General features: G+C 35.9%; 72 protein-coding genes and 3 tRNA genes (2 of these 75 cut by a window edge). 73 read left to right on the forward strand and 2 right to left on the reverse strand.

All coding sequences use genetic code 11. From position 1 onward, the window contains the following. The 4 genes from J6L95_RS00855 to J6L95_RS00870 form a co-directional block, all read left to right on the forward strand. A protein-coding gene (locus J6L95_RS00855) for a MurR/RpiR family transcriptional regulator (RefSeq protein WP_287457752.1) crosses the window boundary here: on the forward strand, positions 1–436 show its 3' portion. It extends 398 nt beyond the left edge of the window; only the last 436 of its 834 coding nucleotides appear in the window; the start codon falls outside the window, past its left edge; the stop codon is at positions 434–436. Positions 437–521: 85 nt separating this feature from the next. Beyond that, positions 522–797, forward strand: a complete 276-nt coding sequence (locus J6L95_RS00860; protein WP_029070223.1) for an HU family DNA-binding protein — start codon at positions 522–524, stop codon at positions 795–797. Positions 798–869: 72 nt separating this feature from the next. Further along, entirely contained in the window at positions 870–1,385 is a 516-nt protein-coding gene (locus tag J6L95_RS00865; protein ID WP_029070224.1) for a flavodoxin domain-containing protein, read from the forward strand. A 33-nt stretch (positions 1,386–1,418) separates the two neighbouring features. Further along, positions 1,419–2,258, forward strand: a complete 840-nt coding sequence (locus tag J6L95_RS00870) for a YitT family protein (RefSeq protein WP_074685330.1) — start codon at positions 1,419–1,421, stop codon at positions 2,256–2,258. Between the two features lie 27 nt (positions 2,259–2,285). Here J6L95_RS00870 and pduL read toward each other — a convergent pair whose 3' ends face one another. After that, positions 2,286–2,852 carry a phosphate propanoyltransferase gene (pduL, locus tag J6L95_RS00875; protein WP_029070226.1) on the reverse strand — a complete coding sequence of 189 codons (567 nt, stop codon included), beginning with the start codon at positions 2,850–2,852 and terminating at the stop codon, positions 2,286–2,288. A 145-nt stretch (positions 2,853–2,997) separates the two neighbouring features. Here pduL and J6L95_RS00880 point away from each other — a divergent pair, with 145 nt between their 5' ends. Then, complete coding sequence (locus J6L95_RS00880; protein WP_287457753.1) at positions 2,998–4,380, forward strand: aminopeptidase; 1,383 nt, start codon at positions 2,998–3,000, stop codon at positions 4,378–4,380. Here J6L95_RS00880 and J6L95_RS00885 read toward each other — a convergent pair. Beyond that, a complete protein-coding gene (locus J6L95_RS00885) occupies positions 4,350–4,664 on the reverse strand; it encodes a GIY-YIG nuclease family protein (RefSeq protein ID WP_287457754.1) in 315 nt (104 codons plus the stop codon). The genes J6L95_RS00880 and J6L95_RS00885 overlap by 31 nt on opposite strands. Before the next feature lie 312 nt (positions 4,665–4,976). Between J6L95_RS00885 and rpsJ the strand changes: the two genes are divergently transcribed. The 68 genes from rpsJ to J6L95_RS01225 all read left to right on the forward strand — a co-directional run. Next, positions 4,977–5,285, forward strand: a complete 309-nt coding sequence (gene rpsJ, locus J6L95_RS00890) for a 30S ribosomal protein S10 (RefSeq protein ID WP_029070229.1) — start codon at positions 4,977–4,979, stop codon at positions 5,283–5,285. Positions 5,286–5,305: 20 nt separating this feature from the next. Beyond that, on the forward strand, positions 5,306–6,001 hold the full coding sequence (rplC, locus tag J6L95_RS00895; protein WP_029070230.1) for a 50S ribosomal protein L3: 696 nt from the start codon (positions 5,306–5,308) through the stop codon (positions 5,999–6,001). Positions 6,002–6,024: 23 nt separating this feature from the next. Further along, entirely contained in the window at positions 6,025–6,648 is a 624-nt protein-coding gene (rplD, locus tag J6L95_RS00900) for a 50S ribosomal protein L4 (protein ID WP_287457755.1), read from the forward strand. Then, on the forward strand, positions 6,648–6,938 hold the full coding sequence (gene rplW / locus J6L95_RS00905) for a 50S ribosomal protein L23 (RefSeq protein WP_029070232.1): 291 nt from the start codon (positions 6,648–6,650) through the stop codon (positions 6,936–6,938). Before rplD ends, rplW begins: the two co-directional genes overlap by 1 nt. A gap of 61 nt (positions 6,939–6,999) precedes the next feature. Further along, complete coding sequence (gene rplB / locus J6L95_RS00910; protein ID WP_029070233.1) at positions 7,000–7,833, forward strand: 50S ribosomal protein L2; 834 nt, start codon at positions 7,000–7,002, stop codon at positions 7,831–7,833. A 17-nt stretch (positions 7,834–7,850) separates the two neighbouring features. Continuing rightward, positions 7,851–8,120 (forward strand): 30S ribosomal protein S19, encoded by a 270-nt coding sequence (gene rpsS / locus J6L95_RS00915; protein ID WP_029070234.1) that lies wholly within the window; start codon positions 7,851–7,853, stop codon positions 8,118–8,120. Positions 8,121–8,138: 18 nt separating this feature from the next. Then, positions 8,139–8,471 (forward strand): 50S ribosomal protein L22, encoded by a 333-nt coding sequence (gene rplV / locus J6L95_RS00920; RefSeq protein ID WP_029070235.1) that lies wholly within the window; start codon positions 8,139–8,141, stop codon positions 8,469–8,471. Positions 8,472–8,482: 11 nt separating this feature from the next. Continuing rightward, positions 8,483–9,136 carry a 30S ribosomal protein S3 gene (gene rpsC, locus J6L95_RS00925; RefSeq protein WP_029070236.1) on the forward strand — a complete coding sequence of 218 codons (654 nt, stop codon included), beginning with the start codon at positions 8,483–8,485 and terminating at the stop codon, positions 9,134–9,136. Between the two features lie 2 nt (positions 9,137–9,138). Next, complete coding sequence (gene rplP / locus J6L95_RS00930) at positions 9,139–9,549, forward strand: 50S ribosomal protein L16 (RefSeq protein ID WP_029070237.1); 411 nt, start codon at positions 9,139–9,141, stop codon at positions 9,547–9,549. Positions 9,550–9,552: 3 nt separating this feature from the next. Continuing rightward, positions 9,553–9,747, forward strand: coding sequence for a 50S ribosomal protein L29 (gene rpmC, locus J6L95_RS00935; RefSeq protein ID WP_029070238.1), 195 nt, complete (start codon positions 9,553–9,555; stop codon positions 9,745–9,747). Positions 9,748–9,758: 11 nt separating this feature from the next. Continuing rightward, positions 9,759–10,019, forward strand: a complete 261-nt coding sequence (gene rpsQ / locus J6L95_RS00940; RefSeq protein ID WP_029070239.1) for a 30S ribosomal protein S17 — start codon at positions 9,759–9,761, stop codon at positions 10,017–10,019. Between the two features lie 24 nt (positions 10,020–10,043). Further along, positions 10,044–10,412 (forward strand): 50S ribosomal protein L14, encoded by a 369-nt coding sequence (gene rplN, locus J6L95_RS00945; RefSeq protein ID WP_029070240.1) that lies wholly within the window; start codon positions 10,044–10,046, stop codon positions 10,410–10,412. 14 nt (positions 10,413–10,426) lie between these two features. Next, positions 10,427–10,747 carry a 50S ribosomal protein L24 gene (rplX, locus tag J6L95_RS00950; protein WP_287457756.1) on the forward strand — a complete coding sequence of 107 codons (321 nt, stop codon included), beginning with the start codon at positions 10,427–10,429 and terminating at the stop codon, positions 10,745–10,747. A 16-nt stretch (positions 10,748–10,763) separates the two neighbouring features. Then, positions 10,764–11,303 carry a 50S ribosomal protein L5 gene (gene rplE / locus J6L95_RS00955; RefSeq protein WP_029070242.1) on the forward strand — a complete coding sequence of 180 codons (540 nt, stop codon included), beginning with the start codon at positions 10,764–10,766 and terminating at the stop codon, positions 11,301–11,303. A gap of 16 nt (positions 11,304–11,319) precedes the next feature. Next, entirely contained in the window at positions 11,320–11,505 is a 186-nt protein-coding gene (locus J6L95_RS00960; RefSeq protein ID WP_029070243.1) for a type Z 30S ribosomal protein S14, read from the forward strand. Between the two features lie 31 nt (positions 11,506–11,536). Beyond that, entirely contained in the window at positions 11,537–11,929 is a 393-nt protein-coding gene (gene rpsH, locus J6L95_RS00965) for a 30S ribosomal protein S8 (RefSeq protein ID WP_287457757.1), read from the forward strand. Positions 11,930–11,954: 25 nt separating this feature from the next. Further along, positions 11,955–12,500, forward strand: a complete 546-nt coding sequence (gene rplF / locus J6L95_RS00970) for a 50S ribosomal protein L6 (RefSeq protein ID WP_029070245.1) — start codon at positions 11,955–11,957, stop codon at positions 12,498–12,500. Between the two features lie 24 nt (positions 12,501–12,524). After that, a complete protein-coding gene (gene rplR, locus J6L95_RS00975; protein ID WP_029070246.1) occupies positions 12,525–12,881 on the forward strand; it encodes a 50S ribosomal protein L18 in 357 nt (118 codons plus the stop codon). A gap of 15 nt (positions 12,882–12,896) precedes the next feature. Next, a complete protein-coding gene (rpsE, locus tag J6L95_RS00980; protein WP_074624610.1) occupies positions 12,897–13,460 on the forward strand; it encodes a 30S ribosomal protein S5 in 564 nt (187 codons plus the stop codon). Positions 13,461–13,473: 13 nt separating this feature from the next. Continuing rightward, positions 13,474–13,656 (forward strand): 50S ribosomal protein L30, encoded by a 183-nt coding sequence (rpmD, locus tag J6L95_RS00985; RefSeq protein ID WP_029070248.1) that lies wholly within the window; start codon positions 13,474–13,476, stop codon positions 13,654–13,656. A gap of 11 nt (positions 13,657–13,667) precedes the next feature. Beyond that, positions 13,668–14,108 (forward strand): 50S ribosomal protein L15, encoded by a 441-nt coding sequence (gene rplO / locus J6L95_RS00990; protein ID WP_029070249.1) that lies wholly within the window; start codon positions 13,668–13,670, stop codon positions 14,106–14,108. A 2-nt stretch (positions 14,109–14,110) separates the two neighbouring features. Beyond that, the gene (secY, locus tag J6L95_RS00995) at positions 14,111–15,409 is read left to right on the forward strand and encodes a preprotein translocase subunit SecY (protein ID WP_029070250.1); all 1,299 of its coding nucleotides are present in this window, start codon (positions 14,111–14,113) and stop codon (positions 15,407–15,409) included. 26 nt (positions 15,410–15,435) lie between these two features. Beyond that, entirely contained in the window at positions 15,436–16,089 is a 654-nt protein-coding gene (locus J6L95_RS01000) for an adenylate kinase (protein WP_029070251.1), read from the forward strand. Continuing rightward, positions 16,089–16,835, forward strand: a complete 747-nt coding sequence (gene map / locus J6L95_RS01005) for a type I methionyl aminopeptidase (protein ID WP_029070252.1) — start codon at positions 16,089–16,091, stop codon at positions 16,833–16,835. Before J6L95_RS01000 ends, map begins: the two co-directional genes overlap by 1 nt. 11 nt (positions 16,836–16,846) lie before the next feature. After that, positions 16,847–17,068: a translation initiation factor IF-1 gene (gene infA, locus J6L95_RS01010; protein WP_029070253.1), complete on the forward strand. Its 222-nt coding sequence runs from the start codon at positions 16,847–16,849 to the stop codon at positions 17,066–17,068. Positions 17,069–17,090: 22 nt separating this feature from the next. Next, positions 17,091–17,204: a 50S ribosomal protein L36 gene (gene rpmJ, locus J6L95_RS01015; protein WP_029070254.1), complete on the forward strand. Its 114-nt coding sequence runs from the start codon at positions 17,091–17,093 to the stop codon at positions 17,202–17,204. A gap of 17 nt (positions 17,205–17,221) precedes the next feature. Then, a complete protein-coding gene (rpsM, locus tag J6L95_RS01020; protein WP_029070255.1) occupies positions 17,222–17,587 on the forward strand; it encodes a 30S ribosomal protein S13 in 366 nt (121 codons plus the stop codon). A 17-nt stretch (positions 17,588–17,604) separates the two neighbouring features. After that, positions 17,605–18,000: a 30S ribosomal protein S11 gene (rpsK, locus tag J6L95_RS01025; protein ID WP_029070256.1), complete on the forward strand. Its 396-nt coding sequence runs from the start codon at positions 17,605–17,607 to the stop codon at positions 17,998–18,000. A gap of 51 nt (positions 18,001–18,051) precedes the next feature. Further along, positions 18,052–18,996 carry a DNA-directed RNA polymerase subunit alpha gene (locus tag J6L95_RS01030; RefSeq protein WP_029070257.1) on the forward strand — a complete coding sequence of 315 codons (945 nt, stop codon included), beginning with the start codon at positions 18,052–18,054 and terminating at the stop codon, positions 18,994–18,996. Positions 18,997–19,021: 25 nt separating this feature from the next. Continuing rightward, complete coding sequence (rplQ, locus tag J6L95_RS01035; protein WP_029070258.1) at positions 19,022–19,384, forward strand: 50S ribosomal protein L17; 363 nt, start codon at positions 19,022–19,024, stop codon at positions 19,382–19,384. A 272-nt stretch (positions 19,385–19,656) separates the two neighbouring features. After that, entirely contained in the window at positions 19,657–19,902 is a 246-nt protein-coding gene (locus J6L95_RS01040; protein ID WP_029070259.1) for a hypothetical protein, read from the forward strand. A gap of 98 nt (positions 19,903–20,000) precedes the next feature. After that, the gene (locus J6L95_RS01045) at positions 20,001–20,876 is read left to right on the forward strand and encodes a MurR/RpiR family transcriptional regulator (protein ID WP_029070260.1); all 876 of its coding nucleotides are present in this window, start codon (positions 20,001–20,003) and stop codon (positions 20,874–20,876) included. A 48-nt stretch (positions 20,877–20,924) separates the two neighbouring features. Continuing rightward, a complete protein-coding gene (locus J6L95_RS01050; protein WP_287457760.1) occupies positions 20,925–21,746 on the forward strand; it encodes an energy-coupling factor transporter ATPase in 822 nt (273 codons plus the stop codon). Next, a complete protein-coding gene (locus J6L95_RS01055; RefSeq protein ID WP_287457761.1) occupies positions 21,722–22,573 on the forward strand; it encodes an energy-coupling factor transporter ATPase in 852 nt (283 codons plus the stop codon). The genes J6L95_RS01050 and J6L95_RS01055 overlap by 25 nt, the downstream gene beginning before the upstream one ends. Further along, positions 22,566–23,363: an energy-coupling factor transporter transmembrane component T family protein gene (locus J6L95_RS01060; RefSeq protein ID WP_287457762.1), complete on the forward strand. Its 798-nt coding sequence runs from the start codon at positions 22,566–22,568 to the stop codon at positions 23,361–23,363. The genes J6L95_RS01055 and J6L95_RS01060 overlap by 8 nt, the downstream gene beginning before the upstream one ends. Then, positions 23,360–24,100: a tRNA pseudouridine(38-40) synthase TruA gene (truA, locus tag J6L95_RS01065; protein ID WP_029070264.1), complete on the forward strand. Its 741-nt coding sequence runs from the start codon at positions 23,360–23,362 to the stop codon at positions 24,098–24,100. Before J6L95_RS01060 ends, truA begins: the two co-directional genes overlap by 4 nt. Before the next feature lie 61 nt (positions 24,101–24,161). Beyond that, positions 24,162–25,406 carry a D-alanyl-D-alanine carboxypeptidase family protein gene (locus J6L95_RS01070; RefSeq protein WP_287457763.1) on the forward strand — a complete coding sequence of 415 codons (1,245 nt, stop codon included), beginning with the start codon at positions 24,162–24,164 and terminating at the stop codon, positions 25,404–25,406. Between the two features lie 200 nt (positions 25,407–25,606). Then, positions 25,607–26,044 (forward strand): 50S ribosomal protein L13, encoded by a 438-nt coding sequence (gene rplM, locus J6L95_RS01075; protein ID WP_029070266.1) that lies wholly within the window; start codon positions 25,607–25,609, stop codon positions 26,042–26,044. A gap of 13 nt (positions 26,045–26,057) precedes the next feature. Continuing rightward, entirely contained in the window at positions 26,058–26,447 is a 390-nt protein-coding gene (gene rpsI / locus J6L95_RS01080) for a 30S ribosomal protein S9 (protein ID WP_029070267.1), read from the forward strand. 235 nt (positions 26,448–26,682) lie between these two features. Beyond that, positions 26,683–29,724 (forward strand): EAL domain-containing protein, encoded by a 3,042-nt coding sequence (locus J6L95_RS01085; RefSeq protein WP_287457765.1) that lies wholly within the window; start codon positions 26,683–26,685, stop codon positions 29,722–29,724. Between the two features lie 121 nt (positions 29,725–29,845). Beyond that, the gene (locus tag J6L95_RS01090; RefSeq protein WP_287457766.1) at positions 29,846–30,916 is read left to right on the forward strand and encodes a GGDEF domain-containing protein; all 1,071 of its coding nucleotides are present in this window, start codon (positions 29,846–29,848) and stop codon (positions 30,914–30,916) included. A gap of 148 nt (positions 30,917–31,064) precedes the next feature. Next, positions 31,065–31,835 carry a phage tail tip lysozyme gene (locus J6L95_RS01095; RefSeq protein WP_287457768.1) on the forward strand — a complete coding sequence of 257 codons (771 nt, stop codon included), beginning with the start codon at positions 31,065–31,067 and terminating at the stop codon, positions 31,833–31,835. 60 nt (positions 31,836–31,895) lie between these two features. Further along, positions 31,896–34,397 carry an NYN domain-containing protein gene (locus tag J6L95_RS01100; RefSeq protein WP_287457770.1) on the forward strand — a complete coding sequence of 834 codons (2,502 nt, stop codon included), beginning with the start codon at positions 31,896–31,898 and terminating at the stop codon, positions 34,395–34,397. Beyond that, complete coding sequence (locus tag J6L95_RS01105; RefSeq protein WP_287457772.1) at positions 34,394–35,128, forward strand: CheR family methyltransferase; 735 nt, start codon at positions 34,394–34,396, stop codon at positions 35,126–35,128. The genes J6L95_RS01100 and J6L95_RS01105 overlap by 4 nt, the downstream gene beginning before the upstream one ends. A 116-nt stretch (positions 35,129–35,244) precedes the next feature. After that, on the forward strand, positions 35,245–36,117 hold the full coding sequence (locus tag J6L95_RS01110; protein ID WP_029072396.1) for a shikimate dehydrogenase: 873 nt from the start codon (positions 35,245–35,247) through the stop codon (positions 36,115–36,117). A gap of 74 nt (positions 36,118–36,191) precedes the next feature. Then, positions 36,192–36,506 carry a PTS sugar transporter subunit IIB gene (locus J6L95_RS01115; RefSeq protein WP_287457773.1) on the forward strand — a complete coding sequence of 105 codons (315 nt, stop codon included), beginning with the start codon at positions 36,192–36,194 and terminating at the stop codon, positions 36,504–36,506. 218 nt (positions 36,507–36,724) lie between these two features. Beyond that, positions 36,725–37,150 carry a hypothetical protein gene (locus J6L95_RS01120; protein WP_287457775.1) on the forward strand — a complete coding sequence of 142 codons (426 nt, stop codon included), beginning with the start codon at positions 36,725–36,727 and terminating at the stop codon, positions 37,148–37,150. A gap of 73 nt (positions 37,151–37,223) precedes the next feature. Further along, on the forward strand, positions 37,224–38,414 hold the full coding sequence (locus J6L95_RS01125) for a hypothetical protein (protein WP_287457776.1): 1,191 nt from the start codon (positions 37,224–37,226) through the stop codon (positions 38,412–38,414). A 139-nt stretch (positions 38,415–38,553) separates the two neighbouring features. Then, positions 38,554–38,630 (forward strand) — tRNA-Ile (locus J6L95_RS01130). 25 nt (positions 38,631–38,655) lie between these two features. Next, positions 38,656–38,732: transfer RNA gene (locus J6L95_RS01135), tRNA-Ile, on the forward strand. Between the two features lie 16 nt (positions 38,733–38,748). Then, positions 38,749–38,824: transfer RNA gene (locus J6L95_RS01140), tRNA-Ala, on the forward strand. A 76-nt stretch (positions 38,825–38,900) separates the two neighbouring features. After that, a complete protein-coding gene (locus tag J6L95_RS01145) occupies positions 38,901–39,677 on the forward strand; it encodes a hypothetical protein (RefSeq protein ID WP_287457778.1) in 777 nt (258 codons plus the stop codon). Positions 39,678–39,692: 15 nt separating this feature from the next. After that, complete coding sequence (locus tag J6L95_RS01150; RefSeq protein ID WP_287457779.1) at positions 39,693–40,796, forward strand: NADase-type glycan-binding domain-containing protein; 1,104 nt, start codon at positions 39,693–39,695, stop codon at positions 40,794–40,796. Between the two features lie 18 nt (positions 40,797–40,814). Further along, positions 40,815–41,651 carry an Ig-like domain-containing protein gene (locus tag J6L95_RS01155; RefSeq protein WP_287457781.1) on the forward strand — a complete coding sequence of 279 codons (837 nt, stop codon included), beginning with the start codon at positions 40,815–40,817 and terminating at the stop codon, positions 41,649–41,651. 81 nt (positions 41,652–41,732) lie between these two features. After that, entirely contained in the window at positions 41,733–42,092 is a 360-nt protein-coding gene (locus J6L95_RS01160) for a single-stranded DNA-binding protein (protein ID WP_162176431.1), read from the forward strand. 101 nt (positions 42,093–42,193) lie between these two features. After that, entirely contained in the window at positions 42,194–43,102 is a 909-nt protein-coding gene (locus J6L95_RS01165; protein WP_287457783.1) for a nucleotidyltransferase family protein, read from the forward strand. Positions 43,103–43,200: 98 nt separating this feature from the next. Further along, complete coding sequence (locus J6L95_RS01170) at positions 43,201–45,078, forward strand: LCP family protein (RefSeq protein WP_287457785.1); 1,878 nt, start codon at positions 43,201–43,203, stop codon at positions 45,076–45,078. A 147-nt stretch (positions 45,079–45,225) separates the two neighbouring features. Beyond that, positions 45,226–46,608, forward strand: coding sequence for an exopolysaccharide biosynthesis polyprenyl glycosylphosphotransferase (locus tag J6L95_RS01175; protein ID WP_287457786.1), 1,383 nt, complete (start codon positions 45,226–45,228; stop codon positions 46,606–46,608). A gap of 12 nt (positions 46,609–46,620) precedes the next feature. Next, on the forward strand, positions 46,621–47,391 hold the full coding sequence (locus J6L95_RS01180) for a DUF4422 domain-containing protein (protein ID WP_029070986.1): 771 nt from the start codon (positions 46,621–46,623) through the stop codon (positions 47,389–47,391). A gap of 12 nt (positions 47,392–47,403) precedes the next feature. Continuing rightward, complete coding sequence (gene glf, locus J6L95_RS01185; protein ID WP_031589194.1) at positions 47,404–48,507, forward strand: UDP-galactopyranose mutase; 1,104 nt, start codon at positions 47,404–47,406, stop codon at positions 48,505–48,507. A gap of 11 nt (positions 48,508–48,518) precedes the next feature. Further along, a complete protein-coding gene (locus J6L95_RS01190; protein ID WP_074624626.1) occupies positions 48,519–48,902 on the forward strand; it encodes a PH domain-containing protein in 384 nt (127 codons plus the stop codon). Between the two features lie 97 nt (positions 48,903–48,999). Then, on the forward strand, positions 49,000–49,950 hold the full coding sequence (locus tag J6L95_RS01195) for a glycosyltransferase family 2 protein (protein WP_287457787.1): 951 nt from the start codon (positions 49,000–49,002) through the stop codon (positions 49,948–49,950). A 1-nt stretch (position 49,951) separates the two neighbouring features. Next, entirely contained in the window at positions 49,952–50,758 is an 807-nt protein-coding gene (locus J6L95_RS01200; protein ID WP_029070983.1) for a LicD family protein, read from the forward strand. Then, positions 50,758–51,828, forward strand: a complete 1,071-nt coding sequence (locus J6L95_RS01205; RefSeq protein WP_029072506.1) for a glycosyltransferase — start codon at positions 50,758–50,760, stop codon at positions 51,826–51,828. The genes J6L95_RS01200 and J6L95_RS01205 overlap by 1 nt, the downstream gene beginning before the upstream one ends. Positions 51,829–51,839: 11 nt before the next feature. After that, the gene (locus tag J6L95_RS01210) at positions 51,840–52,916 is read left to right on the forward strand and encodes a glycosyltransferase (protein WP_029070981.1); all 1,077 of its coding nucleotides are present in this window, start codon (positions 51,840–51,842) and stop codon (positions 52,914–52,916) included. Beyond that, complete coding sequence (locus J6L95_RS01215; protein WP_287457789.1) at positions 52,913–54,613, forward strand: hypothetical protein; 1,701 nt, start codon at positions 52,913–52,915, stop codon at positions 54,611–54,613. The genes J6L95_RS01210 and J6L95_RS01215 overlap by 4 nt, the downstream gene beginning before the upstream one ends. Positions 54,614–54,623: 10 nt before the next feature. Then, positions 54,624–55,391: a transporter substrate-binding domain-containing protein gene (locus J6L95_RS01220; protein WP_029072508.1), complete on the forward strand. Its 768-nt coding sequence runs from the start codon at positions 54,624–54,626 to the stop codon at positions 55,389–55,391. Positions 55,392–55,399: 8 nt separating this feature from the next. Further along, positions 55,400–55,712 carry the start of a flippase gene (locus J6L95_RS01225; protein WP_287457791.1) on the forward strand. Its footprint extends 1,133 nt past the window's final position, so only the first 313 of its 1,446 coding nucleotides appear in the window; it begins with the start codon at positions 55,400–55,402; the stop codon falls past the right edge of the window.

The raw sequence follows: 55,712 nt of genomic DNA on the forward strand, positions 1-55,712 counted from the left end.
TATTGATAAAATCTGTGAACTGATGCATTCTTCACCAAGAATTCATATGTATGCTTATCAGTTCTCTAAGCTTGTCTGCAATGATTTCCAGTTAAAGATGCTTAAGCATAAAAAGTTTATCTACTCTTTTGTCGAAAGAGGGGATGAACTACAGAAGCTTGATACAATTGAAGAAGGAGAATTGGTCATCATCGTATCAGTTCGTGCAAGAAAGAAAGCAATGGACAATCTTGTCTCTAAATTAGCAGAGCGCAAGCCACAGATTCTTCTTGTGACAATGAACCAGGATTACGAGAATGAAGCAATCAGTCATTACTACAGATTGCAGGGTCATGAGAGTGACTACACACAATCTGCAATGATGGGTACAATTGACATGTTAAGCTTATTTAATGTTATTTATTTACGCTATGGACTTAAATATTATAATATGTAATCCTTGTATGTACTTTCTATGTTTGGTATAATTGAAACAGGGTAAAAAACCTTGATTATAAAATAAGAAACGGAGATAATAATCTATGAAAAAAACAGAATTAGTTGCAAAAATGGCTGAAGAAGCTGGCTTAACTAAAGTACAGGCTGAAGCAGCATTAAACGCATTTGTAGAAACTGTAAAAGAAGCTTTAGCAGAAGGTGACGAAGTACCTGTTGCTGGTCTTGGTAAATTTGAAGTAAGAGAAAGAGCAGCTAGAAAAGGTATCAATCCTGCTACTAAGGAACCAATTGATATTCCTGCATCTAAAGCTCCAGCATTTAAAGCTTCAACTGCTTTAAAAGCATTATTAAAGAAATAATATCAAAAGGGCGAATGCCCTTTTTTCTTTGAGTATTATGTATTAAACTAAATAGTAAGGGAGGGTTCGATTATGATTGGTATTCTCTATAAAAGCAAGCATGGCTCTACAAGAAAAATCGCAAAGGTGATTAACACATATCTAGGTGATACATGCCTATTGATGGATTATAATGATTTAGACTTCCAAAAGCTTTCTTCTTGTGATACACTCATTCTCGGCATTCCTGTCTACTTTGGTAAGCTTGATGAGGAAATGGTCAGCTTTATAAAAAAGAATCAGGACTTTTTGATTGAACGACACTATTCCATTTATGTAACCGCATTGTTCTTTAGTGAATTTATGTCTTATGTCACTAGAGCTTTTGATTATGAGATCTTAAAAGATGTCAAGACGATGGCAGGACTTGGTGGTGCACTCTATTATCCTGAGCTAAGTATTTCTGAAAGAATGCTTTTGACCATTATGAATAAAAGACGTCCTTATATGCCTAAGGAACGCAATGGTGAAATCTTTGAGAATTTTGATAATGAAGAAATCGAGATTTTCGCTAAAAAAATAAAAAGAATTGATGATGCCAAGGCGTAAGTCTTGGTATTCTTGTGTCTTAAAGGAGTTTTTATGAAAGTATTGAAAGAATATGCACTTATGACTATCGCAACGCTTATTATTAGCTTAGCTGTCTTCTTCTTCCTGGTGCCTTCACATGCGGCAGTATGTTCAATCTCCGGATTGGCTATTGTGTTGTCGCATTTCATGCCTCTTTCAGTTGCTGGTATTACGATGATACTTAATATTACATTATTGATCATCGGTTATTTTCTGGTAGGAAAATCATTTATTTCAAGAACTGTCTATGCCAGTATCCTTTTGCCGGTGCTGCTTTTATGTCTAGAACATATATTCCCACATTTTCATTCGTTGACCAATGATCCATTATTAGATGTCATCTGTTACATCTTTACTGTCAATATCGGGGCAGCGATGCTTTTCAATGCTAATGCATCATCTGGTGGGATTGATATTGTCGGTAAGATCATGAATGTCTATTTTGGAATAGAAGTAGGAAAAGCTATGTCAATGGCAGGTATCCTAATTGCCTTGTCAGCTATTCTAGCCTACGATACAAAGACGGTGATCCTTTCTCTGCTTGGTACTTATCTTAATGGGATGGTATTGGATCATTATATCTTTGATCAAAAGTTAAAGCGAAAGGTCTGCATTGTGTCTAGACATGCGGAAGATATTCGGCATTTCATTATAGATAGTATGAAATCAGGGGCTACTCTTTATCGTATTGTGGGAGCCTATCATAAAGAAGAACGTGATGAAGTTGTCGCTATTGTAAACAAGAGCGAATATCGCATGTTAATGAACTATGTCAAAAAGAAAGATCCAACGGCTTTTGTGACAGTCTACAAAGTCAGTGATATGCAGTACTGTCCAAAACAAGTCGAATAAAAAAAGCCCGCGTAAGCGGGCTAGCTTTTATTTTACGATAGTTCCTTTTTTAGGACCACCAGCAGCGTTAGATTCATCAGTATCAATATGCATTGCAAGAGCGTAGTTGTCAGATACTCTGACAACTGTATCGCCAAAGATTAGTGAACGACCTTCGGTTTCGATTTTTACATTTACGATTTCACCGTTAGCAACATTGAAGCGTTTGGCATCATCTGGTGTCATGTGGACATGGCGCTTTGCGGCAATAACACCTTTTGTTAAAGTGACTTCACCTTTAGGGCCTTTTAGGACACATCCTTCAGTGCCTTCAATATCTCCTGATTCTCTAATAGTGGCGTTAAGACCTAAAGCACGCGCATCTGTCATAGCGACTTCGACCTGGCTTGCCTTGCGGACAGGGCCGATGACTGACATGGCTTTTTCTCCACGGCTTCCTACGACTGTGACTTTTTCATTGCAGGCAAACTGTCCTGGCTGAGAAAGATATTTTTTCACTGTAAGCTGATAGCCTTCTCCAAATAGGGTATCAAGGTCAGCTTGTGAAAGATGCACGTGACGTGCTGATGTTTCTACGATAAATTCTTCCATAATTAAAACGTACCTCCTACACCCATCTTACTCCTATTTTATTCTTTTTTAAAGTAGAAATGTAAGAGTTTACATCGAGGAGTTAAGTCGTATTGCTTGATTACGTTGAAAAAAACTTTTACAATATACGACAAAGGAGTTGAAAAAAATGGAAAGAAAAACTTTGTGGGAATCATATGTTGAAGCACAGCTTCATGATATGAATGAAATCGCAGAGCGATATAAGATCTGTCTTGATTTAGGGAAGACAGAAAGAGAATGCGTAGACCTTGCTAAAGATATGGCTGAAAAGCATGGCTATGTATCAATTGAATCATGTTTAAAGGAAAACAAGAAGCTTCAAGCAGGTGATAAGGTATATGCCATCTATAATAATAAGGCAGTTGTGCTTTATCATATTGGTAAAGATTCTATTGAAAATGGTATGAACATTCTTGGGGCTCATATTGATTCACCTAGATTGGATATTAAGCAGAATCCTTTATATGAAAAAGAAGGTTTTGCTTATCTTGATACACATTATTATGGTGGTATTAAGAAGTATCAGTGGGTTACTATCCCTCTAGCTCTTCATGGCGTTATTGTAAAGATGGATGGTACAACTGTAAAAGTGAATATTGGAGAAGATGATAATGATCCAGTCTTTACTGTTACTGATCTTTTAATTCATTTAGCAGGAAATCAGATGTCAAAGAAAGCTAATGTGGTTATTGAAGGGGAATCTCTTGACCTATTGGTTGGTAGTCAGACATTAAATGATGTAGAAAAAGATAATGTAAAAGCCAATGTCTTAAGATTACTTAAAGAGAAGTATGATGTAGAAGAAGAAGATTTCCTTTCTGCAGAATTAGAATTAGTTCCTGCAGATAAAGCAAGAGATCTTGGCTTTGATCGTTCTATGATTCTTGCTTATGGTCAAGATGATAAGATCTGTGCTTGGACTTCATTATTTGCGATGTTGGATATTGAAACACCAGATCGTACTGCTTGTACATTATTAGTAGATAAAGAAGAAATTGGTTCTGTTGGGGCAAGTGGTATGCATTCTAAGTTCTTTGAAAATACTACTGCTGAACTTATGGCATTGATGGGATTTGATTCTGATCTTTCAGTGAGAAGAGCTATTTCTCGTAGTAAGATGTTGTCAAGTGATGTCTCTGCTGGCTATGATCCACTTTATGCGGATGTCTTTGAAAGCAAGAATGCGGCTTTCTTAGGAAAAGGTATTGTCTTCAATAAGTTTACTGGTAGTCGTGGTAAGTCTGGGTCTAATGATGCGAATGCGGAATATATTGCAGCTATCAGAAATGTTATGGCGAAAAATAATGTGCAGTTCCAGACTGCTGAACTTGGTAAAGTTGATGTTGGAGGCGGAGGAACAATCGCCTACATCATGGCCAACTACGGTATGGAAGTTATTGATGCAGGGTTAGCTGTTCTTTGTATGCATTCTCCACAGGAAGTATGTTCAAAGGTTGATGTCTTTGAAGCAGTAAGAGCTTATAAGGCATTCTTAAAGGATATGAAATAATAATCGAGAGGGTTGATGCTTTCTATGACTGATAAGTCATGGGAGAGGATCAATGCCTCTTTTTTCTTTTTCGTGAGCTTTTTTATATGATATTCAAGTTTAGAAGCTTTTGAACGGTTTTCGCATTGCCAGATGGCTTCTATATATAAAGGAGGATGGGATTTGGTATATTTTGCGGCAGCAGCTTCTTTATGGAAGTGCTGGTGCATGCGTTTTTCTATATTATTGGTTATTCCTGTATATAAGGAATGGTCATTGCAGCGTAATATGTAGATATAGTACATCGTTTTCACCTCTTTATTATAGTAACATATAAGATTGTTTTATTTTGTATACAATCTATAAATGGGGTAATTGTTTAATGTAAACACTTACATCAATAAAGAAAGAGTTTTCTTAAAAAAAGTCCGAAAATAAAGGAAAAAAATTAAAAAAAGTATTGCATTACTGAAATGAATAGGGTAATATATCACTGTTGTGAAACGCGTAGATGTGCGAGGTTGCTGAAACGCTGATAGCCGTTGTCATGAACGGAAGGGTGTCTCAGGGAATTCGCATTGAGCGTTGTCTAACAAATAGACAAGGAGGAACAAATCATGGCAAACAACAAAATCAGAATTAGATTGAAATCATTCGATCACAAGATCTTAGATGATTCAGCAGAAAAGATTGTTGGCGCTGCTAAGAAATCAGGCGCTCAGGTCGTTGGTCCAGTACCACTTCCTACAGAAAAAGAAATTTATACAATCTTGAGAGCTGTTCATAAATACAAAGATTCTCGTGAACAGTTTGAAATCAGAACTCACAAACGTCTTATTGACATTGTGAACCCAACTCCAGAAACAGTTGACGTATTAACTCGTCTTGAATTGCCATCTGGTGTTGACATTGAAATTAAATTATAAGAAAGGTAGAGGTGTAACTCATGAAAGGAATCTTAGGCCGTAAGATCGGTATGACTCAAGTTTTCACTACTGACGGTAAGTTAATCCCAGTAACAGTTGTAGAAGCAACTCCAAACGTTGTTCTTCAGAAGAAGACAGTTGAAACTGATGGATACAATGCTGTACAGGTTGGTTTCGAAGACAAGAGAGAAAAATTAGCAAACAAGCCAGAACTTGGACACGTAGCTAAAGCAAACACTGCTCCTAAGCGCTTCATCAAAGAATTTCGTTATGACGAAATGATGAGTTATGAAGTTGGTCAGGAAATTTCAGTTGATAGCTTTGCTGCTGGTGAAATCGTTGACGTTCAGGGAACTAGTAAAGGTCACGGATACACTGGTACAATCAAGAGATTTGGTTATCAGCGTACTCCAATGGCTCATGGTGGAGGTCCTAACCACAGACACGCTGGTTCAATGGGGCCAATCGCTCCAAATAGAATTGCTCCAGGTAAGAAATTACCAGGACAGTATGGACATGTTACAAGAACAGTTCAGAACTTAGAAGTAGTTGCTGTTGATGCAGCTAACAATTGTATCTTAATCTCAGGATCAGTTCCTGGACCAAAGAAAGGTTTAGTTGTTATTCATTCAGCAGTTAAGAAAAACGGAAAGGTAAACGAAGCTAAGGAATTAGTTTCTTATGCTAAAGAAGAAGCTGCAGCGGCAGCTGAATAATGAAGCGAGAGGAGGAAATAGACATGGCAAAAGTTGCATTATTAAACCAGAAAGCTGAAAACGTTGGTGAAATCGAATTAAACGATGCGGTATTCGCAATCGAACCAAACAATCAGGCAATCTTTGATATGGTATTACTACAGAGAGCTTCATTAAGACAGGGTACTCATAAGGTTAAAGGTCGTTCTGAAGTAAGAGGCGGCGGAAAGAAACCTTGGAGACAGAAAGGTACAGGTAGAGCTAGACAGGGATCTACACGTGCTCCTCAGTGGGTAGGTGGAGGAACTGTATTTGGTCCTACTCCAAGAAGCTATAAATTCAAATTAAACAGAAAAGTAAGAAGACTTGCATTAAGATCTGCATTATCTCAGAAATTAATCGACAATGAATTCACTGCTTTAAATGATTTAGCATTTGATTCAGTTAAGACTAAGAACATGAAAGAAGTAATGACTGCGTTCAATACTCCTAGAAAAGCATTAGTTGTTGTTGATGAATTAAATGATAATGTTGCATTATCTGCAAGAAACTTACCAAATGTTAAGTTAATCGATGCTAAGCATGTAAACGTTTATGATATCTTAGATAGCACAAACTTATTCATGACTGAAGCAGCAATCAAAGCTGTTGAGGAGGTACTTGCATAATGGCACACATTACTGATGTATTAAAGAAACCTGTTTTAACTGAAAAATCTATCAGATTAATGCAGGATGAAAACAAGTATACTTTCGATGTAGATGTTAACTCTAACAAGACTGAAATCAAACAGGCTGTTGAAGCTATGTTCAATGTAAAAGTAACAAGCGTTAACACTATGAACATTAAAGGTAAAACAAAAAGAGTTGGTCGTTACGTTGGTAAGACTAACGCAAGAAAGAAAGCAATCGTTTCTTTAGCTGAAGGAAATACAATCAACTTATTCGGTGAAGAATAATCATTGCTAAAACTTTATTGGGATGCACTCGTCCCAGAGACTAAATAAGGAGGAACAAACAATGCCTATTAAAGCATATAAGCCTACTACTAACGGTCGTCGTAATATGACAGCATTGACTAAAGAAGAAATCACTGCTCAGAAACCTGAAAAGTCATTATTGACAACTGTTAATAAGAAAGCTGGACGTAACAACCAGGGTCAGATCACTACTAGACATCATGGTGGTGGACATAAGAGAAAATACAGAATTATCGATTTCAAGAGAAATAAAGATAATGTACCTGGTAAAGTTGCTACTATCGAATATGATCCAAACAGATCAGCAAACATCGCATTAATCAACTATGCAGATGGTGAAAAGAGATATATCTTAGCTCCTAAGGGGTTAGAAGTTGGTCAGACAATCGTGTCTGGTGAAGAAGTGGATATCGTAACTGGTAACTCATTACCAATGGGTAACATGCCAGAAGGTACTTTAATCCACAATATTGAAATGCATCCAGGAAAAGGTGGACAGATTGCTAGATCTGCTGGTGTATCTGCTCAGATTCTTGGTTTCGAAGGAAAATACGCTACAATCAGATTAAGTTCTGGTGAAGTGAGAAAATTCTTAAAAGTTTGCCGTGCTACTGTCGGTGAAGTTGGTAATGAAGATCATTCATTAGTTAACATCGGTAAAGCTGGTAGAAATCGTTGGAAAGGTATCAGACCTACAGTTCGTGGTTCTGTAATGAACCCTAACGATCACCCTCATGGTGGTGGGGAAGGTAAAACTTCAATCGGTCGTAAAGCTCCACTTACTCCTTGGGGTAAAAAAGCTATGGGTGTTAAGACTAGAAATAGTAAGAAACATTCTAATAAATTAATCGTACGTAGAAGAAACGGTAAATAATAGGAGGAGAAGAAAACATGGCAAGAAGCTTGAAAAAAGGGCCTTTCGTTGATGAACACTTAATGAAAAAAGTGGAAGCTTTAAATGCTTCAGGCAAAAAAGAAGTAATCAAAACTTGGTCAAGAAGATCTACAATCTTCCCTCAGTTCATCGAACATACATTCGCTGTCTATAATGGAAGAGAACATATTCCAGTATATGTAACTGAAGATATGGTTGGTCATAAGTTAGGAGAATTCGCTCCAACTAGAACATTCAAAGGTCATATCACTGACGGAAAAGCGTAATTTGAGGAGGATATAAACATGGAAGCAAGAGCGCAAGCTAAAAACATTCGTGTATCTGCTCAAAAAGCCAGATTAGTCGTGGACTTAGTTAGAGGTAAGAGTGTCAAGGATGCATTAGGTATTCTTGAATATACGAATAAAAGTGCTACACCTGCAATTATCAAAGTAATTAGCTCAGCTGCAGCTAATGCTGTACATAATGAAGGTGCAGACAAAGATAAATTAGTTATTAAAGAAATTTATGTAGACGAAGGTCCTACATTAAAGAGATTCCGTGCTAAAGCAAAAGGACAGGGAACTCAAATCTTAAAGAGAACATGCCACATCACTGCTGTGGTAGAAGAAAAATAGGAGGAAAGACAATGGGTCAGAAAGTAAGTCCAGTAGGATTCCGTGTTGGTGTTAACCGCGATTGGAGTTCAAGATGGTATGCAGATAATAAAGAATTCGCAACATTACTTCATGAAGATTTAAAAATCCGTAATTTCCTTCAGGAAAAACTATCAAGAGCATATGTTGCAAAGATCGATATCGAAAGATCTAAGAAGAGAATCAATATCTTCGTTCATACTTCACGTCCTGGTGTTGTCATCGGTAAAGGTGGAGAAGCTATTGATGCTTTAAGAAAAGAAGTTGTTAAGTTAGTAGACGGTAAACAGGTTTACATCAACGTTGTTGAAATCAAGAACGCTGATACAAACGCTCAGTTAGTTGCTAAGAGAATCGCTGAACAGCTTGAAAACAGAGCTTCATTCAGAACAGTTCAGAAGAGAGCTATCCAGTCAGCTATGAGATCAGGTGCTAAAGGTATCAAAACTGCAGTATCAGGTCGTTTAGGTGGAGCTGATATGGCAAGAACTGAAGGATACTCTGAAGGTAATGTACCTCTTCATACATTAAGAGCTGACATTGATTATGCTACAGCTGAAGCTGATACTACTTATGGTAAGCTTGGTGTAAAAGTCTGGATCTGTAAGGGAGAAATTCTTCCTGAGAAAAACAAGGAGGACAAATAATCATGTTAATGCCTAAGAGAACAAAATATAGAAGACCTCATAGAATTAAATATGAAGGTAAGACTAAAGGTGGAAAATTTGTTGCCTTTGGTGAATATGGTCTTGTTGCCCAGGATGGTGCTTGGATCACTTCAAGACAGATTGAAGCAGCCCGTATCGCTATCAATAGATACATGAACCGTGAAGGACAGGTTTGGATTAGAATCTTCCCTCATTTAGCAAAAACTAAGAAGCCATTGGAAGTACGTATGGGTTCAGGTAAAGGTTCTCCAGAAGAATGGGTTGCAGTTGTTAAAGAAGGACGAGTTATGTTTGAAGTAGCTGGTGTATCTGAAGAAGTAGCAAGAGAAGCATTAAGACTTGCTGCACATAAGTTACCTATCAAATGTAAAGTCATTAAGAGAGGTGAGTAACTCATGAAAGTCGCAGATATTAGAAATATTGAAACTACTGAATTACTTAAAAAAGTAGAAGAGTTCAAAAAAGAGTTATTTAGTTTAAGATTTCAGCAGGCTACTGGACAGTTAGAAAATACAGCTCGTATCAGAGAAGTTAGAAAGTCAATCGCTAAAATCAAAACTGTAATTAGAGAAAGAGAATTAGAAAAATAGGAGAGATGAGTATGGAAAGAAACGATCGTAAAGTTTACACTGGAACAGTCATCTCTACTAAGATGGATAAGACTATCACTGTTCTTGTAGAAACACATGTATCTCACAAGTTATATGGTAAACGTATGAAATCATCTAAAAAGTTCAAAGCACATGATGAAAATAACGTTGCTAGAACTGGTGATATCGTTAAGATTATGGCAACTAGACCATTATCTGCAACAAAACGTTTCCGTTTAGTAGAAGTCGTTAAGAAGGCAGAAATCATTTAATTCTTCTGAAAGGAGGTCACAACAATGATCCAAAACGAATCAAGATTAAAAGTCGCTGATAACACTGGTGCAAAGGAAGTATTAGTCATCAGAAATTTAGGCGGTTCTAATAGAAAAACAAGCAACATCGGTGATGTCGTTGTTGCATCAGTAAAACAGGCTACTCCAGGTGGTACAGTAAAGAAAGGTGAAGTTGTAAAGGCAGTTATCGTAAGAACAAAATATGGTGTAACTCGTGAAAACGGTTCTTACATCAGATTCGATGATAACGCATGTGTAATCATCAAAGATGATAACTCACCTAAAGGGACTCGTATCTTTGGCCCTGTTGCAAGAGAGTTAAGAGATGCAGATTTCATGAGAATCGTATCATTAGCTCCTGAAGTATTATAGGAGGATAAGAAACGATGAAAGTACGTGTTGGTGATACAGTTATGGTTATCGCTGGTAGCGATAAAGGTATGACAGGAGAAATCCTTTCTATCAACCATAAAACAAATAAAGTCGTAGTTGAAGGTGTCAACAAAGTTAAAAAACATATCAAACCTTCTCAGTCTGATCCAGAAGGTGGAATCCAGACAGTTGAAGCTCCAATCGATGCTTCTAACGTTGCATACTATGACACTAAAGCTAAAGCTAAAGTTAAGCTTGGTTATAAATTTGAAGATGGCAAAAAAGTCAGAGTTAATAAAGCTACTGGTGAAGTCATCAAAGAAAAGAAGAAATAATCTATAGGAGGCAATCATGAACAGATTACAGGAACGTTATAATAACGAAATCAGTAAGAACTTAATGGCTAAGTTCAACTATAAATCAATTATGCAGCTTCCTAAGATGGAAAAAATCGTCTTAAATATCGGTGTTGGTGATGCAGTTACTAACTCTAAATTATTAGACGAAGCTGTAGAAGAATTAACTTTAATCTCTGGTCAGAAACCAATCATCACTAAAGCTAAGAAATCTATCGCAGGTTTCAAAATTCGTGAAGGACAGGCTATCGGATGTAAGGTTACTTTACGTGGAGAAAGAATGTATGAATTCTTAGATAAATTAGTATCTATCTCTTTACCACGTGTAAGAGACTTCAGAGGTGTTCCAAATAACTCTTTTGATGGAAGAGGTAACTACACTTTAGGTGTTAAGGAACAGTTGATCTTCCCTGAAATTGATTTCGATAAGGTCAACAAATTAAGAGGTATGGATATTGTATTCGTTACAACTGCTAAGACTGATGAAGAAGGTAAAGCATTGTTAACTGAATTAGGTATGCCTTTTGCTAAATAGGAGGACAAAATAGACTATGGCAAAAACATCAATGAAAATTAAACAGCAGCGTCCTCAGAAATTTCAGGTTCGTGAATATACAAGATGCGAACGTTGTGGACGTCCACATTCAGTTATGAGAAAGTTTAAGCTTTGTCGTATCTGCTTCAGAGAATTAGCTTATAAAGGTGAAATTCCTGGAGTTAAAAAAGCAAGCTGGTAATATTTAACCCAACAGGAAGGAGGATTTGCAAATGGTAAACGATCCTATTGCAGATATGTTAACAAGAATTCGTAATGCTAATCAGCAGAGACATGAAGAAGTTTCAATTCCAACTTCTAAATTAAAAGTTGAATTAGCTAAGATCCTTACAAACGAAGGTTTCGTAGCAGGATATAGAGTCGAAGGTGAAGGTGTTAAATCTAACATCATTATCACTTTAAAATATAAAGGTAATGAAAGAGTAATCACTGGTCTTAAGAGAGTTTCTAAACCAGGTTTACGTCAGTACGCTAAGTCAAATGAAATTCCTAAGGTATTAAACGGTTTAGGAATCGTCATCTTATCAACTTCTCAGGGGCTTTTAACAGATAAAGAAGCTAGAGCTAAGAACATTGGCGGAGAAGTATTAGCTTACATCTGGTAATAAAAAAAATACAGGAGGTAATACGATGTCTCGTATTGGTTTAAAAGTCATCAATGTACCTGAAGATGTCACAGTAACAATTGCTGAAGATAATACTGTTACAGTTAAAGGTCCTAAAGGAGAATTAACAAGACAGTTTGCTGATGTCATTACAATCGCTCAGGAAGGTAATGAAATCCGTTGCTCAAGAGCTAACGAAGTTAAGCACACTAAACAGTTACATGGTACAACAAGAGCCTTAATCGCAAACATGATTGAAGGCGTTAAAAATGGATTTGAAAAGAACCTTGAAATCGTCGGTATTGGTTACCGTGCTCAGATGAAAGGTAATAAATTAGTATTAAATGTTGGTTTCTCTCATCCAGTAGAAATCGATGTTGAAGAGGGTGTTAAAGTAGAATGCCCTAGCCAGACTCAGATTAAAGTATCTGGTATTTCAAAAGAAAGAGTCGGCGAAGTTGCTGCGCAGATCCGCGCTGTCAAGAAACCAGAACCTTATAAAGGTAAAGGTATTAAGTACACTGATGAAAGAATCATCAGAAAAGAAGGTAAGACTGCAGGTAAGAAGTAGTCAAACTAAGGAGGATATAGGATCATGGCAAAGAAATTGTCAAGAAACGATGTTCGTGTTAGACGTCATCTTAGAGTTCGTAAAAAAATCTCTGGTACTCCAGAATGTCCTAGACTTAATGTTTTCCGTTCAAACAAAAACATTCATGCTCAGATCATTGATGATGTGAATGGTGTAACTTTAGCATCTGCTAACTCAGTAGAATTAAAGTTAGAAAACGGTTCAAACATTGAAGCTGCTAAGACAGTTGGTACAGAAGTTGCTAAAAGAGCATTAGCTAAGAATATTGAAGTAGTCGTATTCGATCGTGGTGGATACATCTATCATGGTAGAGTAAAAGCACTAGCAGAAGCTGCTAGAGAAGCTGGACTTAAATTCTAAGAGGGAGGTTAAATAATGGAACAGCGTAAACCAAGAAATGATCGTAATAACGGTCAGAGAAGAAATGGTCGTAGAAATAACAAAAGAAGACCTAGAGTTGAAAAAGAATTTGAAGAACGTGTTGTCACTATTAACCGTATCACTAAAGTTGTAAAAGGTGGACGTAAAATGCGTTTTGCTGCCTTAGTTGTCATCGGAGACAAAAAAGGTAGAGTTGGATTCGGTACTGGTAAAGCTCACGAAGTACCTGATGCAATCAGAAAAGCAAGCGAAGCTGCTAAAAAGAACCTTATCAATGTTTCAATCAAACATGGTACAATCCCTCATGAAATTAAGGGTCAGTTCGGTTCTGGATATGTATTCTTAAAACCTGCTGCTGAAGGTACTGGAATCATCGCTGGTGGACCAGTCAGAGCGGTTGTAGAATTAGCTGGTTATTCAGATATCTTATCTAAATGTATTGGTTCTAGAACACCAATCAACATGGTAAGAGCAACTATCAAAGGTTTATCAGAAATGAAGACTGTTGAACAGGTAGCTGCATTAAGAGACAAAACTGTTGAAGAAATTTACGGTTAAGGAGGAGCTTTAAATGGCAAAATTATCAATTACTCTTACAAAGAGCCCAATTGGTGCTAAGAAAAACCAGAAGGCTACTCTTAAAGCCTTAGGTTTAACTAAAATGCACAAGACTGTCGAAAGAGAAGACAATGTCTATACTCAAGGTATGATCAACACTGTTAGACACCTTGTAACAGTAGAAGAAAAACAGTAGGAGGTGCGATCATGAAATTACACGAATTACATTACACTGAAGGTGCACGTAAAGAAAGAAAACGTGTAGGACGTGGAACAAGTTCTGGACATGGTAAGACTTCTACAAGAGGTCAGAAAGGTCAGGGCGCTAGATCAGGTGGAGGTAAGAAACCTGGTTTCGAAGGTGGACAGACTCCATTATTCATGCGTTTACCAAAACGTGGTTTCACAAACGTTAATAGAAAAGAATTTGCAATTGTTAATGTTGAAGATTTAAACAAATTCGAAGCTAACGCAGTAGTAGATTTTGAAGCTTTAAAAGCTGCTGGTTTAGTTAAAAAAGAATTAGATGGTTTAAAAATCTTAGGTAATGGTGAACTTAGTGTTGCTTTAACTGTTAAAGCTAACAAGTTCTCTGCTTCAGCGGTTAAGGCCATCGAAGCTGCAGGTGGAAAAACTGAGGTGATCTAAAGGTGATTAACTTTTTAAAGAATGTCTTTAAAAAAGGTGAATTGCGTAGAAAGGTCATCTTCACACTTGGTATGTTGTTTGTGTTCCGTTTAGGAGCAGCCGTTACAATTCCATATATTGATACAAGCAGTTTAACATCTGCTGCTACCAACTCTGGTATTTTCGGTATTATGAACATGCTAGGTGGAGGTACTTTAGAGAGATTCTCCCTATTTTCATTGGGGGTTTCTCCATATATTACTTCTTCCATCATTATTGAATTATTATCAATGGACGTTATTCCTGTCTTAGCTCAATGGCAGAAGGAAGGAAATAACGGTAAGAAGAAAAAAGACAGAGTCACAAGATTCCTGACATTAGCTCTTGCAGCTATTCAGGGTGGCTCTCTTACATATGCATTTGATAAAGGGTATGGCATCTTAACTCAGTCATCACTTTACACTTATGTGTATGTTGTCTTGATTATGGCTGCTGGTTCAATGTTTGCAATGTGGATTGGTGATCAGATTACAATCAAGGGTGTCGGAAACGGTACTTCATTGTTGATCTTCACTGGTATTGTTGCCAATTTACCAAATCAGTTCTTGACTTCATACGATACAATGGTATCTTATAAGTCGACAATGACAGCTGTAACAAGCATTGTATGGTATGCGTTATTTGTACTTGCTTACTTAGCAATCATGGTGTTTGTTGTTTATACGGAAGGCGCTATTCGTAAGATTAAGATGTTCTATCCTACAAACTCACAGACAATCATGCGTACAAAGGAAGATACACATATGCCATTGAAGATTAACAGTTCATCTGTAATTCCTGTTATCTTCGCGGCCAGTGTACTTGCTGCTCCTAGAACTATCATTAGTTTCATGAAGAGTACAAGCACAACGACTGCTATTGATAATATTTTGAATTATCAGAAGCCTGTTGGTTTTGTCCTATATGTTATCATGATTGTATTCTTCACATTCTTCTATTCAAATCTACAGATTGATGCTAAAAAGATTTCTGAAGATCTTAAGAAGAGTGGAGGCGCAATTCCTGATGTCAGACCAGGGGTTGATACTAAGAAATATATCGGTACAGTGTTAAATAGAATCACTGTAGTTGGTGCATTGTTCTTAACAATCATTGCTGCAATTCCTATCATTGTTCCGGTTGTTTGGACAGCTACTGCTGATAATGCCTTATCACTTGGTGGTACTGGTTTGATTATCGTGGCTGGTGTTGCCCTTGAAACAATCCGTCAGATCAGAAGTATCCTTACTCGTAAAGAGTACCATGGATACATTAGAAAATAAGTAGTTTAATAAGGAGTGGTCGTACAATGAACATTATTTTAATGGGTCCTCCTGGTGCAGGAAAAGGGACTCAAGCAAAGAAACTTGTAGAAAAATATGGACTAGTTCAGATTTCTACAGGAGACCTATTCAGAGCTGCAATTAAAGAACAGAATAAGTTTGGAGTAATTGCTAACTACTTTATAAAATATGGATATCTTGTACCTGATGATTTTACTAATGAAATGGTCTATGACTATTTAAAAGAACATTTATCAGAGTTCAAGAATGGATTCATTTTAGATGGTTTCCCAAGAACAGTTGTTCAGGCTAGAGAGCTTGAATCTTGGGAAAGAGAATTTGGATTCAAGATTGATGCAAATGTTAATCTTGATATCCCTGAAGAAGAATTAATTGGAAGATTATCTGGTAGAAGAACATGTAGAGAATGTGGTAACACATTCCACATCATGTACAAACCACCAAAGGTTGAAGGCGTATGCGATGTCTGCGGTGGAGAATTATATCAGAGATCTGACGAAAGCGAAGAAGCCGTTAAGGTTAGACTCGCTACATACGAAAAACAGACTCGCCCACTCATTGACTATTATGCAATGAAAGGTTCGCTTAAGAACGTTGACGGCAATCAGTCAATGGAAGATGTTTTTAAAGCAATAGAGGATGTTTTGGAGGATAAATAATGATTACTATCAAAGATTCAAGAGAAATTGAATTGATGAGACATGCTGGTCATGTTGTTGGACTTGTTCATCAAGAATTAGAAAAATGGCTTAAGCCAGGTTTAACAACAAAAGAAGTTTCAGACTTCTGTGAAAAGATTATCCGTGATGAAGGTTGTACACCTAGCTTCCTAAACCTTTATGGTTTCCCTGGAGCTGTCTGTGTATCTGTAGGAGACACAGTTGTTCATGGTATCCCAGATAACTATGTCTTAAAAGATGGTGACATTATCTCAGTTGACGTGGGAGCCTGCTGGAAAGGTTATCATGGCGATAGTGCCTGGACCTATGTAGTAGGTACTCCTAGCGACGACGTCAAACATCTCATGGAAGTGACTGAGGCTGCATTATTTGCAGGTTTGGCCCAAGTTAAACCTGGAAATCGCTTATCCGATATATCTCATGCTGTGCAGACTTACTTAGAGAGTCATGGTTGTACAACACCTAGAGACTACACAGGTCATGGAATTGGTACTGAGGTTCATGAAGATCCATCTGTTCCAAACTGGGGAGCTCCTGGTAGAGGTCCACGTTTGAAAAAAGGTATGGTACTTGCGATTGAACCAATGGCCCATCTTGGCGGTGAAGAAGTCTATACATTAGATGATGGTTGGACTGTAAAAACAAAAGACCATTCTCTAGCAGCTCATTACGAGCATACCGTAGCAATCACTGATGATGGCTATGAGATTATGACAAAAGTTTAAGAGGTAAAAGTATGGCAAAGAAAAACGACGTGATTGAAGTCGAAGCTACTGTTGTTGAAACATTGCCTAATGCACAGTTTCAAGTTCAGTTAGAAAACGGAGTTACTATTCTTGCTCACGTTTCTGGTAAAATCCGAATGAACTACATCCGCATTTTACCGGGGGATAAAGTAACAGTCGAAATTAGTCCGTATGATTTAACACGTGGGCGCATCACATTTAGACATAAATAATACCCAACAGGAGGTAATAAAGATGAAGGTTAGAGCATCTGTAAAACCAATGTGTGATAAATGCAGAGTAATTAGAAGAAAAGGGAAAGTAATGGTAATCTGTGAAAACCCTAAACATAAGCAAAGACAAGGTTAATTTAGGAGGAACTATTAATGGCTCGTATAGCAGGTGTCGATATCCCACGTGATAAACGTGTGGTTGTTTCTTTAACTTACGTATATGGTATTGGTCTTACTACATCTAAAAAGATCTTAGCTGCTGCTAATGTATCTGAAGATGTTAGAGTTAAAGACTTAACAGAAGAAGAAGAAACTAGAATTAGAAAAGAAGTAGAAAAGATTAAAGTTGAAGGTGATCTTCGTAGAGAAACACAGTTAAACATTAAGAGATTAATGGAAATTGGTAGCTACAGAGGTATCCGTCATAGAAAAGGTCTTCCAGTAAGAGGTCAGAAGACTAAGACTAACGCAAGAACTCGTAAAGGTAAAGCGCGTCCAATCGCTGGTAAGAAGAAATAATTTAGGAGGAAAGCTCAATGGCAAAAGCAACAAAGAACACACGTGGTAAAAGACGTGTTAAGAAAAATATCGCTAAAGGTATTGCTCATGTTCATTCAACATTCAACAATACAATTGTAACTATTGCTGATGAAAATGGTAATGCTGTCACTTGGTCTAGTGCTGGTGCATTAGGATTCAAGGGATCAAGAAAATCAACTCCATATGCTGCTCAGATGGCTGCTGAAGCTGCTGCAAAAGCTGCTATGGATCATGGAATGAAACAGGTTGAAGTAAACGTTAAGGGTCCTGGACCTGGACGTGAATCTGCAGTTAGAGCTTTATCTGCTGCTGGACTTGAAGTAACAGCAATCACTGATGTTACTCCTATCCCACATAACGGATGCCGTCCACCAAAACGTCCTCGTGGATAATCATAAGAAGGTTAAATCACATTCATAATTATCTCTAAGAGGAGGAACAAAATGCAGAAATTTGAAAAAGCAAACTTCAACGTTGAAACTTATGATGAAGACAACAACTACGGTAAGTTTGTCATCGAACCTTTAGAAAGAGGTTTCGGTACAACAATCGGAAATGCATTAAGAAGAATCTTACTTTCTTCTATGCCTGGTTCTGCAGTCTTCGCTATCAAGATTGATGGTGCAATTCATGAGTTCTCAGCAGTTGACGGTGTCGTAGAAGATGTTACATCAATTATCTTGGCCATCAAGAAGTTAGTATTCGATATCGATACTGATGAAGATGTGACAATGGTCGTTGACGTGACTGGACCAGCAACTGTTACTGGTGCAGACATTCAGTGTCCATCAGAAGTCAAAATGGTTTCAAATGATTTAGTTATCGCTCACGTAGCTGAAGGTCATCGTTTATACATGGAAATGTATGCACATAAAGATCGTGGTTACCAGAGTGCTGACCAGAACAAGAAGTATGTGAATACAATTGGTGTAATCCCAACTGATTCCATCTTCTCACCTGTAGTCAATGTCTCTTATAAGACAGAACCAACTAGAGTTGGTCAGTCTGCTAAATATGACCAGTTAACAATGGAAATTACTACTGATGGTTCAATTAAACCTCATGAAGTACTTGCGTTAGCTGCAAAAATCTTAGTTGAACACTTGAACATGTTTGTTGAATTAACTGATGAAGCCATGAATATGGAAGTCATGAGTGAAGTTCAGCAGGATACTGGAAACAAAGTACTTGATATGACAATTGAAGAATTAGACTTATCTGTTCGTTCTTACAACTGTTTAAAACGTGCTGGAATCCAGACTGTTCAGGAATTAGCTTCTAAAACTGAAGATGACATGATCAAGGTTAGAAATCTTGGTAAGAAGTCATTGAAAGAAGTAAAAGAAAAGTTATTAGAATTAGGTTTAGGCTTCAAGCCTGTAGACTAATTAAGAATTTGGAAGGAGCTCTATAATGGCAAATAATAGAAAATTAGGACGTGTGTCTTCTCATAGAAAAGCTATGTTACGTAACCTAGCTACTGATGTCATTATGCATGGTAAGATTGAAACAACTGATACAAGAGCTAAAGAAGTTCGTAAAGTTGTTGAAGAATTAATCACTTTAGGTAAACGTGGTGACTTACATGCAAGAAGACAGGCTGCTGCTGTACTTCAGGATGTTGTTGATCCTAAAACTGGAAAAACTGCTTTACAGAAGTTATTTGATGAAGTAGCACCTAAATATGCTGATAGAAATGGTGGTTACACTAAAGTCTTAAAGACTTACAACCGTAAAGGTGACAATGCCACTATGGCAATCATCACATTATTATAGAAAAAGGCGAGCTATGCTCGCTTTTTTTATTCTATTTGAGGGATTTCCTTGCGGAAGTAATCCATATCTGCTGTATTTTAATGATCATGAAATAAAAAGCAGAATAGAAAGACGTTCTTTTTGTATTTTGAAAATATTTTATAATGACATTTACAAAATACGTTTATTTAATTGTTAATTCATGTTAATGACGTTAAAATGACATTAATTATACTTGTTTATCACGATATAATTCGTTATTGTGGTTCATGTAAACACAGGAGGAATTAACTATGTTATTAAATAAATTACAGAATAGATTACCAGAAATCTCAGCAGTGGTAGCTGAAGAAAAGGGAATTGATCAGTTAGCAGTACGCTATGAAAAAGGAGAAAGCTTATCAGCTTCTTTCTTAAGAGCATTACATGCATTCTTCAATAGTGTACCATCAGTTGCTGATGTGATCTCTGAAGATGAAGAAATGCCAACAGATCAGCTTATTGCTGGATTGAAAAAAGGAAACTTTAGCTTTAGATAAAAACAGCCGAAAGGCTGTTTTTTTCATATCATGTACATCTATGTAACCCTTTGCATTTACACTGTAATGTTATTATAATGAAATGCGAGGTGAATGTCATGATACTTAATAAGATAGAGAAAACACATCTTTCAGAAAGTGAGTCGGTCATTATGCGCTATATTCTTACTTTAGGAGAAGATGTTGCTAATAAGACAACTCAGGATATTGCCAAGGCGACGTTCACAAGTGCACCGCTGTGTGTAAGAATTGCGAAGAAGCTCGGTTATGAGGGCTGGAATGATTTTAAGAAAGCTTTCGTAGAAGAGCTGCAGTATATGTATGCGACAAAGGATGTGGATGCCTCCATTCCTTTTGTGGTTAATGATGACTTAATGACCATTGCTAATAGTATATTGAGACTTGAAGAAGAAACAATTAGCGATACGAAAGCCTTGCTTTCTCACGATGATCTTGCAAAGGCTGTCTCATTACTAAGAAAGGCGGAAGTCATTGATATTTATTCAAAATCAAGCTATGTCTATTTGGCTCAAGGATTTATGCAGAAGCTATATAGTATTCATAAGATGGTCAATGTAGATGCGAATATCGGTAATCCGATACTCCAGGCGGCAATGGGAGATGAGACACATGTGGCCATTGTTATTTCTTATTCTGGAGAAACACCTATTACTTTGAATGCGGCCTTTAAGGCACAATCAAAGGGGACACCGATCATTGCGATTACAAGTATTTCTCAATCCACATTGTCTAAGATGGCGGATGTTTCATTAAGAATCAGCTCTCAGGAAATGCTGAACACTAATATTGGACAATTTGCCAGCAGCCAGTCGATTGCCTGCATTCTTGATATTCTATATGCAGCGATATTCTCATTTGATTATGATAAGAATCTAGAAAGAAAAATAGATGTCGGTAAAGAAGTAGATGATGGTTATTCTGAATATGAATATATCAGCAAGGTGGATGATTGACATAGAGTCTTGAATAACATAAAATGAAGAACATTAGGGGGAATTCTCATGCTTCATGTAGAAAATTTATGTTTTGAGTATGATGAAGGATTAAAAACCATCGATCATATTTCATTTCATGTCGAAAAAGGCTCATATACGACAATCCTTGGTCATAATGGATCAGGGAAGAGCACCATTGCAAAATTGGTTATCGGTCTACTTGCAGCTAGTCAAGGACATATAGAAGTAGGCGGTATACCATTAAGTGTAGAGACACTAAATGATGTAAGAAAACAGATAGGCATCGTATTCCAGAACCCAGACAATCAGTTTATCGGATCCACCGTCCGAGATGATATCGCTTTTGGGTTAGAAAATCTTTGTGTGCCTCATGATGAAATGGAAGGCATTATTCAAGAGTATGCCAAAAAAGTTAATATGCTTGATTTCTTGGATCATGAACCAACAAAACTTTCCGGAGGACAAAAACAGCGTGTTGCTATTGCGGGTATTTTAGCAATGAACCCACATCTTATTATTTTAGATGAAGCAACCAGCATGCTTGATCCTAAGGGAAGAAAAGAAATCAATGAACTTGTACGCTCATTGAATCAAAAGAATCATATGACCATTCTTTCTATCACCCATGATATAGAAGAAGCTGCTAAAAGTGATCATGTCATCTTATTAGAAAAAGGACATATCATAGATGAAGGTGCACCAGAAAAGGTGTTGTCCGACACTAAGCGCATCAGAGATTTGGGATTAGATGTTCCATTTGCTTATCAGGTATCTGAAGAGCTAATTAAAAGAGGAATATCGGTAGAAAAGACACTTGATACAGAAAAGTTGGTGAAAGCACTATGTCAATTACATTCAAAAATGTAGAATACATCTACGGAGAAGAAACACCAATTGCTTATCAAGCACTAAAGGGTGTCAATCTTCATGTTGAAAAAGGATCATTCACAGCCCTGATTGGTCATACAGGAAGCGGTAAATCCACTCTCATTCAACATATCAATGCCTTATTGATTCCAAGCTCAGGAAAAGTCACAATCGAAGACTTTGAAATCACGCATACCAAAAAGCCACAGCTATTAAAGCCATTGCGCAAGAAAGCAGGACTGGTTTTCCAGTTCCCAGAATATCAGCTTTTTGAAGAAACAATAGAAAAAGATATTACCTTCGGACCACGTAACTTCGGTGTATCTGAAGAAGAGGCCAAACAAAAGGCAAGAGAGTGCCTTTTGCGCGTTGGCCTCGATGAATCCTATCTCGAACGTTCACCATTTGAACTTTCCGGAGGACAAAAGCGTCGTGTCGCTATTGCCGGAATTTTGGCAATGGATCCAGATATCCTGGTATTAGATGAGCCTACGGCTGGTCTTGATCCTCAAGGGGCAAAGGATATGCTTGATCTGTTTAAGGATTTTCAAAAGTCGGGGAAGACAGTGATTATGGTATCTCATGATATGAATCATGTGTTGAAATATTGTGATCATGTAATTGTGATGAACAAGGGACAAGTTGAAAAGCATTGTCGTGTAGAGGATCTCTTTAAGGAAAGAGATTATCTTCAACAATTAAGCATTGATTTGCCATTGATGACAGATTTTATTGATAAACTTAATAAGAACGGTTTCCATATTGATCATGCGATTAACAATATGGATGATCTTATTAAAGAAATAGGAGGTGAACTCCATGAATGATATTATTTTTGGACAGTATCTTCCTGGCAATTCAATAATGCATCGTCTTGATCCAAGATTAAAGATTGTAGGATTATTGGTATTGCTTATTACCATTTTCTTTGATGCAGGATTTTTAGGATATGGTATTCTTGCCTTATTGGCCATTGGTATTGTTGCTTGTTCATCAATTCCATTAAAAAGAATCATGAAAGCCATGAAGCCAATATTTTTTATGATATTGTTCTTGGCAGTCTTTAACTTATTATTAATACAGACAGGATATGTGATCTTCAGATTCTGGATCTTTAAGATCTATTCAGGAGCAGTAACGCAGACTGTCTACATTATTATCAGATTGATTCTTATTATCATGTTAACTACTACCCTTACTGCTACAACCAAGCCATTGGATCTGACTTTAGGATTGGAACATCTTATGAAGCCTCTTCATAAGATTGGCTTTCCGACTCATGAAGTCGCTATGATGATTTCTATTGCCTTACGTTTTATTCCTACATTATTGGAAGAAACACAGCGTATCATGAAAGCACAGGCTTCCCGTGGTGTGGATTTTCAGGAAGGGTCACTTAAAGATAAGATTGGGGCAATCATTTCCTTGATTATCCCGTTGTTTATTTCTGCTTTTCAAAGAGCAGAAGATCTTGCAAATGCAATGGAGAGCCGTAACTATATTCCTGGCGCATTGCGTACAAGATATCATCAATTAAGTTGGAAAGGAAGAGATACCATTGCAGCTCTTATTCTTTGTGCTGTTTCAATGGGAATCTTTGCGTTAAGTCTTTTATGACAAGAATTAAATGTATAGTGGCTTATGATGGGACACTCTTTCATGGATGGCAGATTCAAGTTAAAGAACGCAGCGTTCAGGAAGAGATTCAGAAGGCACTTAAAAAAATTACAGGTGAAGACATCATCATCCATTCTTCAGGAAGAACGGATGCTGGTGTCCACGCTGAAAACCAAGTTTTTCATTTTGATACCAACAAGAACATCAATGAGAAACAATGGGCAAGAGCATTGAATCATTTCTTGCCAGATGATATTTACATTAAAGATAGTGAAGCAGTCAGTGATGATTTTCATTCACGTTATAGTGTAAAGAAAAAAGAATATCATTATCGTTTGTCAACGAATACATATTCGCCCTTCGATCGTCATACGATCTACCAGTATCCTTATGGCAAGCTGGACTTAGAAATCATGAGAGAAGCAGCTAAGATCTTTATTGGAGAACATGATTTTGCATCTTATTGTGTCTATGATGAATATGGAAATACCATCAGAACACTTTATGATTTCACCATTGAAGAAAAAGATGGCTTCTTTACTTTTAAACTAATTGGTAGTGGCTTTAGAAGATATATGGTCAGACATATTGTCGGTGGTGTCATTCAGGTAGGTGCTCATCGTCGCAGCATTGCTTATCTTAAGGAGCTTCTTGATTCTAAGGGAGAAAAGAAATGCTTATTTAAAGCTGAACCAGAAGGATTATATTTGATGCATGTTCATTATGAAGAAGAGTAACATCTTCTTTTTTTATTTTATGGTGTTATAATGAGAAAGATGTGAAATGGGGAGGAAAACGATGAAGAAAATTATTATTGCCTTTATTGTCCTATGTTTAGCAGGGGCAATTGGCTATGGAGTAAATGAATACAATATCTATTCATCAACGACAATGAAGAAGAAGGAGGTTGTACTATATGAGCAGGATGTTCTTCATGTCGATGGTGGAAAAGAGAAAGTGAATGTAAAAGTAGGAAATCCTAGCTTACTTGATGTGAATGTCAATAAACATGCGATTAAGCTGGTAGCTAAAAAGAAAGGGAAAACTGATCTTAAGGTAAAGTGTGGCTATAAGAACTTTAATGTGAAAGTAGATGTCAGACCATATCAGATTTCTCATAAGGATTTAACTTTATTTGTAGGACAGAGCTATAAGGATCCAGGTGATTTTGGTGGCAAGGTGCCTAACTATCAGGTTAAGGATTATGCGACTTCAAAGAATGGAATGATTACTGCTACAAAAGTTGGAAAGACTAGTTATAAAGCTACAATTGGCAATACGATGTTTAAAGGTAATCTTACAGTAAAGCCAATGAACTTTATGTCTGAAGGATTAACTATCTATGATAATACTGATCATTATAATCTTTACAGTAAAAATAGTGATAAGCGTATTAATCCTGCAAGTATTACAAAGGTACTTTCAGTTTATACTTACTTGAAGACAATCAAGAGCCTTGATGAAAAGGTGAAAGTGAAACAAAGTGATATTGATCAATGTTATAGCTGTGGAGGAGCGTATATCTCAGGATTTAAAGCTAATGAAACAGTCACATATCGTGATTTGATTTATTCAGCATTGCTTGTATCAGGAGGAGAAGCAATCTTTGGATTAGAACGTCTTTGCTTTAAGAATAAAGAAGCAATGCGTAATGCGATGAACAAGTATGCGAAAGAAGCAGGAATGAACCATTCGCATTTTGAAAATCCAGTTGGAATGAGTAATCCTAGTCATTATATGACAGGTAATGATATTGTGAAGATGATGAAGTTTGTATTGAAAGATCATACTTTCAAGAAAATGTTCTTTACGAAGAGCTATCAGACTACAAATAAGAAGCATACTTTTAAGTCTCCTTCATCTGGATATGGAAAATTAGCTAAAGGTGCGAAGACAGGATATACAGTAGCAGCGAAGATGTGTATCGTTGTTTGTAGTCAATATAAAGGTCATACATTCTTTATTGCTCAGACGGGGGCAAACAATAAAATTGACAGATTTAATGATATAAAGAAGGCTCATCAAATCATTACGAATTTATAATTGTTTTTTTGATTTACCAATTGACAATTGATTGAACTTGTTTATAATATAGGTTGTCTCTTTGAGGGGCGAATGCGCCTTTAAGAGTTTGATTTGTTTGTTTATTTGAGTGATTGGTCATCTTATCAAACCAATCGTAAGCTTTGATAAACTCATTAAAAAAAGACCCCGGTAAGGTTAAATTTTAAGGAGATACGAAAATGAGACAAACAACTATGGCTAATAAAGCCACAATCGAACACAAATGGTATGTTGTTGATGCTACTGATATGGTATTAGGTCGTTTAGCATCACAGGTTGCCACTGTATTAAGAGGAAAACATAAACCTACTTACACTCCTCATGTAGATACAGGGGATTATGTAATCATCGTTAATGCAGACAAAGTAAGAATGACTGGTAATAAACTTGCTAATGAAAAGTATTACCATCACACTGGATGGCTTGGCGGACTTAAAGTGAAAACTGCTAAGGAATTCTTAGAAAAAGATCCTACAGGATTTGTTGAACATGCAGTAAAAGGTATGTTACCACACAACACTTTAGGTAGAGCACAAGGTATGAAATTATTTGTATATGCTGGTCCTGATCATCCACATGCAGCTCAGAAACCAGAAGAATTGAAAGTTAAAGGGTAAGGAGGACGAGTAAATGGCAAATGTACAATACAGAGGAACAGGACGTAGAAAAACTTCAGTAGCACGTGTTATCTTAACACCAGGTACTGGAAACGTTACTATCGATGGAAGAGATGCTAAAGAATATCTAATGTCAGATATTCTTGTTCAGATCGTCAACCAACCTTTAGAATTAACTGGAACAAAAGACAAATTTGACGTAACTGTAAATGTATACGGTGGAGGATACGCTGGTCAGGCTGGTGCAATCCGTCACGGTATCGCAAGAGCTTTATGTGAAGCTGGAGATTATAGACCAACTTTAAAAGCAGCTGGTTTATTAACTCGTGATGCTCGTAAGAAAGAACGTAAGAAATACGGTCTTAAGAAAGCAAGACGTGCTCCACAGTTCTCTAAACGTTAATCTATTGCTGAGGAGAGCAATGATGAAAACCCCATTTTGGGGTTTTTTTTATTGCTCATTTAATTTAAGCGTTAAACTTTATTTAAGTTTCAGATGTTATTATATTAAAAAGCTAATTTGACCATTTTTTTACTTTTCAATCATAAATTATTGATTTTTTCATGATTTGATAGTATATTTTTGAATTGGCTATGCATATATAGAAACGATAATAGAAAGTAAAGGGAAATTATTAATGAGTAAAGGAAAAACGGATGTACAAACGTTTATGTCTTCGCCCGGCAGGGAGGAGTCATTTTTAAATGAAGGAACACTCACTCGTTTTTATAAGGGAGAAGATCGTTCCGATACATCTTTTGATTTAGATTTAAAATCGATTACATGGGATTATGATTTACTTACCGGGTTACCATGTATGAAAAAATTCTTGGATCTTGTATCAACTGATTTTCAGCAATATGAGAATTATGTATTCCTCTATTTCAATCTCACTAATTTTAAATTATTTAATGCGAAATACGGAATGGAAGCAGGTGACCAGCTCCTAATTGAGATTGCCAATATCTTGAAGAATGTCTTCAAGGATGATTGTTTGTCTCGTTTCTCAGATGACCATTTTGCAGTTTTTACAAAAGATCATGAGCTAGAAACAAAAATAAAACGTGCTTATCAGCTGATTAGACATCAGCCTTTTGCTAATGGGATAGATGTCAAGATAGGTGTCTATAAAGTAAAAGAAAGAAATGTCAATCCACAGACAGCATGTGATATGGCCAAGATTGCCTGCGACAGCATGCGTACTAAAAATGATCGTTATTTTGAATACTATAAGCCAGAACTTCTAAGAAGAATGGAACTTGCAGATTATATCATTACCCATATTGATGAAGCAGTTGCCAATGACTACATTAAAGTGTACTATCAGCCAGTTATTCGAACACTTAATCGTACTTTGTGTGGAATGGAAGCACTCGCTAGATGGATTGATCCAGTCAAGGGGTTCATGAGTCCTGGTGATTTTATTCCTGTATTAGAAGAAAATCACTTGATTCATAAGTTGGATCGTCATATTGCCAAGCTTATCTGTCAGAACTATTCTAAAAGAGTTGCTAATGGTGAACCAATCATGCCAGTCTCATTCAACTTATCGCGTTTAGATTTCTTATCATGCGATATGTTTGAAGTACTAGAAAAGTATGTCAAGGAATATAAAGTTCCTAGAGATATGATTCATATTGAAATCACGGAAAGTGTATTTGTGGAAGATGGACTTATCATTGGTGATGTCATAAGACGCTTCCATAATGCTGGATATCAGGTATGGATGGATGACTTTGGAAGTGGCTTTTCTTCACTTAATGTATTAAAAGATTACAATTTTGATGAATTAAAGATCGACATGGTTTTCCTTTCACATTTTAACAATCGCTCAAAAGAGATTGTTAAATCAACAGTTGGCATGGCAAAAAACATTGGAATCCAGTCACTAGCTGAAGGGGTTGAAACGGAAGAACAGTTGGCGTTCTTAAGAGAAATCGGCTGTGAGAAAGCACAGGGATATCTTTTCAGTAAGCCATCCCCCTATATGGATGCCTTGAATGCCTGCATCTCAAAAGGTATTCAAGTAGAAACCCGTGTAAGAAAAGAGTTCTTTGATGCACTTAACAAAGTTGACTTTATGACCGATTCAGCTTTTGCGATTATCGAAGATGACGGAGAAAAGGTAGAGTTCCTTTTTGCCAATAAAGACTTTGTATGTGCCTTAAAAGAGAATGATATCTTTACAAAAGAACAGGCATCAGCCATAGTCAATTCACCACATTTACCGGTTGCTAAACTATATAGAAGATTTATTAAGACAGTCATTCGTACAAGACAGCCAGAAGTTGTCAGCATTCCATTAAAGAAGGCTATTGTACAATTAGAAGTTACATGTCTTTCTCAATGTCAGGGACATTATCTTCATCATGTTCGCATGTCTGATCGCTGTATTGAAAAGAGCATTAAAGTACAGCGCAGCATGAATATGATGCTTAGAAATATTTATTATCTTTATGATGAAATCATGATCTATGATCTAAGTGGATCAAATGATTACCTTGATCTTACACCAACATTAGGAAAATATGTTAATCTTGAAAAAGGATTAGAACGTGAAATAGAGCTTTATTGTTTAGAAAAGATCTTCCCTGAAGATCAACAACGTTTTAGAGAATTCGCAGATAAAGAACTGCTGTCAGATTATGTTAAGACAAGTGTTAATGGTGCTAGTGTTGGCTATTTTAGAACAAGGGATGAGAATGGGAATTATCCTTGGAAAATGCATACCATAATTCCTATTCCTCAGGAATGTTCTTATATGCACTGTGTCAATAAGACCGCATTTAAGGATGTTGATTTTGGCAAAGCTATATTAAAAGATTATTATTTCTCCATGCCTAGAATGAAGGAATTAGATCGTCATGTAAAAGAGGATATTATCATCAAATCTGAACTTTGGGATAATATGATCACATACTCTAATACACCATATTTTTGGAAGAATGAAAATCGTGAGTATGAAGGTGTTTCAGATACTTTCCTTGATTATTACAAGCTTAAAGGAAAAGAAGACATCATTGGCAAGAAGGATGAAGATCTTCATTGGTATATCAATGAAGGACAGATAATCAATGAAGAAGAAGATATTCTTAAGAATGGTGTCATAAGACAAGTATCTGTTTGTCAGTCTCATAAAGAAGGATTGCTAAAAGATACAATCATTGTCAAGAAGCCATATTATAAAGATGGTTTTGTGGCAGGACTTATTGGATATATTGTTAACTTTAAAGAAGGAGAAAACGTTGTATCCAATGATCCGATTACGGGACTTCTCAACTATGATGGTATTGTAAAAGCTGCCATCAGCTATGAAGAAGATTATCATATCTACGGAATAGAATTTGCTTGCATCATAATTGAAATCATGGAATATGATCGTATTATTAAAGCCTATGGTAGGAAAGCGGGAACTTCTTTATTACGTAAGGTTGCAGGAATCATCTATGATACAGTAGATGGAAGAGGAACTGTTGGCAGACTGGAAGGTTTTACTTTTAAGGTTATGACAAAGTTCAATAAACGAGAAGAAGTAGAAAAACTTAGTGATAAGATCAAGAAAGCTTTATACGAAATTCATGAAGTAGCTGGATTTAGCTGTACGATCTTCCCGCATATAAAAATTCATTATGCATCGGATATTGATGGAGTAGAGAATCTTTTTTATCAGATGTTATAAGCGTAGGAAAAAGTCCTGCGCTTTTTTTAATTTTTTTAAAATGATAACCGCTGTCATTCTTGTCTTTATCGCATAATATGTTAAAATTTCAACATCTTTTGAAGAGATATGAGGGAATAATATGAAGGGAATTCAATACACTAAATTGTTTAGGTGCATTCTAGGCCTAGAAGAATACAGTGATACGGTATGGCACTATCGTAATCTACAGAATATCAGATTTGCTTTCCCACTGATTCTTCTTGATATAATCTATATATTTAATATACATTATGTCGTAAAAATTCAGACGGGTACAAGTGTTGCCCATAACTGTTATCATTATTTACAATTGTTATTTTATATAGTAGTAGCTATTATGCTTTGTTTTTTTAGAAAGCATCAAAAAAAATATGAGCATGTTATTTCACTATTCATTGACTGCTTTATAGCCATAAGATTAATGTTGAGCTATAGACTTGCGCTTGAAATGGAACCAACATTTTACATGTTGCCGTTCTATATATCTTCATTATGGTGTTTTGCTTTATTGAATATTAAGCCACTTTATACGATTGTGCTTATTGTCGCTATCTATATTAATCTGAAGTTCTTTAATAATGATAATATGCATGTTTTGTTCTTTATTAAATCACGTTTTATCATTGCTTCACTTGTCATTATTTCTTTTGCGAAATATCATAATTTCTTGTATACGTCTCGTCTTCATGAACAGCTTTACTATCTGTCACGAACTGATGAATTAAGTGGTGTCCAGAATCGTCATGCCTTACAAGAGAACTATCATAAATACACTGGTAAGACGTTGCTTATATTGATGGCGGATATTGATGACTTCAAGTCAATCAATGATACATATGGACATGTCCGTGGTGATGGTGTGATTAGGGATTATGCAGAAGTGATAACGGATGTCTTTAAGAAGGGAGACTGTTATCGCTTTGGTGGAGATGAATTCCTGATTATTATTGAATATGAAGAAACACTTACTCATCTTCTTACTGAATATGCTACGAAGACTAAACAGCTTCGCATAGCGCATACCAATATCGCTCCACATTTTTCTTTAGGTTATGTCTGTGGGTTATGTGAAGTGTTAGAAGACGTGCAAAGAATGATTATTAAGGCGGATGAACGTCTTTATCAGGCAAAGAAAGAAGGAAAAGATAAAATCATAGGAGATTTTATCTAATCCTTCTTTTTTATTGACTTTTACAAATAAAAATGAAGTAAACTTTAAATTATTAAGATTTTCTTAAGAAAAACACTATTATTTTCTTAAGAAATGTGATAAAGTATACGTAGTTCAAATTTTAAGTATCAAACGAAAGAGGGATATTATGAATAAGATGAAGAAAACTTTAGCTGCAGTTGCTTTAGTATGTGCTATGGTAACTGGATTATTTGTAGGACCCAGCTTAATGGCAGATGCTGCTACAAATGAAAAGCTTACATATAATGCATTAATGGCACATAAATTTACAACTTCTCAGGCAACAGGAATTATGGCTAATATTTATCATGAATCTCGCTTTAATCCTAAAGCTGGAGGTACGTTCTACGGATTAGTTCAGTGGGGCGGTGCTAGAAAGTCAAGTTTAAGAAGATATTGTTCAAAACATGGTCTTAATTCTTCTTCAATTGTTGGACAGGTTTCTTACCTTGTTCATGAATTAAAGACAGTTGAACATTCTGCTTATTCTAAAGTAAAGAAGACAGCTAACTCAGCTGCTGGATCATATAAATCAGGTTATAACTTCTCATATTATTATGAAAGACCAGCCAACAAGGCAGCTACTTCTCGTAGAAGAGGATCAACTGCTAAGAATAAGTTCTGGTCAAAATATAAAGGTAAGAAATCTGTATCAGTTAATGTTGCGGAATCTGTAAAGACAAAGGCAACTAAGAAAACATATACTGCTGGTACTTACAAGGTTAATAATTCTATCTTAAATGTAAGACGTAAACCTACTGTTTCAAGCAAGAAGATGGGTGTTCTTAGAAGAGGACAGAAAATCCAGGTTAGAACTGTTAAGAATGGTAAATGGGGTATGTTTACTTATAAAGGTAAGACATGCTATGTAAGCTTGAAGCTTGCTAAAAGAGTATAATGAGAATCATCGTACGATGATTCTTTTTTTATGCTACAATAAAAACAAGGAGGCATTTTCATGAAAGAGATTGTGGTTGGACTTTTGGCACATGTTGATGCAGGCAAGACGACATTGTCAGAAAGTCTTTTATATAAAAGCGGTACAATTAGAACACAGGGGAGAGTCGATCATGAATCGACTTTCCTTGATTATGACCAACAGGAGAGAAAAAGAGGGATTACGATCTTTTCTAAGCTTTCCTCTTTAATTTTTAATAATACGAAGATGACATTTATTGATACACCGGGCCATGTCGATTTCAGTGGTGAAATGGAAAGAGCATTGTCCATTTTGGATTATGCTATTGTGATCATCAGCGGCAGTGAAGGTGTACAATCGCATACTAAGACAATATGGAAACTATTGGAACACTATCATGTTCCAGCATTCTTTTTTGTTAATAAGATGGATATGTCCCATTATAGTGAAGAAGAGCTTCTTTCTTCTTTGCATACTTTATCTGATCATATTGTGAAACTAGATAATCATGAAGAAGTCGCAATGTGCAGTGAATCACTTTTAGATAGCTATCTTGAAAAAGGGAAGCTAAGCGATGAAGAGATCACGTCTGCCATTGCTTCACGAGAGGTTTTCCCGGTGCTATTTGGTAGTGCTCTTAAAAATGAAAAGACTGTGGCACTTCTAGAAATGATTGACCAGTATACTAAGAGTCCTTCTTATAAAGATAATCTTAGCGGGATTGTCTATAAGGTCTCACATGATGAAAGTGGAAAACGTCTTGTTCATATCAGATTGACTGGTGGAAGTCTTAAGCCTAAAGATGAGATTAATGGGGAAAAGATCAATCAGGTGAGAATCTATCAGGGTGCCAATTATACTTTATCTAAGGACTCTCATGCAGGAGAAGTTGTCACATTGACTGGTATTAAGAATCTTGAAGCAGGTGATGTCTTTGGGGATGAAAGAGCACAAAGTCATTTCTTAAAACCTTATCTTCTTTATGATATTGATCTTCCTGAAGGAGAGGATCAAAGAAGAATGCTTAAGCATCTGACGATGCTTAAGGAGGAGGAACCTCTTCTTCATATGAAGATATATACTGATCATGTACAGGTTTCTTTAATGGGAGATGTACAGATTGAAATATTAAAGGATATCATGAAGGAACGTTTTCATGAAGATATTACTATTGGAAATAAGAAGGTTGCCTATAAGGAAACGATTACTAGGGCAGTAGAAGGGGTAGGTCATTTTGAACCTTTACGTCATTATGCAGAAGTGCATCTTTATCTTGAACCATTAAATCAAGGGGAAGGATTGCAGTTTGTCAATAATTGTCAGAATAATCTTCCTGAGCATTATCAGCGTCTGATTATGACACATCTTCAAGAAAAAGAGCATCTTGGGGTATTGAGTGGTTCACCTATTACGGATATGCGTATTACTCTCCTTGGTGGTAAAGCCCATGATAAGCATACGGAAGGAGGAGACTTTAGGGAAGCGACTTACAGAGCGGTAAGACAGGGACTGAAGTCTACTACTTCCATCTTGCTTGAACCTTATGGTCATTATACTTTGGTGATTCCATCAATGCATTTATCAAAAGCTTTCTATGATTTTGAAAACTATGATACACCTCGTATTGAATATGATGATGGTACGATCGCAATATTAAAAGGGGAAGCACCTTTGAGATTCCTTTCTGATTATCAGTTATCCGTATTGCATTATACGAAAGGTGAAGGTTCACTGATGATTGAAGAGGTTGTCTATTCTGAAGTTAAAGAAGACGTTGAAACTGATTATGATAGTGAACTTGATAGAGACAATCCTACCGGATCCATCTTCTGTTCTCATGGTGCTGGCTATTATGTGAAATACGACGAAGTAGAAAATAAGATGCATCTCCCTTTCTTCTCATTAAAGAAAGAGAATACACAAAGCACGCACCGTGCGATGACTGTTAGCGATGAAGAAGTCCGACGCGTCTATGAACAGACGTATGGCAAGCAGGAACGCAAGCTTGCCAAGGACTTCTACGGCGCACCAAAAGAAGCTGAGACATCAGCCATGATGTCAAAAAGAAAAGAAGACTGTCTATTGGTAGATGGATACAATGTCATTTATGCGGATAAGAAGCTGACAGAAATTGCCGATGAAAATTTAGGAGCTGCCAGAGATCATCTTGTAGATGCATTATGTAGCTATCAGGGTTTTAAAAAAGGCGTGCTCATCATTGTCTTTGATGCCTATCAGGTAGAAGGCGGACGTGGCAGCATGGAGCCTTATCATAATGTGTATATTGTCTATACAAAAGAAGCGCAGACAGCTGATGCGTACATAGAAAGTGCCACTAAGAAATTAGCAAGTGAATACAATGTCATTGTGGCAACGAGCGATTATGCCGAACAGAAAATTGTCGTAGGACATGGTGCCACAAGACTATCCGCAAGAGAACTGCTTTTAGAAATGGAAGCTGTAAAAAAAGAAGAACTCTCTACTTTTGAAAGAAAGAATGTGATTGTTCCTAATACGCTTATGGAGGATCTTGATCGATGAATCGTTCACAGTTAAGAGAGATTCTTGATATTCTTCATGAAAAAGTAGGAGTAGAGTTTATTCATTATCATAAAGATGCAGTAATCAATGCGATCACAAAAGAACGTGGCAATGATGATGTGGATGATTATATTGAACAGCTAAAGATCAATGATAATCTTGTTAATAGACTAGCTTCAAAGATCTTAGTAGGTGTCACAAGATTCTTTAGAAATCCTCAATTCTTTGAAACTCTTAAACAATATATTCCTCACAAGGGGTTCCTCAGATTCTGGGTGGTGGGGTGCGCAACGGGCGAAGAAGCTTATTCATTAGCCATCATCCTTGAAGAGCTGGGCTGTAACTACGAAATCATTGCGACAGATGTCAGCATGGATCGTGTTGTACAGGCACATGTTGGTCTTTATGGCGATGGGATTGTAAGTGATATTTCAAAAGAACGTCTTGAGCGGTTCTTTATAAGAACATCAAGAGGCTATCAGGTTAAAGGATTGCGTCATAATATTACTTTTAAAACGCATGAGTTATTTGAAGATGAAGCGATTGAAAATATTGATGTGATATTATGTCGCAATGTGCTTGTCTATTTTGATCATTCTAATTATAGCTACCTCTACGATAAGTTCTATTCTTCATTAAACGATGAAGGATTATTATGTGTTGGACAGATTGAACAGGTAAAGTCGGCGCTTTTTGAAAAAGTTGATGAGTGTATTTATAGAAAAATATAACTATTTATGATAATAAAAAATATAAAAACAGAAAGTTAGAGAAAATATAAAAAATAAGGGGTTCACATATCCGGCATATACGAGTAAAATAAGAAAAAAAGAAGCGGGGGAAAAATATGGCAGAAAGAAGAATCCCAATTACGGGACATACTGAATTGATTACGTTGTTGGCTACACCAATTAGACATTCGATGTCGCCAGCTATGCATAATGCAGCTTTTGATAAGCTCGGAATGGATAAGGTTTATGTGCTATTTGAAGTAGGACAGGAAGGTCTTGAAGATGCAGTTAAAGGTCTTAAGGCGATGGGAGTAAGAGGATATAATCTTTCCATGCCTAATAAGACAGCAATTATTCCTTATCTTGATCATCTTTCACCAGTTAGTCAGTTATGTGATGCAGTCAATACTGTTATTAATGATAATGGTGTATTGACAGGAACTTCTACTGATGGAGAAGGATGGGTACGTGCTGTTGAAGATAAGATTGGTTCAATCAAAGATAAGAAGATTGTCCTTCTTGGTGCTGGTGGTGCCGCAATCGCTATTTTAGCGCAGGCTGCTATTGATGGTGCTAAAGAGATCGCAGTGTTCAATAAGAAAGATGCGTTCTGGGATCGTGCTAAAGAAAAGGTTGAATTGATTAATGAGAAGACTGATTGTCATGTGACTTTGCATGATATTGATGATAAGAAGGATTTAAGAGAAACTATTCGTCATTCTGATATTTTAACAAATGCGACTAGTGTAGGTATGAAGCCTCATGAAGATAGCTGTCTTGTAGAAGAAGATGATCTTCATGAACATCTTCTTGTAATGGATTGTGTCTATAATCCAAAAGAAACATTGCTTTTAAAGCGTGCTAAAAATAAAGGCTGTCAGGTTCAGTCAGGTGTTTATATGATGATTTATCAAGGAGCAGCATCATTTAAATTATGGACTGGAGAAGATATGCCAGTAGAATATGTTAAAGAACAATTAGGTCTATAGAATAAATGAAAGCGGTTGTAAAATAACGGTATCTCCTTTATACTTAAAGTGTCGGAAGTATACAAAAGGAGAGAATGAATATGAAAATAATGTTATGTTGTGCGGCAGGTATGTCGACGAGTCTGCTTGTCACGAAAATGCAGAAAGCCGCTCAGGAAAAAGGATTGGATGCAGAAATTTGGGCTAATCCAGTATCTGAAGCGAAAGATCATCTTGATGTCGATATTATTTTGTTGGGCCCTCAGATCCGTTATGCAGAAAAATCAATTAAGAAACTTGTAGATGGAAAGATTCCTGTACAAAATATTGATATGCGTAGCTACGGTAAGATGGATGGCAAGAAAGTATTGGAAGATGCTTTGGCATTTATGGATTCGTTTTCAGAATAATCACAAATGTGAATAAGATGTATTCAAATAATGATAGAATTTTAGAAAAGAGTGGTAATTACCACTCTTTTTTTGATTGTTAAAAGAAAACGACTGCATTCTAACCTGTGTTATACGGTATACCGTTATAAAATGAGAAATTTTTTAATGAAAAGTATAAAAAATGACTTGTATGAATAATTAGTTGGTATAATAAATATATAAAGAAGGTGATTAGGATGAAACAGAATGAAGATATGAACGAATTAGTAGGGGAAATGGAAGAAAAGAATATTCGTGTGGGTAAGCAGTCAATCAACTATGTACAATTGATTATTTTGTTGACGATTGTAGGACAGATTATCTTTAGTTTTCTTCCTACATTTACTCATAGTGTTCTAGGTCGCGTTGAGCATATCAACTTCATTAATATGAGTGGATTTTTTGCAATGGCGATTGCAGTTCTTGTAGGGATTGCAGTTTATATGAAAAAACGTATTACGTCATTGGCTTTTTCAATCATGAATGGACTTATTGTCTATATCACATGTCTTAATGATATTGATGATTTATCTATCGGTGGATATTTGTTGCTGGTGGATGTTGGCATTATGATTGTCTCTACTTTTGTTTTGTATTGGAAACATCGTTACGAGGATGTGTAATCACATCCTTTTTTGTTTTTTCTTGTAGATGTGTTAAGATGAGTGTACATCTAAAATAAAAGGAGTTGTAATTGTGAAAACAAGATTGAAACAAAAAGGTCTTATAGCCATTATTGCGTTAGTAGTTATATTGGTATTCGCTTCTGTATCTTTCTTTATTCGTTCTGCTCAGATTTCTGGAGAGAAGAAGGCATTACAGGAGATTACAGCTGGATTAAAGACAATTAATAAGAAGTATTCTACTTCAGCGTCTTCTTTATCTCAAAAGCTAGTAAAAGCTAAGGGGAAAGAAGGAGATAGCTACATGAGTGTATTGAAAGCTTATGTTACAATGTTAAATGAAGCCTCTAAGCCAGAAGCTAATCCTGAAATTATTACTGCATCAAAGGTATTTGATGATAAGGTGGCAGATTCTATCAACGGCTATATTTCTGAACCTAATATAGATTATTATTATGCTTATGTGGATATTGATCATAATAAGACAAATGAACTTGTTATTGGTAAAAAGGTAGAGGATGGTATTCAGCCAATTGAAATCTATGGCTTTAATAATGGTAAAGTGACACTGATTGCAGATGAGACACTGCTTGGTGATTATGAAGTAGATTTGAGTGAAATGACTATTTCTAAAGATGGCTATATTACTGTCTATGGTGATTATGGTGATCAGGCTGCTTATCTACAGGTAGGAAAGCTTGATAAGAATGGCTATTCTTTCAAGTCAGAAAAAATGTATATTGTGTCACAATCAGGAAAAGAAAATAATTCTAATGCTGAAGAATTAGAGAAGGTTAGAGAAAAGCATCCTGATAATGTGAAGTACAGCTGGAATCAGTTTGTAAAACCAGGAGCTTCTTCTTTATATAAGGGAGCGTACACTGAACTTATTAAATTGTTTGATAAGGATGAGAACTATAGATCATCATTGGTGAATGTGACATCTAATGAACTTCCTGCATTGTATTTAACAAATAAGAAAGATGGATATAGAGAATATATTAAAAGCTATATGTTTATTTATACTGATCAGGGATTGAAGTCCATCTCTTTTGGTAATGAGAAAGTGAAGTATTATGAAACTGCAGGATATCTTCAGGTTGGCAACAAGTATTACAAGATTGATAGTACGGGATTTGTTTCTATGAAGAAGGAAGATTATCTAAAAGCAGTGAATGATATTAAAGATGAAGTAGATGAAAAGACTATTTCTGATAAAGATATGGATGAAAGTGCAGATACATTAAATGATCTTGCAAACTAAAAAAGGTTGTGATTATCAATCACAATCTTTTCTTTTATTTTTTAAGAGACTTATTGTCTACAAAAAAAGTAAAAAATGTGTATTTTCTTGTTGACGATTGGATGACATAATGCTATTATATGTGAGCAGTCAGCGAGATGGGCCTGTAGCTCAGTTGGTTAGAGCGCACCCCTGATAAGGGTGAGGTCGATGGTTCAAATCCATTCAGGCCCACCATTTTGATTGACTGTTTTATATACATGGGCCTGTAGCTCAGTTGGTTAGAGCGCACCCCTGATAAGGGTGAGGTCGATGGTTCAAATCCATTCAGGCCCACCATGTATAATTTAAAAATGGGGCTTTAGCTCAGCTGGGAGAGCGCCTGCTTTGCACGCAGGAGGTCAGCGGTTCGATCCCGCTAAGCTCCACCATTTGAAATAGTAAACGAATCCTACGGGGTTCGTTTTTTTTATATATTGTGATATGATATGTTAATGAGGTGGGAAGATGGAATTTATGAAGAAGGGTTTGTTTTTCGTTTTAGCTTTAATGATTATGGGCTGTAATGTTCAAAAGAGTGTTTCGCATATTTATTATGTGAAAAAGATGATCTATGAAGCAACACCGGAGGGACTTACTAGCGATGATGCTTTAAATCGTTATGAAGTTGATATTCATTATGATCAGAATGTCATTAAAGAAGAAATGAAACAAGATGTTGAACAGTATTATTTATCATATACAAGACCAGAACTTGTTTCACATTATTTATTAGACTTTGATTTAAATAGTGCTGATATCCATGTTCTATTGGATCATGATGTCATCATGAAATATTCTAAGATTGAGATACATATTGGAAATGAGGTATTCTCTTATCAATATGAAATCAAGAATGATCGTATTATCCAGGCTAGTGGAACGGATGAATTAGGTTCATTTACTCATAAGTATAGTTATGATCATTCTGGTCATCTTACACGTATTGAACGTTTTTATGATCATGGTGAATCTGATGCTATTATGATAGGATGGAAAGATGATAAGGTTGTTAATATGAAAGATGATGAAGATGATGTGACATATACTTATAAGAATGATCATCTTGCAAGCAGTTCTAATCATGTGTCTTATCATTATAAAGATGATCGTCTTGTTTCATTTAAACAAGACGATGATTATGAAGTAAAATATACTTATAAGAATTTAAAAATGAAGCAGGAAGTCTTTAATAATAAGGAATTGCTGGAGACTTATCATTATGAATATAAGAAAATAAAGTAAAGGAAGGAAAAATGTATGAAATGTCCTCATTGTGGGTATGAGAATCCCGATTGGTTAAAGTTTTGTGAGCAGTGTGATCAGCCTTTAGATCTTTCTCCTCGCATCAAGAAGGAAAAGGAAGAGGCTAAGGTGGAAGAAGAAAAGCCAGCACAGCGTTTTAGTTTTGATGATGAAGATTCTACTGAAACAGTTGGAAAAAGAAGCAAGAAGGTTCCTTTAAAAGAGAAGGTTAAAGAAAAGATGCCTCTTAAAAAAGAAGAAGAGGAGGAATCATTAGGGGATCGTTTTATCAATTGGCGTAATAAGATTGTGACAAAGCTTAATGGTGATGATGAAGAAATAGAAGATGAATTTGTAGATGAAGAGGAAATCTATGAAGAAGAACCTATTGAAGAGACACCAGTTGAAGAAATAAAGGAAGTAAAACAGGATACAATCTTAAGACCTTATGGACATGTGTTCTCCTTTGATGATGATACAACAGTTATAAAAGAACCAATTGTAGAAGAGGAAGAAGAGATTCCTTATGAAAGCTTTGAAATTAAGAAGAAGATTGATTTCAAGAGAATCATTATTGCGATTATTGCAGTGTGTGTTGTTTTCGCATTGGTATTCTTTGTAAAATCACAGTTCTCTTCTAAAAGTGATACAAGTACGACTACAAATACGAATACTAATACAACTAATACTGTAAAGAATATTACAGTGAGCAGTGCAACGGCAACTTCGGTATTGAATGATTCTTCAAGCTATAAGGCCAGCAATGCGATTGATGGAGATCCTACTACTGCTTGGAATGAAGGAGTAAGAGGAGATGGTATCGGTGAGTCTATTACTTTTAAGTTTGATGAGAAGACCGATGTCAAGGCTGCAAAAATCTATAATGGTTATTGCAAGAATGAAACAATCTACTATAAGAACAATCGTTTAAAGGAAGTGACTTTCATTTTTGATGATAGCAGTGAAAGTGTAACTCTTGATGATAGCTTCAATGTAGAACAGAAGATTTCATTTGCGAAGACACATCGTACAAAGAAAGTGACAATAAGAATTGAAAGTGTCTATAAGGGCAGAAGCTTTAGAGATACTTGTTTATCGGATGTGTCATTTCAGGGATAAGGAAAGGTGATGGATCAGATGATCAAAAGAATGCCATTGGTGTATAAGCTTGCTTTTGCACTTATGTTTGTGGTTATTGTGATTATCGCGGTATACTTTATAGATCATAAATACCATTATCCTACTTTAGAGTTGAAACGTAATCATCTGATCTTAGAGCTTGGCGATAAGGTTAAACCGTTGGACTATATTAATGTGACAAAGATTGGTTCTGATGATGAAGTTAAGTATGAAAGTGATACAATTGACTTTAAAAGCAAGAAGATATTAGGTGTAGGCAATTATGCGATACATTATCAATGTCGTAAGACTATTGCGGATCTTGAGATAACGATCAAGGATACAAAAGGGCCGGTCATGAAGCTCAAGAAGCCTATTTCCTTATTTGTGAATGAACGTGTAAACTATAATCACAATATTGAAGTATCTGATTACTCTCATTATGAAATGAGAGTTGATGATTCCAAAGTTAAATATGATACACCGGGGACTTATGAAGTTTTAGCAACTGCAGTTGATGATTATCGCAATCAAAGTGAATTGAAGATTCCAGTAACTATCAAGGAAGCAGATTTAACATTGTCAGAGACAAATATCTCTATGGAGATTGGTCAGACAAAGCAGCTTCAGGCCAATACGGAGTCTACAAGTGTCATTACGTATTCTTCTAGTGATGAAAATGTAGCTAAGGTCAGTCGTGATGGGATGATTACGGCAGTAGGTAAAGGAACATGCATTATTAGTGCAAGCGTCAATGGGAAAAGAGTGCAGTGCTATGTCACGGTAACGGATATTTCAGATACGGTTGTGACGCCAACGCCACCAACGGAAAATGAAACAGATGAGCATCAGTAAAAAAGCTGATGCTTTTTTTAGTAATTTCATCATTTTGTCTGTATAGATAAATAGAGATACATGACAAGAAAGGGTGATGAGATGAATTCGGTAGAACTAATTGGTTATATTGCCAATGATTTTGAAGTAAAAGAACTAAAGAATGAAGGACATGTTCTTTCATTGAATGTAGCTGTCCACCATTATCAGCAGACGTCCTTTATTCCAGTGGTAGTATGGAATCGTATTGCGGTGAATATGGGGAAATACTGTCAAAAAGGAGACAAGATTGGGATTGTAGGCTATCTTAAGCAGGATTTTTATACAAGTAAAGATGGCAAGAAGCACAGTCGTATTGTCGTTGTCGCTATTTCGGTAGAATTCTTGACACCTCGTGACGCGGATGATGTCTTTGATGAGGAATGGGAAGAATGCATCGAAGAAAAAAACATTGAAGAATAGTTTGAAATATGGATATGTGTCTCTAATTGGTATGTAAAGGTTTTCATTTTCGTTAAATCTATGTTAAAATATGTGTAACACTTTAGCGAAAGGGAATGATTATGAAAACGTCTTTAGTAATAATGGCTGCCGGGATCGGTTCACGATTTGGTGGCGGCATCAAGCAGCTAGAACCTGTTGGTGCTCATAATGAAATTATCATGGATTTTTCAATCCATGATGCGATTGAAGCAGGATTTAATGATGTCATCTTCATTATCAGAAAAGATATTGAAGAAGCATTCAAAGAAGCAATCGGCAATCGAATTGAAAATATCTGCAAAAATCATGGCGTTACTACTCGCTATGCCTTCCAGGCGCTAGACGCCTTGCCAGAAGGCATCAGCTGTCCGGAAGGACGCAGTAAGCCATGGGGTACTGGTCAGGCAGTACTGGCATGCAAGGATTTGATTGATTGTCCTTTTGTGGTTATCAACGCTGATGATTATTATGGTAAAGAAGCATTTGTGAAGATTCATGATTTCTTGATTTCTGATCACAAGGAAAATGAATATTGTATGGCAGGATTTATTCTTAAGAACACATTAAGTGATAATGGTGGTGTTACAAGAGGAATCTGCCAGGTAGAAAATGGAAAACTTAAGGATGTTGTGGAAACACATGACATCATTAAGACTAAAACAGGTGCCTCTTCACACGGTGCAGATATTGATGTTAATTCACATGTCTCAATGAATATGTGGGGGCTTACTCCAGCGTTTATGGATCTATTAGAAGAAGGATTTAAGTCTTTCTTTAATGCATTGGAAGACCCGCTAAAAGGAGAATATCTGATTCCAGTCTACATTGGAGAATTATTAAGAGATAATAAAGTAACTGTAGAAGTTCTGGAAACAAAGGATAAGTGGTTCGGTGTTACATACAAGGAAGATAAAGAAACTGTTGTAAATAGTTTTAAGCAATTGTATAACAACGGAGTATATAATGAGGACCTATTCAGTGACCTGTAATAGGTTCTCTTTTTTATAAATGTGATTTGGAAAAAGCTTGAAAGTACACTGTTGTGGTGTATAATATTGTTTGATTTATAAAGAAAGGATGTTCCTTTATGGGAAATTTAATGAAAAAATTGACTAACTGGATTCCACTGCTTATCTTGCAGATTGCGGCATCTGGTGCATTCACATATTTTGTAATTCAATCGGGAATGATTCCTACTAAATACTTAGCAGCCTTGATTGCAGGGGAAGTGGTATTGGCTGTTGCGATGTTCTTCTTGATGAAACCATCAAAAAAGATTGGCAGACACGCTGCTGAATCATCAGTGAAAACAATGATTGGGAAAATCATTTCATTGATACTTTCACTTTGTTTATGCTTTGGTTCATCAGTGGCAAGTAAGGGAGGAAGCACCATCAGTAAAATCACGAATGGTGTTCTTAAACAGACAACTTATTCAGTTTATGTGTTAAAGAAATCTAACATCAATAAAGTAAAAGATTTAAAAGATATGATTGTGGGAAGTGTACCTACAATTACACCTGAATCATTTATGACTGCTTCAACTAAACTCAATGAGGAAGTCAACTATAAACAAATCAAATACAAAAAACTATCAAAAATGGCTAACAGCCTTATTCAAAATAAAATCCATGCGGTTCTTGTCAATGAAGATTATATCTCTTCATTAGAAAAAGCAGAACCAACTTGGGATAGTGCAACTAAGAAAATCTGGTCATATACAGTGACAGATGATGATGAATCATCAAAGATTGATGTTACTAAGACACCATTTACAATGTATATCTGTGGGGTTGATGGGGAAGTCAACGGGGTACGCCACGATATCACTGTAAAATCACGTGCTGATGTTAATATGATCATTACAGTTAACCCTAAGACACATCAGATTCTTATGACAAGTATTCCTAGAGACTACTTTGTCACAATTCATGGAATTGGTGAAAAAGATAAGCTTACTCATGCAGCTTTACTTGGTACACCAACTTCAGCTGCCACAATTGAAGATTTCATGGGTATTAAGATCAACTTCTATTCACGTGTAGGCTTTAAGATGTGTGAAAAACTAGTAGATGCGATCGGTGGTATTCGTGTTTACTCAGATAAAGCATTTACACCATGGACAAATAGAAAAGTGTTCATCAAAAAAGGATGGCAGACAATGAATGGTAAGCAGGCTCTTGCATTCGCTCGTGAACGTAAGACTTACGGTGAAGGGGATAGACATAGAGCAGCTAACCAGCAGACTGTCATTAAAGCAATTATCGAAAAGGTAGTAACACCTTCAGGACTTGCAAACTATGATAAGGTATTAGATGCGATTGCAGGTACATTCCAGACTTCAATTACATCTAAACAGTTAAAAGATTTAATTAATATGCAGCTTGATGAAATGCCTAAATGGACATTCCAGTCTTCTGTATTATTAGATGGTGAAGGTATTATGACAACTGGTGGATACTTTGAACCAAATAGTCGTCTTTACTACATGTTGCCAAATGAAGAAAGTGTTAAGAAGAACGCTAAATATATTAATGACATGATGGCAGGCAAGACTGTAACAGTTGAAAAAGATTCAACTCTAGAAACTCAGATTGGAGATCATGATTCTTCATCTTCGTCTTCTAATTCATCATCAAGTTCTTCATCAAATTCATCTTCTTCGTCATCTTCATCTTCAAGCTCAACACGTTCATCTTCTTCAAGCAGAACTAATCGTTCAACTACTAGAAGAAGTACAACAACGAGAAGATCAACAGTAACGAGAAGAAGAAGCACAACAAGTTCTACTAGAAGTTCTACAGGATCTACAAGAAGTACAACTGGTTCTACAAGAACTGCGACGACAAGAAGCTCAACTAGAAGCTCTACAAGATCGTCATCAGGAACTACATCTGGTAGCTCATCTTCTACTTCAAGTGCAAAGAAAAGTTCTTCATCAACTCGTTCAACAACACAAGAATAAGAGGGAATTATCCCTCTTTTTTTATTTATGATAAAAGATATAGAGGATTTTCAAGCCTGTAAGATGAAGGTTTTATATTCATATAAACTCTTTTATGTTATAATAAGTGGGAATGTGAAGTCTCGGCTTTTTTGAAAGGAAAATCATATGAGTAGAAAAATACTTTCGTTATTATTAATTGTATTCGAAATATTAATCTATTATTTCTTCTTTAATTTATTTGATATCAATGTCGGACTATTTAGACAGACATTAGGATTATTTATAGTATATATGTTCATCTTTGGACATTATTCTATTGAAGATACATTGGTGTGGGAAGAAATCAAGAATGTCTTTAAGGCATGTCTTGTCTACATCTTAACTTTTATCGTTGTTATTCCTCAGGGGATTCATCAGGATAAAAGACGTTACATTGTCTTTCTGGCAATGGTTATGTTTGTCGCATGTATCTTCTTGTCTAGAACATTGCGTATTGTTTTAAGACATCAGCTTAAGACAAAGACATTGGTTATGGGAACAAGCAGTGATTCATTGCGTTATGCGAGAATTGCCAATAATAACCGCTTTGCGATTACTGAAGTGCTAGGTTTCGTGGATCTTAATGATCCAGATGTATTTAAGCAGGCTTTCCCTAATGTTATTGAAGAAGAAAGAATACCAAAAGATCGTTTTAAGGTCTTTAAGTATAAGGATGTTATAGATGTCATTAAGGACAATGATATCGAACAGGTTGTAATTGTAGAAAACAGCATTACAGAAGAAGGATATGATACAATCATGTCCACAGTAGGAGATCTTGTAGAATCTGTTAAATATATGCCAAGAGATAATAATACAATGAATTTCTCTTCACAGGTTCAGGATTTCGATGGGATTCTGCTTATTTCTACTTCTAGAGATAAGATGAGTGTGTTTGATACAATCCTTAAACGTTTCTTTGATATTATCTTTGGATTAATTGGATCAATATTAACTGTCTTTTTAGCTATTTTTGTGAAGATCATCTGTCTAAAGAATGGTGATCATGATTCCATTTTCTTTAAGCAGACAAGAATTGGTCATCATGGCAAAGAGATTACAATCTATAAGTTTAGAAGCATGATTCCTAATGCGGAAGAGAAGCTAGAAGAACTTATGAGAGATGATCCTAAAATCAGAGAGGAATATTTAAAGAATAAGAAACTAGAAAATGATCCTCGTATTACTAAGGTAGGACATTTTCTTAGAAAATCATCACTTGATGAATTTCCACAGTTCTTTAATGTTCTGCTTGGAGATATGGCATTGGTAGGACCAAGACCATACCTTCCTCGTGAAAAGCAGGATATGGGATATTATTATTCCAATATTATTGAAGTTAAGCCAGGTATTACTGGTATGTGGCAGGCCAATGGCCGCAGCAATCTTTCTTTTGAAGGAAGATGTAAATTAGATGTCTATTATTATAAGAACTGGTCATTGTGGCTTGATATTGTCATTGTCTATAAGACCGTTCGTAGTATTATTCATGGAACAGGAGCCATGTAAGGAGGGCTGTTTATGATAAAGGTTTTCGTAGCGACACATAAGCGCTATAGAATGCCAAATGATGAGATGTATCTTCCTCTTCATGTAGGCGCTAGTGGCAAAGAAAGCATCGGTTTTCAAAGAGATGATGAAGGAGACAATATTTCCTATCTCAATTATGCTTTCTGTGAATTGACTGGACTCTACTGGGGATGGAAAAACTGTGATGCATCTTATAAGGGATTAGCACACTATCGTCGTCATTTTAGAGGAGAAAAGAAAACAAAAGATCCTTTTGATTGTGTACTTACACAAAAAGAAGCTGAAGACTATCTAAAAGATACAGATATATTAGTGACAAAAAAAAGAAACTATTATATTGAAACAATCTATGATCACTATGTCCATACGCTCTATCCGGAACCATTGGATGAGACAAGAAAGATTATTGCGAGAAAGTATCCGCAGTACTTGCAGGCATTTGATCATCATATGAAAGAAAAGGGTATGCATGCATTTAATATGTTCATCATGAGCAAAGAGAAGTATGATGCTTATTGCACATGGCTATTTGATATTCTTTTTGAATTATATGATGCATTCCAAGATGAAGAATACAACAGCTTCCATGCAAGATTCCCAGGAAGAATCTCGGAATTATTATTGGATGTGTGGATTGAAAAGAATCAATATAGTTATAAGGAAGTTCCTTTTGTCTATATGGAAAAGATCAATAAGATCAAAAAAGGAACTGATTTCTTGAAAGCAAAGTTCTTTCATAAAAAATACGGAGAAAGTTTTTAAAGGAGAAATAATATGGCACAGTATGATTACTTGGTAGTAGGAACAGGTCTATTTGGTTCCATCTTTGCTTATGAAGCAAACAAGAGAGGCAAGAAGGTTCTTGTTATTGATAAAAGAGATCATGTAGCAGGAAACATCTATACAGAAAATGTAGAAGGCATCAATGTTCATAAATATGGTGCACATATCTTCCATACAAGCAACAAGGAAGTATGGGATTATATTCAGCAGTTTGCGGAATTCAATAGATATACAAATTCCCCAGTGGCATTCTACAAGGATGAAGTCTACAATCTTCCATTCAACATGAATACCTTCAGCAAGCTTTGGGGAATCAGAACACCAAAAGAAGCTATGGCTAAGATTGAAGAACAGAAGAAAGAAGCTGGCATCACTGAACCAAAGAACCTTGAAGAACAGGCAATCAGCTTAATTGGTACAGATATTTATGAAAAATTAATTAAAGGCTATACTCAAAAACAATGGGGTAAGCTTTGTACAGAACTTCCTTCATTTATCATTAAGAGACTTCCAGTAAGATTAACTTACGACAATAACTACTTCAATGATGATTATCAGGGAATCCCTAAAGGTGGATATACACAGATTATCGAAAAGATGCTAGAAGGCATTGAAGTCAGATTAAATACAGACTTCTTAGAAAATCGTGAAGAATTAGAAAACATTGCAGATAAGATTATCTATACAGGTATGATTGATCAGTATTATGACTACAAGTTTGGTGAATTAGAATATCGTTCATTACGTTTTGAAACTGAAGTATTGGATGAAGAAAACTACCAGGGTAATGCGGTTGTAAACTACACTGAATATGAAGTACCTTATACAAGAATCATTGAACATAAACATTTTGAATACGGTACACAGCCACGTACAGTTATCACTAGAGAATATCCTGCATCATGGTCTAGAGGGGATGAACCTTACTACGCTATGAACAATGAGAAAAACAATAGTCTTTATGCTAAATATAAAGCATTGGCTGATGAAGAAGGACATGTCATCTTTGGTGGTAGACTTGGTATGTACAAGTACTTCGATATGGATGATACAATTGCAGTTGCACTTAACTGTGTGAAAAAAGAATTAGACTAGGAGAAGAACATATGGCAATCAATTTCAATAAAAACAGTGTCTTTAACTTGAAACCCATTGATTTATCTCAGGTCAATAAAGCAGTCCACGGTCTTTTAATTGATGGAGAAGAAATTATTTATGCATTCAAGACAGTAAGAGATCAGTTGATTTTTACAAATAAACGTATTATATCTGTGGATGTACAAGGTATTACAGGAAAACGTACTTCACTTAGCAGTATGCCTTATTCTAAGGTTCAGTTTTTTGCAATACAGACACCTGGTTTTGTAGAATTGGTGCCTGACTCAGAATTGGTTTTAACATTTACTAATGGCTTCGTTGCAAGTTTTGAATTTAAAGGAAACGTAGACATTGGTGTGATTGGTCGTATCATTTCTGAATATGTTTTATAAGAATGTTTAGGGAAATGTGTATTCATTTCCCTTTATTTGTAAATCTTGAAATACATACATATTTCAAGTAATATATGTGAGATAAGGAGGTCCTATCATGATATCTTTTATTATTCCTGCCTATAATGCAGAAAAGAGTCTAAAGAGATGTGTGGAAAGTATTCGTTCACACCATGAAAACTATGAAATTATCATTGTAGAAAATGGATCTACAGATCAGACTTACGAATTGGCAAATTCATTGGATAAGGTTCGCGTCTTTCAGTCAGAAAAGGGTGTATCCAATGCGAGAAATATGGGATTGGATCATGCGAGAGGTGAATGGATTGCTTTTGTGGATGCGGATGATTATGTATTAAACAGCTATGAGGAAAGAGATGAAGATCTGATTGTCATGAGCTATGAAGTTGGATCTCATCGTGTCGATCTAGGATTGTGGCAAGAAAATAATACTGATATAGAAAGTGCTACAATCATGATGTTAGAGAATCCTACTAAATGTATGGCTGTATGGGGTCTTCTTATGAGAAGAGATATCATTGAAAGATATCAATTGCGTTTTGCGTCGCATTTACGTGTAGCTGAAGATGGAGATTTTACTTTGCGTTATCTTCTTCATTGTAAAAGCATCTATTTTTCTTCACGTAATGTCTATCATTATTCACTAGATAATACTTCAGTTATGAGAAGCTATGATGGAAGAAAGACAAAGGGCTACATTGAAGCAATGAATGAAAGCAAGAATGCGATCAATGATGCATCCTTGTCTATCAGGAAGGCGTTTTCATCATATGTCTTGATGCATTTTAATGTTATAATGGTACGAGAGAATTATGCTTTATCGAATCAATCAAGCTATAAGGAAAAAGTGGAAAATATGAAGCGTGTGCTTAATGTTCCTATTTTTAAGGAAGCTTATCAAGATCTTTCTTTTAAAACTTCATTGAAGCCACGTTATTTACCTTTCTTATTGATGAAATGCCATTTACATTCCTTAGCAGGATTGATTTATGTATTAAGAGTAAAGCAGAATGCGAGAAAAAAGTAATATGAGAAAATTAAACTTAGATGAAATAAAAAAGACTGAATTAGATATTCTTTTAGAATTGCAGAAGGTGTGCGATGCACACGGATTAAGACTTTATCTTGCGGGAGGAAGTCTTCTTGGGGCAATTAGACATAAGGGATTTATTCCTTGGGATGATGATATTGATGTCTGTATGCCTCGTCCTGATTATATGAAGCTTATTCATCTTGAAGATGAATTCTCAAAACATTTAAAACTTGTCTGTTATGAAAATGGTACTGATTCATATCCATTTATGAAACTCATTGATACACGTACTAAAGTGAAAGAGAAGTATATGCAAGAGGATGCTTCCTCTTCATTATGGGTTGATATTTTACCTGTGGATGGCCTTCCTGATAAGGAAGAAGAGATTGAAAAGATCTATAAGAAGACTAATTTCTATAGAAAACTATTAAAGCTTAACTGGGCTAATCCCAATGAAGGAAAGACAAGATTAAAGAGAATGTTAAAACGTTTTGTGATTCCTTTTGCGAAAATCTATGGGATTGATAAATGTAATAAGAAGATATTAGAACAAGCATACAAGGTTCCTTTTGATAAAGCTAATAAAGCAGGTGTAGTAACTTGGGGATTATATGGTAAAGGGGAAGCCATGGATAAAGAGAAATTCCTGAAGAGTGATGATGTCTTATTTGAAGGATATACATTTAAGGCAATGAGCTGTTGGGATGAATATCTTACGGGAATCTATGGTAACTACATGGAATTACCACCTATTGAGAAAAGACAGACACATGAAATGCATGTGACACTGGAGGATGAATAATGAATTATTATATTAAAGAAATCAAGTATGGAGATGACCTTTCACGTACTGCTGGCTTTAAGGCTAGAGATGATGTAGAAAGCATCTTTGAAGATATGGGCATTAAGCCTTTTCCAATTCAAAGTGTAATAGAAGATCGAGAAAAAGGGAATGCCTTCACTAAGCTGATGGCACATCATAAAATCAAGGCAAACTGGGCAAAGAGATTAAGTGCTCTTCATGATGGAGATACATTATTTGTACAGTTCCCAATCGTAGATCATTCATTATTTTTATATAAAGTCTTTAAGTCATTAAAGAAAAGACAGGTAAAGATCGTTCTTCTTGTTCATGATTTAGAAATGCTGAGATGGTCAAAGAGAGAAGATGTATCTTTAAAAGAAAGAAAAAGATTAAAGTTTGAAGAATATTCTATTTTAGATTACGCAGATCATATCATTGTTCATAATGAAAAGATGAAAGATTATATGAGTGATCTTGTAGATGTAAATAAATTAGTTGTACTTGAAATCTTTGATTATCTATTAAGTGATTTTAATGTAGAAGATAATCAGAAGAAATACAGTAAAGATGGTGCTGTCATTATTGCTGGTAATTTAAGAAAAAGAAAAGCAGCCTATGCTTATGATTTACCTGAAAATTATCCTTTCCATCTTTATGGTATTGAATATGAAGGAAAAACCAATGATATGATTTCATACTTTGGTTCATTCCCACCAAATGATTTGCCTTATGCAATTGAAGGTGGCTATGGTCTTGTATGGGATGGTGAAAGCAAAGATACTTGTACAGGTACTTATGGTGATTATTTACGTATTAATAATCCCCATAAGACATCGTTCTACTTATCAGTTGGACTTCCAGTTGTCATCTGGTCCCATGCGGCTTTAGCAGATTTTGTAAAGGCGCATCATTGTGGTATTGTCGTAGATTCATTGGATGATATCAAGTCTGTTGTAGATCAAATGAGTGAAGAAGATTATCAGGATATTCTTCTTCATACCAAAGAAATGAGTCAGAAACTGACAAATGGATATTATACAAGAAAAGCAATTCAGGCATGTCTTTAAGGAGATCAGGTATGAAATATTATGTAAAAGAAACAAAACAGGGAGAAGATCTTGCAAGAACAGCTGGCTATAAAGCTAGAGATGACTTTGAAGCATTTTGTGAACGTTTTGGCATTAAGAGACTGCTTGTCACTACGAGTGTTGAAGATCGCAAGAATCTGAATGTATTTAATAAATTGAAATGTCATTTCATTATTAAGAAGAACTGGGAAGATGCTCTTTCTTCATTAAATAAAGGAGATGATCTCTTTATCCAGTTCCCGATTGTCGAACACTCTTTACTTTTAGCAGGTGTCTTTAAGAAAGCACAAAAGAAAGGTGTTAAGATCAATCTTCTTATTCATGATATTGAACTCTTTAGAGCAATGAAGAGAGAGAATGCGGATCGCAAGAAACGTTTTAGAATTCAAAGAGAAGAAACAGATATCTTAAAGATTGCTCATAAGGTGATTGTTCATAATAGTCATATGAGAGAGACACTTAAGGAGCTTATCGATATTGATGATGATCATATGGTAGATCTAGAAATCTTTGATTATCTTGTAGATGATTTCCATTATGATGAAGTCAGAAAACATTTAAGAAAAGATCAGCCTATCATTATTGCGGCTAATCTTATTAAAGAAAAAGCAGGATATGTCTATGATCTTCCAGATAATCAGTCTTTCAATCTTTATGGCATCAATTACACTGGCAATGAAACAGATCTTATTCGCTATCATGGTTCATTTGAACCAGAAGCATTGCCTTACGCTGTTAAGGGAAGCTTTGGGCTTGTGTGGGATGGCTTGACATCTAAGACATGTACTGGTGTATTTGGGGAATATTTGAAGATCAATAATCCTCATAAAACATCGTTCTATCTATCTAGCGGTATACCGGTAGTGATATGGAAACAGGCAGCTTTAGCTGACTTTGTGTTGAAGCATCATTGTGGTATTGTCGTTGATGATGTGAAAGATATTCATGATACTTTATCTTCATTGTCTGATGAAGAGTATCAGTCAATGCTTGATAGCACAAAGATGCTTTCACAAAAATTAAGAGAAGGCTACTTTACTAAAAAAGCCATCGAGGCCTGCCTATGAGAGAGAAGAATATGGTAGAAAGATTCCTAGAACAGGAGAAGCTTGTTTTAGGAATCTATGGCTTTTATTATTTGACATTGCTTATTAATGGAACATCCTTGGTTAATCGTTTTGGCTTTATGCCCGTGATATTAAAGATTAATCGTTTGGCATGTTTTGCCTTCTTTATTATTGAAACTCTTTATCTTCTCTATGATTTCTATAAAGAAAGAAAAGAGAAACAATTTAGCATACAGGATATTATTTTTTCAGTACTGCTTATTGCTTTAGTGATGGCGAGTCTTATTAACTATAAGGTTACTGGTGGCTATCAGTTTGTGATGATGGTTCTATTGGCTATAGTCTTATCACGCTATCCTTTAAAGCATGTTGCGAGTGTTACAGCTGGTATTCTTTTAGGTGTTGGATTATTTATACCACTATTAAGTTCTTTTGGACTGATTGATAATTATCTTACTTTTAGAGATGCGGATAGTGGAGTAACACGTTTTGCGGTTGGCTTTGGCTATTCTGCAACAGTATCTTCAATTGTTGGATTTGCCTCTTTGTATTATGTCTATATCAAGAAGATGAATCTTTCTTGGAAAGATCTTATGATTATAGAGATGGCAAGTTTAGCTACTTATTTTATTACGGATACCCGTACATACTTCTTGGTGGTACAGTTGCTTCTTGTTTTAGTTGTAATAAAGAAGACACCATTTATGGAATGGGTAAGACCAATACTATTATGGGGTGAGAAAGCTTTTGTCTTTCTTTTTGCCTTGGTTCCAGTAGGAACATTGCTTGTGACATTATGTTATAGACTTGGTGGTATCTTCTTTAGATTGAATGATATTCTTTCTAGAAGATTGTCTTTTGTCTATGGAAATATTGTCAATAATGGTATTCATCTTTTTGGTAATCATATGAAGACATATGGCTATGATGCACTTCATTATAATGTTTCAGAAGTGTTTGGTTCTAACTTCATTGATAGTGGCTATATGCAGCTTATTGTAGAAAGAGGAATTATCATTTCTATTTTGATGCTTATTTTAATTAGTGCTGGTCTGATTGCTTTTTATAAGAGAGAAAAGCATCATGAGATCTTTGTGATGTTTATGATTCTCATGTTGTCGTGCATTACTTCTGGATTAATGAGCAATGCGTCATTGGTACTTGTCTTTACGTTGTCATCTTTAAGAGCATTTAGAGGCAAACCTTTGCTTAAGGGTGCTCAAAAGATTGGCAGCTGTATTGTGTTAGGATGTGTTGTCATCATGATGGTGGTATCTACAATTGAATATCATCGCATGAATCGCAATGTGATGATTATTCATCCTGATGAATATACAATCAATCTTAAACATAGCTTTGGGATGGAAGAGTATTATGTCAAGGATGGCATGCTTTACTGTAAAGGATGGTATGTCCTTGATCGTCATGGAAGTACTCCTAAGACGAAGATGACCGTTGTTCTTCGTGCAAAGAAATCTAATCTTTATTATAAGATGGATACGACATTATCTAAGCGTGATGATGTCAATGATTACTATCAGAAACGTATTCAGAATCCACAGTCCTATAAATATAGTGGATTTGAAGCATCCCTTGATGTTTCAAAAATGATTCCTGATACGTATATGACTTATATCTATTATGAGACAGGTAACTTAAAAGTATTGGATCCTGTTGAACATAATATCTACTTGTAGGAGGGCAAACATGAATACAATCAAAAAAATACTCACTGCCTTCCTTGCCTGCGCATTGCTTTGCGGATGTCATTCAGGAAAGAAGACAAGTGGGATTATAAGAATCGGTATCGAGAAGGACTATCGTCCTTTCTCTTACAGTGATGGCAATAAGTACGTCGGATACGACGTGGATATCGCCAAAGAGATTGCGTCAAGACTTGGCTATAAGGTGGAGTTTGTGACAAAGACAGCGGATCAGTTGTTAAAAGATTTAGACAACAAGAAAATAGACATGCTCGCAAATCAGGTGGAACCTGATCGCGAGACGGATAAGGAAGTCAGATATCTTTATTCGACAATGTATAAATGTGATTATGGGGTCATTGTCACAAACAAAGGGGAAAACAATATCAAGCTTTTCCAGGATATTAGAAATAGGAAGACAAGTGGTGTGAAAGGTACTTATTGGGAATATCTAGATCACTTCAACGGGGGACTTATGACACCTGTTGAAAATAGTGAAGAAGCACTTAATCTTGTTTCTAATAAGAAAGTTGTGGCCAGTGTTACTGACCTTATGACATATAATGATTATAAGAGAAGACATCCTCAAAGTGATGTGAAGATTGCATTAATGACAAGTCTTATCTATGATTTCTCTTTCTTGATGAGATTGGATCAGACTTCTCTTAACAATAAAGTAAGTCGCATTATTACGAAGATGGATCGTGATGGGACTATGAGTAAGATTTCTAAGAAGTATTTTGAAGAAGATATTTCTAAGAATAAGAGGTAATCAAGACGATGAAACAGCCTAGCTTAAAAAAGAATTTCATATTGAGCATGATGTATCAGATATTAAAGATCATTATGCCATTATTGACCGCCCCTTATATTTCAAGAGTACTGGGAGCTAAGAATATCGGTATTTACAGTTATACGAATTCTTATTCCATGTATTTCACTTTATTTGCAGCTTTAGGGACTGTAACTTATGGGACACGTGAAATTGCACGTGTGAGAAATGATAAAGAAAGACGTAGTCAGCTGTTCTGGGAGATTGAGATCTTAACAGTGCTGACAACGTCTGCAGCACTTATTTTCTGGGGCATTTTCA

The organism is Kandleria sp. (assembly GCF_017934775.1).
GTDB classification, from domain to species: domain Bacteria; phylum Bacillota_I; class Bacilli_A; order Erysipelotrichales; family Coprobacillaceae; genus Kandleria; species Kandleria vitulina.

What these genes read in the sequence shown, in the direction of transcription:
- J6L95_RS00860 (WP_029070223.1), top strand. Translation starts at nt 522, where the DNA reads ATGAAAAAAACAGAATTAGTTGCAAAAATGGCTGAAGAAGCTGGCTTA.
- J6L95_RS00865 (WP_029070224.1), top strand. Translation starts at nt 870, where the DNA reads ATGATTGGTATTCTCTATAAAAGCAAGCATGGCTCTACAAGAAAAATC.
- J6L95_RS00870 (WP_074685330.1), top strand. Translation starts at nt 1,419, where the DNA reads ATGAAAGTATTGAAAGAATATGCACTTATGACTATCGCAACGCTTATT.
- J6L95_RS00880 (WP_287457753.1), top strand. Translation starts at nt 2,998, where the DNA reads ATGGAAAGAAAAACTTTGTGGGAATCATATGTTGAAGCACAGCTTCAT.
- J6L95_RS00885 (WP_287457754.1), bottom strand. Translation starts at nt 4,664, where the DNA reads ATGTACTATATCTACATATTACGCTGCAATGACCATTCCTTATATACA.
- rpsJ (WP_029070229.1), top strand. Translation starts at nt 4,977, where the DNA reads ATGGCAAACAACAAAATCAGAATTAGATTGAAATCATTCGATCACAAG.
- rplC (WP_029070230.1), top strand. Translation starts at nt 5,306, where the DNA reads ATGAAAGGAATCTTAGGCCGTAAGATCGGTATGACTCAAGTTTTCACT.
- rplD (WP_287457755.1), top strand. Translation starts at nt 6,025, where the DNA reads ATGGCAAAAGTTGCATTATTAAACCAGAAAGCTGAAAACGTTGGTGAA.
- rplW (WP_029070232.1), top strand. Translation starts at nt 6,648, where the DNA reads ATGGCACACATTACTGATGTATTAAAGAAACCTGTTTTAACTGAAAAA.
- rplB (WP_029070233.1), top strand. Translation starts at nt 7,000, where the DNA reads ATGCCTATTAAAGCATATAAGCCTACTACTAACGGTCGTCGTAATATG.
- rpsS (WP_029070234.1), top strand. Translation starts at nt 7,851, where the DNA reads ATGGCAAGAAGCTTGAAAAAAGGGCCTTTCGTTGATGAACACTTAATG.
- rplV (WP_029070235.1), top strand. Translation starts at nt 8,139, where the DNA reads ATGGAAGCAAGAGCGCAAGCTAAAAACATTCGTGTATCTGCTCAAAAA.
- rpsC (WP_029070236.1), top strand. Translation starts at nt 8,483, where the DNA reads ATGGGTCAGAAAGTAAGTCCAGTAGGATTCCGTGTTGGTGTTAACCGC.
- rplP (WP_029070237.1), top strand. Translation starts at nt 9,139, where the DNA reads ATGTTAATGCCTAAGAGAACAAAATATAGAAGACCTCATAGAATTAAA.
- rpmC (WP_029070238.1), top strand. Translation starts at nt 9,553, where the DNA reads ATGAAAGTCGCAGATATTAGAAATATTGAAACTACTGAATTACTTAAA.
- rpsQ (WP_029070239.1), top strand. Translation starts at nt 9,759, where the DNA reads ATGGAAAGAAACGATCGTAAAGTTTACACTGGAACAGTCATCTCTACT.
- rplN (WP_029070240.1), top strand. Translation starts at nt 10,044, where the DNA reads ATGATCCAAAACGAATCAAGATTAAAAGTCGCTGATAACACTGGTGCA.
- rplX (WP_287457756.1), top strand. Translation starts at nt 10,427, where the DNA reads ATGAAAGTACGTGTTGGTGATACAGTTATGGTTATCGCTGGTAGCGAT.
- rplE (WP_029070242.1), top strand. Translation starts at nt 10,764, where the DNA reads ATGAACAGATTACAGGAACGTTATAATAACGAAATCAGTAAGAACTTA.
- J6L95_RS00960 (WP_029070243.1), top strand. Translation starts at nt 11,320, where the DNA reads ATGGCAAAAACATCAATGAAAATTAAACAGCAGCGTCCTCAGAAATTT.
- rpsH (WP_287457757.1), top strand. Translation starts at nt 11,537, where the DNA reads ATGGTAAACGATCCTATTGCAGATATGTTAACAAGAATTCGTAATGCT.
- rplF (WP_029070245.1), top strand. Translation starts at nt 11,955, where the DNA reads ATGTCTCGTATTGGTTTAAAAGTCATCAATGTACCTGAAGATGTCACA.
- rplR (WP_029070246.1), top strand. Translation starts at nt 12,525, where the DNA reads ATGGCAAAGAAATTGTCAAGAAACGATGTTCGTGTTAGACGTCATCTT.
- rpsE (WP_074624610.1), top strand. Translation starts at nt 12,897, where the DNA reads ATGGAACAGCGTAAACCAAGAAATGATCGTAATAACGGTCAGAGAAGA.
- rpmD (WP_029070248.1), top strand. Translation starts at nt 13,474, where the DNA reads ATGGCAAAATTATCAATTACTCTTACAAAGAGCCCAATTGGTGCTAAG.
- rplO (WP_029070249.1), top strand. Translation starts at nt 13,668, where the DNA reads ATGAAATTACACGAATTACATTACACTGAAGGTGCACGTAAAGAAAGA.
- J6L95_RS01000 (WP_029070251.1), top strand. Translation starts at nt 15,436, where the DNA reads ATGAACATTATTTTAATGGGTCCTCCTGGTGCAGGAAAAGGGACTCAA.
- map (WP_029070252.1), top strand. Translation starts at nt 16,089, where the DNA reads ATGATTACTATCAAAGATTCAAGAGAAATTGAATTGATGAGACATGCT.
- infA (WP_029070253.1), top strand. Translation starts at nt 16,847, where the DNA reads ATGGCAAAGAAAAACGACGTGATTGAAGTCGAAGCTACTGTTGTTGAA.
- rpmJ (WP_029070254.1), top strand. Translation starts at nt 17,091, where the DNA reads ATGAAGGTTAGAGCATCTGTAAAACCAATGTGTGATAAATGCAGAGTA.
- rpsM (WP_029070255.1), top strand. Translation starts at nt 17,222, where the DNA reads ATGGCTCGTATAGCAGGTGTCGATATCCCACGTGATAAACGTGTGGTT.
- rpsK (WP_029070256.1), top strand. Translation starts at nt 17,605, where the DNA reads ATGGCAAAAGCAACAAAGAACACACGTGGTAAAAGACGTGTTAAGAAA.
- J6L95_RS01030 (WP_029070257.1), top strand. Translation starts at nt 18,052, where the DNA reads ATGCAGAAATTTGAAAAAGCAAACTTCAACGTTGAAACTTATGATGAA.
- rplQ (WP_029070258.1), top strand. Translation starts at nt 19,022, where the DNA reads ATGGCAAATAATAGAAAATTAGGACGTGTGTCTTCTCATAGAAAAGCT.
- J6L95_RS01040 (WP_029070259.1), top strand. Translation starts at nt 19,657, where the DNA reads ATGTTATTAAATAAATTACAGAATAGATTACCAGAAATCTCAGCAGTG.
- J6L95_RS01045 (WP_029070260.1), top strand. Translation starts at nt 20,001, where the DNA reads ATGATACTTAATAAGATAGAGAAAACACATCTTTCAGAAAGTGAGTCG.
- J6L95_RS01050 (WP_287457760.1), top strand. Translation starts at nt 20,925, where the DNA reads ATGCTTCATGTAGAAAATTTATGTTTTGAGTATGATGAAGGATTAAAA.
- J6L95_RS01055 (WP_287457761.1), top strand. Translation starts at nt 21,722, where the DNA reads ATGTCAATTACATTCAAAAATGTAGAATACATCTACGGAGAAGAAACA.
- J6L95_RS01060 (WP_287457762.1), top strand. Translation starts at nt 22,566, where the DNA reads ATGAATGATATTATTTTTGGACAGTATCTTCCTGGCAATTCAATAATG.
- truA (WP_029070264.1), top strand. Translation starts at nt 23,360, where the DNA reads ATGACAAGAATTAAATGTATAGTGGCTTATGATGGGACACTCTTTCAT.
- J6L95_RS01070 (WP_287457763.1), top strand. Translation starts at nt 24,162, where the DNA reads ATGAAGAAAATTATTATTGCCTTTATTGTCCTATGTTTAGCAGGGGCA.
- rplM (WP_029070266.1), top strand. Translation starts at nt 25,607, where the DNA reads ATGAGACAAACAACTATGGCTAATAAAGCCACAATCGAACACAAATGG.
- rpsI (WP_029070267.1), top strand. Translation starts at nt 26,058, where the DNA reads ATGGCAAATGTACAATACAGAGGAACAGGACGTAGAAAAACTTCAGTA.
- J6L95_RS01085 (WP_287457765.1), top strand. Translation starts at nt 26,683, where the DNA reads ATGAGTAAAGGAAAAACGGATGTACAAACGTTTATGTCTTCGCCCGGC.
- J6L95_RS01090 (WP_287457766.1), top strand. Translation starts at nt 29,846, where the DNA reads ATGAAGGGAATTCAATACACTAAATTGTTTAGGTGCATTCTAGGCCTA.
- J6L95_RS01095 (WP_287457768.1), top strand. Translation starts at nt 31,065, where the DNA reads ATGAATAAGATGAAGAAAACTTTAGCTGCAGTTGCTTTAGTATGTGCT.
- J6L95_RS01100 (WP_287457770.1), top strand. Translation starts at nt 31,896, where the DNA reads ATGAAAGAGATTGTGGTTGGACTTTTGGCACATGTTGATGCAGGCAAG.
- J6L95_RS01105 (WP_287457772.1), top strand. Translation starts at nt 34,394, where the DNA reads ATGAATCGTTCACAGTTAAGAGAGATTCTTGATATTCTTCATGAAAAA.
- J6L95_RS01110 (WP_029072396.1), top strand. Translation starts at nt 35,245, where the DNA reads ATGGCAGAAAGAAGAATCCCAATTACGGGACATACTGAATTGATTACG.
- J6L95_RS01115 (WP_287457773.1), top strand. Translation starts at nt 36,192, where the DNA reads ATGAATATGAAAATAATGTTATGTTGTGCGGCAGGTATGTCGACGAGT.
- J6L95_RS01120 (WP_287457775.1), top strand. Translation starts at nt 36,725, where the DNA reads ATGAAACAGAATGAAGATATGAACGAATTAGTAGGGGAAATGGAAGAA.
- J6L95_RS01145 (WP_287457778.1), top strand. Translation starts at nt 38,901, where the DNA reads ATGGAATTTATGAAGAAGGGTTTGTTTTTCGTTTTAGCTTTAATGATT.
- J6L95_RS01150 (WP_287457779.1), top strand. Translation starts at nt 39,693, where the DNA reads ATGAAATGTCCTCATTGTGGGTATGAGAATCCCGATTGGTTAAAGTTT.
- J6L95_RS01155 (WP_287457781.1), top strand. Translation starts at nt 40,815, where the DNA reads ATGATCAAAAGAATGCCATTGGTGTATAAGCTTGCTTTTGCACTTATG.
- J6L95_RS01160 (WP_162176431.1), top strand. Translation starts at nt 41,733, where the DNA reads ATGAATTCGGTAGAACTAATTGGTTATATTGCCAATGATTTTGAAGTA.
- J6L95_RS01165 (WP_287457783.1), top strand. Translation starts at nt 42,194, where the DNA reads ATGAAAACGTCTTTAGTAATAATGGCTGCCGGGATCGGTTCACGATTT.
- J6L95_RS01170 (WP_287457785.1), top strand. Translation starts at nt 43,201, where the DNA reads ATGGGAAATTTAATGAAAAAATTGACTAACTGGATTCCACTGCTTATC.
- J6L95_RS01175 (WP_287457786.1), top strand. Translation starts at nt 45,226, where the DNA reads ATGAGTAGAAAAATACTTTCGTTATTATTAATTGTATTCGAAATATTA.
- J6L95_RS01180 (WP_029070986.1), top strand. Translation starts at nt 46,621, where the DNA reads ATGATAAAGGTTTTCGTAGCGACACATAAGCGCTATAGAATGCCAAAT.
- glf (WP_031589194.1), top strand. Translation starts at nt 47,404, where the DNA reads ATGGCACAGTATGATTACTTGGTAGTAGGAACAGGTCTATTTGGTTCC.
- J6L95_RS01190 (WP_074624626.1), top strand. Translation starts at nt 48,519, where the DNA reads ATGGCAATCAATTTCAATAAAAACAGTGTCTTTAACTTGAAACCCATT.
- J6L95_RS01195 (WP_287457787.1), top strand. Translation starts at nt 49,000, where the DNA reads ATGATATCTTTTATTATTCCTGCCTATAATGCAGAAAAGAGTCTAAAG.
- J6L95_RS01200 (WP_029070983.1), top strand. Translation starts at nt 49,952, where the DNA reads ATGAGAAAATTAAACTTAGATGAAATAAAAAAGACTGAATTAGATATT.
- J6L95_RS01205 (WP_029072506.1), top strand. Translation starts at nt 50,758, where the DNA reads ATGAATTATTATATTAAAGAAATCAAGTATGGAGATGACCTTTCACGT.
- J6L95_RS01210 (WP_029070981.1), top strand. Translation starts at nt 51,840, where the DNA reads ATGAAATATTATGTAAAAGAAACAAAACAGGGAGAAGATCTTGCAAGA.
- J6L95_RS01215 (WP_287457789.1), top strand. Translation starts at nt 52,913, where the DNA reads ATGAGAGAGAAGAATATGGTAGAAAGATTCCTAGAACAGGAGAAGCTT.
- J6L95_RS01220 (WP_029072508.1), top strand. Translation starts at nt 54,624, where the DNA reads ATGAATACAATCAAAAAAATACTCACTGCCTTCCTTGCCTGCGCATTG.